The sequence below is a fragment of the Bifidobacterium sp. LH_743 genome, from assembly GCF_056355775.1.
This window is the reverse complement of record NZ_JBKESZ010000006.1, coordinates 1-57,671: the sequence shown is the minus strand read 5'-3', so window position 1 is coordinate 57,671 and position 57,671 is coordinate 1. Positions and strand designations below refer to the sequence as shown.

The window sequence follows — 57,671 nt, the reverse complement described above, 5'->3', positions numbered from 1 at the left end:
GAAGTATGCCGGGCAGGTGATCACGGCGTCGGTGACCGGCTCGCCGAGGTAGGCCTCGGCATCGCGCTTAAGCTTCATCAGGACCTGCGCGGAGATCTCCTGCGGGGTCCACTTCTTGCCGTCGATCTCGACGGTCCAGTCGGTGCCCATGTGGCGCTTGACGGAGCTGATGGTGCGGTCCACGTTGGTGACGGCCTGGCGCTTGGCGACCTCGCCGACCAGGATCTCACCGGACTTGCTGAATGCCACGACGGACGGCGTGGTGCGAGCGCCCTCGGCGTTCACGATAACGGTGGGCTGGCCACCTTCAAGCGTTGCGATGCAGGAATTGGTAGTACCCAGATCGATGCCAACTGCGCGTCCCATAACTTTGACTCCTTACATATATGTTCCGTCGGCTGCGGCGGAACGTTGTTCTCGTTCTACGGTTTCCCGCTCACGTTTCTTTCGGATCTCTCGACCCGTTCCAAAACTTGAGCCTACACCACTCAACTTTGAATCGCAAGTTATTATTCCCGAAATCGCAAAAAATCTTGAGCGCCCCTCACTCAACTTTCCAAATCCGCCTCATCCAGCCCAACTCGCCCAACCCAACTCGTCCAACCCAACTCACCGTCGGTCCAATCGCACCCATTCCACCAAACCGACGCTTACCAACCCCTCACCGTCGGTTTCGCAAAACCCATCCCATCAAACCGACGCTCAGCGCTCTCACCGTCGGTTTCATCGCACCCATTCCGCAAAAACGACGGTGAGAGCTGGCTAAGCGTCGGTTTGGCGGAATGCATGAGACGAAACCGCCGATGCTGGAAGCCCCAACAAGAGGCATCCAGCACCGGCGGTTCCGTCATTCACCAATTCACCAATTCAGCGATTCAGCGATTCAGCGATTGTCAATGATTCGGCGATTGCCCAGTCGGCAAATCAACGGCAGAGCCAGACGATCAAAGACCGAGCATCATCCGCCCGATCATTCAGCGGCCGTTTTTGGCGTCGCTCGCAGTTTTGGCGGTCTTGACGAGCATCGCGATAGCGACCAGCATGGCGATTGCGGCGGCCACGGCCAGCACCGTGGTGCCGGTTTCGCCGAGCGCGCCGAACGGGCCGACGGGCTTCGCGTTGTTGCCGACCTTGCCGGAAGCGATCACGCCGTTCCTGCCAGCGTCCTTGCCGGCATCGCCCTTGGAGGCGGAGTCGGCGGCAGGAGCCTGGAAGTCGACGGTGACGGTCTTGCCGGACTGACGACCGGTGACGGTGAGCGTGTATTCAGCGCCTTCCGTGACACCATCGAGCGCGATTGGCGTGGTCTGCGCGGTCTTGACGCGCACGCCGGACAGCGGGGTGGAGGAATCGGAAGCGGCCACGGTGGTACCGTTCTTGTCCTTCAGCTCGTAGGAGAGCACCGCGTCGCCATTGAAACCGTCGACGTCGGCCACATACGCGCCATTGTCGGCGGCGACCTTCACTTCGGCATCGGCGGACAGCGCGTTCTGCGCATCGGTGGTGGTGGCCAAGCCCAGCGCGCCAGCGATCGTGTAGAAGTTGTCGGTCTGGTCGGTCAGGCCGGTGACGCGCTGGGCGCCCGGGCCGGATGCGGCGATGCGCAGCTGGGTGCCGGTGTGTTCCATGTCGCCGCCGTTGTAGCCGCCGTCGGCGTCACGGGAATCGTCCTGCGCGGTGCCGTAGGAGACGACCATGTTGGTGCCGTCGGCGGTCTTGAGCACGGTGGACAGTGCGTAGGCCGGCTGCGCGTTGAGGATCTGGGAAGTGTGCGCATGGTCGGCGGTGACGATCACAAGCGTGTTGTTCAGATCGACGTTCTGCAGCGCGTAGGCGATGGCCTGGTCGAAGTCGTCGGTCTCGCCGATCTGGCCGCAGGCGTTGCCGGCATGGTCCTGCTTGTCGATGGACGCGCCCTCAACCTGCAGGAAATAGCCGTTCTTCTGGCCGTTCGGATTGGCGTCCAGCAGTTCAAGAGCCTTCTTGGTCATGTCCTTGAGCGAGGAGCCCTGGTTGCCGAGCCAGTCGGCGTTCGGCGTGCACACGGTCGGATTGGCGTCCTTGGCCGGATCCTTGGCAGTGGCCTTGGACGGGTTGAACTTGGTCGGCATGTTGCCGTCGCTCATCAAGGCGAGCACCGGCTGGTTGTCCTTGTACTGCAGGGCGTTCATGGCTGCCGGGTCGTTTTCAACGGTCTGGAAGCCCATTTCCTTGGCCTGTTCCCACACGGTCTTGCCCTTGTACTCGCCGCCCTGCACTGTCTGGCGGAAGTACTTGGAACCGCCGCCGATGGTCACGTCGGCGCGGGTGTCGAGCAGCTGTTCGGAGATGGAGCCGATACCGCCGTTCTCCTTGAGCTGGTTGGCCAGACAACGCTTCAGCGCATCGTTGGAGCTGCCGTCGGTCTTACCTTGCGGGCCGTAACAGGAACGTTCGGACGAGTGCGATTCGAGTACGGCCGGGGTGGCGTCTTGGATTTCGGCGGTGGTCACGTTGCCGGTGGCCTTGCCGGCCGCCTTGGCCAGTTCGAAAAGGTTGAGCTGCGGGTTGCCATACACGTCGACATCCACGGCGTTGTTGTAGGTCTTGGTGCCAGTGGCCCAGGAGGAGCCGGAGGCGGAGGAGTCGGTGACGGCGGTGATTTTGCCCGGATTTGGGTTGGCGGCGAGTTTGCCGTTGCCGTCCTTGCCGACGGCGCTGTCCTTGCTGCCGTTGCCCAGCGAGAAGGTGGTGTATTGGCCGGTGCCGGCTTTGGCGTCACCGAGCGCGCCCGGCTGGCCGACCGCGTCGAGGCCGTCGAAGTGGCCGTTGGCTCCCTTGAGATAGTCACGGGCGACGGTGATTTCGGAATCGCCCATGCCGTCGCCAAGGAAGAGGATGACATTCTTTGCTTTTTCGTTGCCGATTGAGGCGATGCGCTGTGCGCCGCCATGCTTGGCGAGTTCGGCGACGGTTTTGCCGTTGGGGCTGTAGGTGGTGTCGGCCGCGAGCGCCGGTGCGGCGAGCGCTCCGAGCGTGGCGACGGAGGCGAGCGCCGCGATGGCACCCGTGAGAGCCTTGTGCTTGCTCATGGTTCTTCTTTCTTCTGTGCGCGTGTGCGCCTTTTTTGCACGGGTCCTTCCCATGCCTTGTGTTGGATCTTGCGATGCCAACACACACGCTATGGCGTGTGGAAGTACGGGAGAGGACCCGCAGAAGAAATCGAAATGAAACCAATGTGTCTTTGCAGTGAACGCGTCGGCTCAGCTTCTGAGCAGCACTTCCTCCAGAGCGGACACCACCGATTCGGGCAGGTCCACGTCAAGGAAGTCGCCGTCGAATCGCGGTTTCTTGTTCAGCGCCGCGAACGATCCTATGGCGCGCACGCCTTCCTCGCGGATCGCGTTCAGCGCCTTTTCCTTGGCGAAGAATTGGATTTGCGCGTGCAGCAGAATGTCGTAGCAGTCACGTTCCACCGGATTTTCGGCGATTTCAAGACCGTCCACGAATGCGATGCGTAGCGATTGGTCGGTCGGCACGTCGCGCACGGTGACGGTGAGGCTCATGGTCGCTTCATCGTAGGAAATGTCGGCTGGATGCAACGTCACATCAACACTTCCGACGGAAGCCTGCACACCGTTTTCCAAACCTTCCAAACTTTCCAAACGATTGCCGGAAATGCGGGGACGGGCGACACCACGTACAGTGATCGTCCAATCGCGCGACTTGGGAGCCGCGTCGGAACTGTCGCCGCGGACCGGGTCGACGGTGAATATGGCGGTTTTACCAGTATCAGCAGCATCGCCGGCACCAGCAACAGCACCAATACCAGCAGTACCAGCGCAATCGCCCGTATCGCCATCACACCACTGCCAACGCAACGCAGTGTCGGCCGTGCGTCCGGCCGAAGCGTGCGCGTACACGCCGTCGTCCTCGCGCATCGTGAATTCGCCGGAAGCGCCCGGGAAGAGCAGCACGTCCATCGCGGTCGGATTGGCGATGGAGTTGACGTCGTCCCCCTCGCCCAGTCGCTGCATCGGCACAATCGCGCCGGCTTTGGCGAATACCGGCATGCGGTCAAGCGCGCGCCATACGGTGACAGCACGCCCCGCATCCCCGCGCGCCTCATAACGACGGCCGTCGAAGAAGTCAAACCATTCGCCCTGCGGCAACCACAAATCCGCACGGCCGCGCGCTACCTTGCGATCGGCGGCGCTGACGATCGGCGCCACGACAAGCTCGGTGCCGAAGCGGAATTCGTCGGGGTAATCGTAGGCGGCCCATGTCTCGGGCGACTGCCAGTACATCGGTTCGATGATCGGCCGGCCTTCGAACGCGGCGCGGTAGTTCATGCTGTACAGGTACGGCAGCAGCGCGTGGCGCAGGCGCAGCGAGGCGGTCATCGAGGCACGCACGTCACCCGTGTAGTTCCACGGCTCTTTGCCGGAGAACGGCGAATTGCTGGAATGCAGGCGGTTGATCGGACTGAATGCGCCGAGCTGGTACCAGCGTGCCTCGAGCTCGTCGTCGCGGTAGCCGAACATGTGGCCGCCGATGTCGTGGCTCCACCAGCCGTAGCCGATATTGGACGCGGTGGCGGTGAATTGCGGCTGGAAGGCGAGCGAATCCCAGGTGATCACGGTGTCGCCGGAGAAGCCGACCGGGTAGCGGTGCGAGCCGGGGCCGGCGTAGCGCGAGAAGGTGAGCGGCCAGCGGCCGTCGCGGCCGGAATCGAGGTAGTGCATGTGGTTGAGGATCCACAACGGGTCGAGGCCGGGCTGGCGCGTCACGCCGCCCTGCTGCCAGTCGAGCCACCAGAAGTCAACACCCTCGGCCTCAAGATCGTGGTGCATGTCGAAGTAGGCGTCCATATAGTCCGGATTGGTCAGGTCGAATTCGAGGTTCTCGCCGCTCGCCGGGTCGACGCCCATACGCTTGGCGGCCTTCGGATACGCGTTTTCGAATGCGCGGATGCCGTCGCGCGGATGCACGTTGAGCGTGGTCTTGAGCCCCTTGCGATGCAGTTCGTCGAGGAACTTCACATGGTCGGGGAACAGCTCGTGGTTCCACGTGTAACCGGTCCAGCCGGAACCGTACTTCGGGTCGACGCTGTCGACGAGATGCCAATCCATGTCGATCACGGACGTGGTGAACGGGATGCCTTCGCGCTTGAACCGGTCCATGAGCGCCAGATATTCGGGCTGCGTGTACTGGTAGTAGCGGCTCCACCAGTTGCCGAACGCGAATCGCGGCAGCAGCGGCTGCGGTCCGGTGAGCTTGTAGAAGTCCTGCACGGCTTCGATATAGCGATGCGCGTAGCCGAAGAAATATAGGTCGATGCAGCCTTTGTCGCGCGGCGAGACCCAGGAGCCGAACGGATTCGGCTTGCCGTTCACGCTGTCGGCGAGCACGATCACGTTCGATTTGGAATCGTCGAGTACCGCCCAGCCGTCGCGCGAGATCACGCCGTCGCCCATGTCGAGCGGCTGGCCGAATTTCTTGTCGCCGTCCGCTTCGTCGAGCGTACGCGCGGTGCCTTTGAGGTTACCTCTTGATTGATCGCCGTAATGCCAGGTGTTGAACTGGGTGCTGGAAATATGCTTGACGACCACGCACAGGCCTTCTTTGCTGAACGGCTTGCCGTCGTAGTCGATGTGCAGATTTTCGGTGTCGATGATGACGCGACCGTCGCGTTCCGTCACGGTGCGTTCCACGCGATGTCCGAAGTCGCGGTTGAGCACGGTTTGGGTGACGTGGTCCTCGAAATGGCCGGTGTCGGACCACTCGAAGCGGGCCAGCGCGTCGGTGAGCAGGCAGATGCGCCACCGATCGCCTTGAATGATGTTGCTGGGATTGGGTTGCGGCTGTGCGTTGCGCACGAACGCCGTGAAAACGTTATCGGTCATGCGATTCCTCGATAGTTGGCGATTGCGGAAACCTGGTAATGCACTACGAATGCAGTGTATAGGATATACCGCGACGCCCCCACCGCATATACCCGCCTATGCCGTAATAACCGCCGCGTCGGTTCCGTCGCATCCTTTCTGCCAAACCGACGCTCACCCACCTCTCACCGTCGGTTCAATCGCCCCCATTCCACCAAACCGACGCCTATCGCCCTCATCATCGGTTTCATCGAACCCATTCCGCAAAACCGACGCTCAGCAGCGCCCCACCGTCGGTTTAGCAGAACCCAACCTACCAAACCGACACTCAGCACCGCCTCACCGTCGGTTGACAGAACCCATTCCGCGAAACCGACGCTCAGCGGCGCCTCATCGTCGGTTTGGTGGAAAGTGTGCTGCACAACCGACGCCGAGCGGCCCGCTGGGAATCCATCGCAAACGCCCCTGCGATGACGGCCAGCACCGCGCCGCCAAGCACGATCCAACGCGCTCCGCCCAGCATGCCGGTCAGTGGCAGAATCACTGGAGCATCTTTGAAATACATAAATGTTCCAACAACCACATGGGTACCATTGGCGTACTCATAGCCATCCTTGCCGAATTCCCAAGGCCATTGCACCGGATATTTGTCCGTATCGGCATTGTCGATGACGAAATACTTCGGCTCCTGTTCGCATACATATCCGCTTGGAGCTTCCACTTCTACCAGCTTGTACGCCCTGTTGTAAGTGAACTCATCGGGATTCTTGAATATGGACTTATGGAGTGATAGCTGACCCTTCTCGTTGGTACGCAACGGGCTCTTTGTTTCGAGCTTCTTCCACGTGTATGGATGTTCGCTATTTTTGCCTTCCCATCCATAGAGCTCGAATTCCGCTCCAGGCAGACGTTCCGCGTTGTTGTCCGCATTCACCTTGAATACGTTGATCGGCATTTCAGCGACATCCGCTCCAGCGGCGGCTTGCGTAATATGCGCGGCGAACGTGCGGTCAGCAGGCCACGCTTTTTTGCCATTCACCTCAGCCACATTGGAAATGGCCACGTAGGAATCCTTCGCACCAATCACCTTATAGGTGTAGTCGACGATGAGCGCGGTCTTGTTCGGAACGGTAAAGGTCAGAGTGCTGGTCCACCATCCGTTATACGTATCGGTCTGTTCCGAATCGACCACATACGAATACTGACTGGAATCCAGTTCACGGACTTTGATTTTCTCGACTTCAGGAACCACATCGCCGCCGTCAACGACAGTTCCATGATTTGTGGTTATCACATTGCCCCGCTCATCGAATTTGACCCGTTCGATGATTTGCGAGCCATTCTTATCCGGCACGTAGATGTGCACGCTATCCGGGTCCAATACCAGCTGCGCATCGTTATAGCCCGCAATATGCTGGTATTTCGCCACATCCTTGAAGGTGTACGCGCTCGGCGAGCATGCTCCACGAGACTGATTATCGGATTTCTGACCGACGCACAACGAATCCGGGTTGATATTGAGCTGATACCGAGCTTCATTATCAACCTGTTCAGGGTTGCTTTGGTCGTACAGATGAATCTTGTTCATGTTCTGCTTGTCGACAAGATTCTTCCAAGCATCACGACGAATGGTCTGCTCCTGAGAGGATTCGACATCCTTGCTACCCGGGAAGGATGCGACTACCGTGTTCTCATAGGCATGGGAGACTTCATAGTCGTCAAACTGTCCATCATCAAAGGCCACACGGACGATAAGTCGCATCTGCTGGTACTTCCATCCGTCATAATTCGTCATGCCCACCTTGTCAGCCCAATTCTGCAAGGTGGCTTGCGGAATGGTGATTCTAACAGTGCCATCATCTTGGAGATCAGCAGTCGCATAGGCAGTTTCCTCACGCGGCCACCATGACGTCACATAAGTAGCTTGGCCATGATTTCCGTTGAAAGTAAATACCTTGCTTGCTCCTTTATCGTCATATTGACGCCCTTCGAGCTGCAATCCAGCTTCGCCGTCGTTAGCGGATATACCAGTCAGCAGATGTGTGCCTTTAGGCAGCTTCTCCGTCAGAACCAAGTCGCCTTTGCTTTTGCCCACCATATCCCAGCTTGGGTTGAAATCGATGGTCCACGACATATAGGGCGTCCCGGCTTTGTCTGTCGATGTAGCCGTCTTCGTCGTATTCAGCGACGTGTAATCATGGTTGGTGAAATCGGAATATGGGCCGTTCGTCTCTGCCGAATCATGCTTCACCATGTTGAATTTCGGATAATCCGGTTCCTGTGGATCAGTAGGCTTATGGTATTCCTGAATATCGGCACTCGGGCAATCCCAGAAATTACCTATATTCGCGCAATTGGTAAAACGCAATCCGTTATATTCCGTACCCAAGGCAACCGTGGAAGAATACTTGAAGGAGATTTTAGTTTCCTTCGGAAGATCGGTCTGCATGGTAATAGTGAACTGGTTCTTCTGCTGGCTGCCATTCGACGAACCGAATGCAATTGTGTACTCAGGGGTGACTCCAGTTCCCCTGTATGCATCGGAAATCGCGTCCTTAATCGACTTTTCGATAGCGGTCTGCTGTGCATCGGTGAAATAGTGCGGATAGGAGTGATTATCTTGCGTAACGCTCTGCAACGTATCGGTATATGTCCAAGGTCCCTTGAGGTCCCTGTCGCTGCTGCCGATGTTCAATTGCCAACTGAGATTGGCGCTACGCTCTTTAGTGTTTTGGTCCTCGAACACATTCACATTACCGATGGAGGACTTGGCAAATGGGTTCGACATGGAGTATGTCCCGCTCTTCGAAGCGCACAGGTTCCCATCCTGGGAATCTGTAGGACAAATTGAAACAGTATTGCTGAAGTCTTTCTGATTTGCCTGAGATGACTTCCCATCAATCGCAGTCGAATAGGTGAAAACGTACGTCTTGGTGTTGTCTTTGGAGAACGTCACGGGGAACGAAACTTTAGTGGCTTGTTCGGGATGTCCCTCTTCATACACCTGAACATCCTGGAGACTGTTCTGAAGGCCAGCTCCCGGCAAATCATTCAAAGTCCAGCCCTTCAAATTACGGTGATCCTTGTTGACAACCACCGTCCATTTGATTGCGCCGTTGGCATCGACTCCACTGGCAGTTTTGCTCAAATCAGGTTTGTTTTCGAACCACCAATCAGCGGAAGCTTCGCTTTTCACCTCATGGCCGTTATCGTCCTTCGATTCGACGTGGGCCGTGTTCTTGATGTCGCCATTGCCACCAAGTGCGACATTGCCAACGCCATCATACGAAATGACGATAGTATCCCCAGCCGCAAGTTGTGGCAGATAGGCTTCAAACGAATTCTTCCCATCCAAAGCATTCGCATCGATATTCTTGCCGTCGGCATCTTGCAAGACAACGGTGAACGACGAACCATCAGCATGGGTGCCCGTAACCGTCACCGGAGCTTTAATGGATCCGTTCTCCATCACATCGGACAGCTTCACTTTGCCAGGAGTGCCGTATTCCGGTGATGACACCGTAATTATGAAGGGAAGAGTCTGCGAAGCATTGTCCAACGTGCCCTTAGTCTTCTGCACGTTCAGATCGTACTTTTTACCGACATTGATCAATCCACCGTTGCCCGGCAAATCAATTTCCCCGCCCTCATGCTCGCCTTTTCTGCTGACTTGGGCTTCAAACGTCAACCATCCATTGATTACGCCACCTTCGCCGTTCTCGTCCATGGCGGTTTTGTTAAACACGATAGTGAACTGTCCGTTTTTATCCAGCGTATATGTACCGTACTTGGTATATCCATCAGTGCCAAGAACGCCGCCGGAAGATCCGGACAGAACTTTCAGACTGTCCGGGACCTTATAGGTTACCGAATCGGTATTTTTATCCTTCAGATAATACGGCTTAAGAGAATATTCAGCCCGGATTCTGTACTGCCAATTGGGGTTCTTGTCGGCATCGAAATCGTAAGAGCCATCGCTATTAGGCTCCATGGTCGTCCAAGGGCCGTACACCGGCTGCCCATTGCTGTATCCAGTAATGGTCCGGTATTCCATCTTGTAACCTGTGATTTCATCTCCAAGGCTGATTGCAGTACTGGAAGAATCGTTTGCCTGTGCCGTTCCAGAAGCAGCCACCATCGAAAACAGGCAAGCAAACGCCGCTACAAACGCAACCAGGACCTTTCCTGCGCGTCTAGCCCAATTGCAAGGCACCACTCGCCCAGACACTGATGCGACGCCACAGAATGCATGCTTGCGTCGACGTGATCGGCTCATGATGTTCCTTCCTTCCCGAGAATCCTTTTTCGTTAAAATCAATAAAGCTTATAGGTTTCTGCGATTCGTCGCATGTCGTACCGGCAACCACGATTGTCGCCTCGCAACGACCACTATGGCAATAATCGCAACGACCGCTATAACACCAACCATTACGTCGCGGTAGATTGCACTGTCATGTTGATCAGCCAACTCCGACAGTGGCGTTCTCACTCCAGAGACCAGTAGTCTGTGGGTATTCACGCCATATGGCGTGCACGTCATCAGGGTGACTCTGTCCTCACCTTGATGCACACGTAAGTACTTTGTGCCTTCCGTAGGAAGGATCACTTTGATGCTGTCCACCTTGTACCCCAAGGTCTCACCCATCACATCGATATAGAAAGCATCGCCCTTCTTCAGCTCGTCCAGCCTGGTGAACATCTCGGCGGTGACCATGCCTCGGTGACCGGTGATGACCGAATGGGTGTTCTTACCTCCTACCGGAAGAGAAGTTCCGTACAGATGGCCCGTTCCCTTGCTAAGAGCCACTTCACCAGTTCCATGGAAAATCGGCAGATTCACCGATATTTTCGGAATGCGGACGTCTCCCATCACACCCTGTCCAGTGTCCAGAAGGGATTGATATTCCTTGTCCTGCGCGGCCAATGAATCGTCCTGGGATTCGCCGCTTTTCTGAAAGGGATCCACAACCTCACCAATTGCGGATTGACCATTTCTATAAAGGCGCCGATTGTACTCACGCGCCGCTTTCAGTTGCTCCTTGGCTTGCGGATAAGGCCAGCTATCGACAACGGTCTTTGATTGGTTGACCATAGACCGCTGTCGATAACTAGAGATTGCCCTCGTTACGAAAGGGAACGATAAAACGATAACCGCAACAATAAAAATCACGATTGCGGCGATGGCGTCACGCTTCGCTCTCTTGGCAAGCTTGCGGTCAAGTTCGGCCGCTTGCTTTGCCTGTGCGGCTTCCGCAGACTCTTCGGTATCATCGGAGACTGCGGTTACCTCAATCTGAGTGCGAAGCGCTTTCGCCATCATCGTTTACTTTCAGGCGCTGCGACGGGCTGCGGACGCCTTGCGAGAGCGGATGACCAGAATGCCAGATGCGCCGAATAGCAGCACAGCAACAACGACGATCATCATCAAACCGATTCCGCCGGTGAGCGGCAGCTGAGTCAGATACTTGGCGTTGTACACGTTGAGCTGGTAAGCCGGAGTCTTTTCTGCAGCATCGGTGTATACGTAATCGCTGTTGTCGCCCTTAGCGACTTCGACAGTACCGTTCTCCTCAGCCTCGATGCCGGCCTTGCCATTCTTGTCTCCGATGGTCCAGTCGCCCCAAGCGGTCTTACCGTCCGCATCAGCCTTGCAGTATTCGCTGCACGTCCACGTATGCTGCTGGTAGCCGTTGCCAGTAGTGCCATTCGAATAATGGTACTGGGGCCAGATGGAGATCTTGAAGGTCGGCAGGGAGAATCCGATGTAGCCTTCTGGCGCCTGAATCTCAGAGACGGTATAGGTGCCAGCATCAAGGCCAACCAATCCTTCGACAATACCCTTGTCGTTAGATGTGAACACACCCTTGGATGTCAAGGTCTCATTCTTGGAAGGCTTAGCATCCAGCCAAGATACGTCATAGTGGCCCTCATCGTCCTTCGTGGTGGCAAGGTACTTGCCCTTATGCTCTGAAGTATCGCTGGCCTGCACCACGAACTTCGCGCCCTGCAGAGCTTGACCGGATTTGCCGTTGCTGCTCTTGTACGCTTCATCGGTCTTCTTCAGCTGGAACTTGAATGTATACACACATTCACTTCATCGCCCGGAAGGTAACCAATGCTGCTGCCATCCGAAGCACGGTTCGAATACACCAAAGTGACCTTATTCGGATTACCCAACGCATTGTTGGCCGTGGAAATCGCAGCATACTTGTTCAGAGTCGCCTTGAAAATCACCACGATTGTATCGCCTTCCAGCACGCCCTTGCCATTCTTCGCAGCAGTGGAGCTTGCGGTGATGTTGACATACTTGCCCAGATCGATCGTGGTCTCAGTACCGTCATTGTAGGCGGTTCCAGAATCCACAACATCCTTGAAGGCGACATCATAATCAGTGCCTTCCTGCAATATCGCATCCACATGTCCAGTTTGCGGATTGACCAGCTGCACCGATTCCACCGCTTTGGTGACGTTATTGGTCTTGCTTCTGTCAACGGTCAGTTGCTTGGATGCGGTATCGACAATATCGAGATGGCGAGTGATGGCCTTTTCATTCACTGGGATGTTATCCCACGACGCATAGTTCGAATTATAGTTCGAATTATAGTTCGGATTATATCCGTAACCAGTGTAGACCGGCACGCGGGAGTAAATACGATAGCTTATCTCATCACCGACCGCATAATCCGGATGGTCCTGGGACGTATACCCAGTGTTCGCGCTGCCTGTCACCACTTCCTTAGCAATGGAAGGCAACGTGTTCTTGACGGTGATCTCGCCAATCACGCCTCGATTGCCATAATTCACATCCACCGACTTGGTCGTTCCATCAGCAGTCTTGAACGCAACGTTCTTATACGTGGTGGAAAGCAAAATCGGGACAGACGCGTTCTCCTGAGCATTCTTTAGATTCTTTCCACTGGCCAGACCCTGATCGGAAGTGTTATCGTCCAGCAACCACATGCCTTGGGAGACTTCTTCAGGCTTGCCGTCAGATTGGAATGAAGCATCAGCAGCGTAGGTGTTATTGTCTGCACCGTCTTTTGCACGCAGCAAAGCATCCAGATTCGTGGTGAAAGCACGAAGATCAGACTTGGAGGTCTGCCAATCAACACCACCGTTCGCGACACCATTTTCACGCGCATCGCCAGAGAAATACGAAGCAAGCCAACCCATCGGATTATTTTTCTTCGTATTGTTATCGCTCACCCAATAGTTCTTATCGGCTGTGTACAAGTCATACAGAGTGGTTTGCTTACCTTTGGCATCCGAGGCAGTAGTTTTTTTCATCGCAGTCTCGATGGGCGTCACATACTTATCAATGGTGTCCATCTGGAAAGACTGAAGCAGATACTGGTTCGCAGTGGATGACAGCGCTGCGCTCACATTGGTGAGCTTCGCCAGATTCCATCCTTGGAATTGATGAATAACTGTGTATTCATCTTGATTTTTAATGGTGATTGTGCCCGTAGTCGGATTGGACTTCGGTTGTACCACATCGTCGGCGTTGGCCGACGCCGCACCTAGAGCCAGACCGCTGAGTGCAATACCCAAAGCGGCCGCGCCCGAAAGCACGCGCTTCACAATACTGTTCATATCTACCCTTCCTCCTTGCGCAGGAGATTGGCTCTTCAATTCGTGCTGCCTCGGCTGTATTCGAAAAAGCGGGAGCATCGCGGTTGCTCTCATTGCACACAGCGGTAGCGGCAAGTGCTTATTTATGTACTTATAAATAGCGCTATATTCATTATGCATTCATTTAGGGGAAACTCGTCGTCGAATACCCCCCCCCCGCCTTTTCCGCATCCCCCTTGTCAAACGTTTGACAAGCCGTAAATCAACAAAACGCCCTATACGTAAAATGACCTAACTATTCATCGATTTCGGGCGTGTCGTGCACGTTCACATAACTTCCCAGCAATCCCCAACCGCTTCCCCGCAGCCGCCCAGCCATCCCCAACCCACCTCAACCCAGCTCCCCAACCATCTACAGCCCAACCCAGCACCCAACCCCTCCTCACCGTCGACCCCATCGCCCCCATCCCACCAAACCGACGCTCAGCCACCCCTCACCGTCGGTTTAGCAGAACTCATTCCACCAAACCGACGCTCAACAACCCACGCAAAAGAAACTGGCAACTTTACTTTGCCGATTTTCTCCAAACTTGCAAAGTAAAGTTGCCAGTTTCCCATAAACTCCGCAGCCTCCATCGATTCGGCAGCATCCCTTCGCCAAATCAACCGACGCCCAGCACCCCGCCGCGTCCGCAATCACACGCGACGCATCACCAACGTCGCTGCATGCTGCTGCAACCATTCGCGCAGGTATGGAATCGTAAACTCCACATACCCGTATGTCGGCGAATAAATCACACCTGCATCAATCAGCCGCTGACGATAACGCCCGGCATACTGCGCATTCCTCCCAATTCGCTTCGCCACGTCACCCGTACGTGACGGGCCATCGTCTTGCGCCATCGCAAGCAGATACGTGCGGTCAATTTCAGACAAATCCTCCACAGCCGGTTCATGCACCGTTCCACCGAGTCTGATACGCGCCGACTCAACCCCCTTACCTACCGCACTGGCATCGACGCGTCGCGCATCGCGCGAACAACGCCAAATGTTGTATCCAACCAGCTGAATCATGAACGCATATCCGCAAGTCGCTTCGGCCGCGGCGTCGAGCGCATCCGCATCCACCGCGTATCCGCTCGATTCGAAAATTGAACGAAACGACTCTCGCACCAGATCCAGAGGAATGTCTTTCAATTCGACCGGCGTCGCACGACGCAGGAACGTCGTGACCTCGTCATGCAGCAGGAACGAATCCATGCCAGGTAGTCCGGCAAGCGCAATCGCAATATTGCGGTCCTCACGGATTAAATGCTGTGCCGCGGTCGCCAAAGCCCGTATTTCCGCCTGCGTCGCACCCTGCGTTTCATCCAGCGTGATAAGCAGCCCCCGTTCAGGATGGTGCTTGCAGATCACATTAAGATACGCGCCAAGCGAAGCTCGCAATGTCAACGGCATAGTTTGAGCATTGAATTCGATTTTGCCAAGGTCAAGGCTGCCGATGCCGTCAACAGCCACGCTTGGCAAATCAACGGATTTCACCGATTTGCGATTCAATTCCGCTTCGATGATTGCGATGAGCCGACCAACAAATCCCGGTGCCGCGGTTTCATCGATTACTTCCCATTTGTGCAATTTGGCACGTTTACCGAGTGCATTCAGTAGTGCCGTCTTGCCGATGCCGCGGCTTCCGGAGATGCGCAGAAGTCGATCCGGAGCTCCCGGACCTGACAGTAGCGATTCCTCGAATTCATCCAAGATTTCATCTCGACCGAGCAACTCCGGCGGATTCGCGCCCGCGGATGGCTTGAATGGATTGATGGAGGAAATCATGGCCGGCCTTTCTCTTTTGTTCTATCCTTTCATATTCTTTTTAATCCTTTTTTATCTTTTCATATCTTTTTTCCATCCCCTCATATCCTCAGCCATGCAACAATCACACCCCACCGTCGGTTCCATCGCATCCCTTCTGCCAAACCGACGCTCAGCAGCGCCTCACCGTCGGTTTCGCAGAACCTAATCTGCCAAACCGACGCTCAGCAGCGCCTCACCGTCGGTTTCGCAGAACCTAATCCACCAAACCGACGCTTAGGGCCCTCATCATCGGTTTGATCGCTGTCATTCTGCCAAACCGACGCTTAGCGCCACCTCAGCGTCGGTTTCGTGGAACTCCTTCTGCCAAACCGACGCTTAGCACGCCCTCAGCGTCGGTTTGGCAGAATCCATGATGCAAAACCGACGCATACACCGACTAACGGCATGCCCAGACCAGCGGCACGCACCGGCTAACGCACGGTCCGCCCAGCCCGCACCTCACGCGTGGCCTTCACCGCCACGAACACCGAACGCACCAGCAGCACGCACAGGTAGCAGGCGAACAGCACCGACCCGACGCGCGGCGTGACCGCGCCGGCGGCCCACGTGCCCAGCGGCGCGGTCACGGCCGCCGTCACACCGATGATGAGCGCGGTCTTCACGTGCGCCAACTTGCGTTTGAGGTTCGCCGCACTGGTGGTGATCGAATTCGGGAACATGGCCAGCAGCGAGGTGCCGCGCGCAATCAAGTCGGACGCACCGAACAGCATCGACAGCGCAGGCACGGCGAGCGCTCCACCGCCGATGCCCAGCAATCCGGCCAACGTGCCGATTACTACACCCAGCAATACCAGGCAGATGCCGGTCGTCACGGTCATGACGATGCGTTGGCTGCGCGACGGCACGAATCCCGCCTGGTTAATAACCACGAAAGCAAGAAATGCTACGAAAATCCACCGCAGCACAAGTTCCGGCAGACGCGCGAGCAGCCAACTGCCGATTTGCCCGCCTACGAACATGCCGCAGAACAGCAGCAGCGCGGCGATCCAGTCGACGTGTCCGCCGGTTGCGTATGAAATGACGCCGGAGATGGAGGTCGGCACGATCGCCAACGTGGACGTGGCGGCCGCGTTGCGTTGCGACAGTCCCAGCCATACAAGCGCAGGCACAATCACCGTGCCGCCGCCGATGCCGAACATGCCCGACAGCAATCCGACAGCCACGCCGACCGCCACCAGTATCGCGACCGCACGCGCGCCGCGCGCCTCCCCCGCGCCAATTTCGCCAGCAGCATCTTCCTCACTGAGTGCGCCGTTCGTTCCTTTCGCGCCGAGTTCACCGCTCGAGTCGGCAAGCCCGCCGAGCGTCTCCCCCGTGTCGAGCGCGCCACTCGCATCATCGCCTTTACCGCTCACTACCGCGTTCTCGCCATCCATCTCAATCGCATCACCCATATCGCGCTCCTTCTGCGCCCGATACTACTCACCCGTCGCATGCCATCACCCGCAGATTTCACAAAGCCGCAGAACGGCATTCCGCTCACGCGTCCGCAGACCGTTTTCTCTTCTCCCCAGCCACCACAAACTACTACGAAACTCCACCGCAACCACTCATAGCAAATCACATCGCATTCCTACATCAACGCCGACAGATCCGGCGCATACACAAAAGACTCCGGAATCCGCTCAGGCTTGAGGAACATGGTCATATACAACGGAAGATAAGTGATCGGCCCGTCCGTCTCGACGTTGCCTTTGCAAAGCACGTACGCGTCACGCAAATGCCAATCCTCAATCGCAAGCATATTATCCAAAGCCTTGTGACGCCGCCAATCGTTGCCGGATTTCACTTCGATCGGCAGCACTTTTTTGCCGCTTTGCACCACAAAATCGACTTCGCCGAGATGCGTCGAATTGTAGTAATGCAGGTCGAAGCCGTGGGCGCGCAGTTCCTGGGCGACCACGTCCTCCATGATTGCTCCCATGTTCACGTCGAGATTGCCCTGCAGAAGGTCGTATTGAATGTTGCCCATGGAGGCCGCGCACAGCAGTCCGACGTCGTTGAGAAACAGTTTGAACAGGCTGCGTTTGCTGTTGTTTTCCAACGGTGGAACCGGTTCGGAGACGTTATAGCAAGGCAATGCGACGCCGGCGTCCGACAGCCAGAGGAAGCTGCTCTCGTATCGGTTTTGACGTGCGTTTTTGGAAAGGTCGGCGAGCACGAATCTGCGGTTTTTGTCGTCTAGTTGGGATGGAATCGCGTCAAAGATGTTGCGAATTTTCGTCCGATCCTTCGTTTCGGCATATTTGGCGATGTCGAGTCGGTACAAAGTCAGCAAATCCGTTTGCAGGGACACGACCTGTCCGATGTCGTGCGTATCGACGTACCGCTGCACGACGTCGGGCATGCCGCCCACCACCAGGTAGGTCTGGAACAGGTTCATCATGGCGTTGTGCACCGGCTTCGGGACGGGGGTGCGCGCCTCGTAATGTTTTTTCAGCATGTCCAGCGTTGAATCCTGTACGCCGTTCGCCATGCAGAATTCCTCGAAATCCAGCGGATACATGCGTAGTTGCTCCTCGAATCCCACCGGATACGATGCAACCTGGCGCGTCTTCACGCCAAGCAGCGAACCGGTTTCCACATAGTCGAAGCGACCGTCCTCCACAAGGAATTTGATTGCCGTGCGCGCCGCCGGACATTCCTGGATTTCGTCGAGAAGCACCAGCGTATTGCCCGGTTCCAGCGGGACACGCAAATATGCCGTAAGATTCGCGACGATCTCGTCGGCGTTCAGCGATCCTTCAAAAATCGAGGCGGCTTTGGGATCTTCCAGAAAGTTCAGTTCAGCGAAGCACTGATAGTTGCGTTTTGCGAATTCGCGGACGATTGTCGTTTTGCCGATTTGCCGCGCGCCAGCAATCAATAGCGCTTTGTTTGCGCCGCGTTTCTTCCAATCCTCAAGATCGTTCCAAACCTTGCGTTTCAGCATGTCCGACCTCCTTGGAATGTCACATGGCATGGAATTGCGTAACGGAGCTACGTAACGAAAATCGTAACGGAATTCGCAGTTTTTAGTATATCAAACGTAACGTTTTCTGTAACGAAAGTTGTAACGTAATTGTGCAACGAAATTCTGTAACGAAATTCGAGTTCAAAAAGTGCCCAAGCGCAACGAAACTCGAGTTCCGTATAAAGCAACCAAAGAAACTGCTACGAAACTCCACCACTTTCCCGTATGGTGCATTTTGAGAGCGTACAGGGGGGCGCAGGAGGTGAAACGGAACACGCAAAACGACTACGATACTCCACCACACGTCCAGCAAATCGGTGTCCTCTCTCCCCGACCACCACAAACTGCTACGAAACTCCACCGCGCCCTCTCAAATGTGTCACGATTCTGAATTTCGAGCGATTTTTTGAATTGTGACACATCCGCCACCTCACAAATACCCCCGAATGCACATTTCCACGGCAGAAATACTCGAAAAAGGCAGTACGGGGGTATCAAGACAGACGCAAATGTGTCACGATTTGAAATTTCGGGCGATTTTGCGAATCGTGACACATTTTCTGCCGCACAAATACCCCCGAACGACCGTTTTCACGGCAGAATCGTCCGGAAATGGCAGTACGGGGGCACTTGGTCTGGCACGAATGTGTCACAATCCCGAATTTCAGCCGATTTTTCGAATCGTGACACAAAACAGCCATCACAAACTGCTACGAAACTCCACCGCAGCCACACATAGCAGGTCGCACTCTGCCCGCGCAAGCCCGGACCAACCAGAGGAAAACTACTACGAAACTCCACGGCACACTTCGCGCCTGCCACAGCACACTCACACCCAGTCGGGCCGCGACGCGGCGTGCTGGATCAGCATCCACTGGTCGCGCCGCGGGTTGAGGAGCCCGAGCCACAACCACATGCCCAGCACCGAACACCCGACGCCGATCGCCACGCGCACCGCCATGGCCCGGGCATCTTTGGCGCCGTCCGAAGCGGCCTTCGCATGCGGGATCGCCACGCGCACTCCGGAGACCAGCAGCCGGTGCGTGTTCACCCCGTACGGCGTGCAGGTCATGAGGGTGAGGCGGTCCTCACCGGGCACCACTTTGAGCTTGTCCACTTCGTTGGGCTTGATCACGCTGATGCGGTCCACCTTGTAGCCGAGCGTTTCACCCATCACGTCAAGGTACATGACGTCGCCCTTGCGCAGTTCGTCGAGCCGCGTGAATAATTCGGCGTTCATGAGTCCGCGATGCCCAGTGAGCACGACATGCGTATTTTTACCCCCTACCGGCAGCGAGGTACCGTAGAGATGGCCGATTCCGCGTGCGAGCACGTCGTCGCTGGTGCCGTGGTAGATGGGTAGATTGACGGAGATTTTGGGGACGCGCACGGTGCCGATTACGCCTTCGCCGACGTCGAGCAGGCTTTGGTATTCCTTGTCTTGGGCGGCGAGGGAGTCGTCGCCGCTGCTGTTCGCATTGCTGGACGCACTGCTGGGCGCGCTGCCGCTCGCATCGCTATTCGCATTGCCGCTGCGCCCAGCACCCCCAGAGCTTCCAGCCCCAGCACCGTCCGCATCCGGCGCCTCCAGCGGATCACGCGCCTCCCCTATGACGCTTTGACTAGTTTTTGCGAGCCGCTGATTGTACGCGCGCGCTGCGGCGAGCGCCGCTTTGACTTTCTGGTATGGCCATCCGGCCACGGTTTTGGCGGTTTGGCTGGACACATTGTCGACTTGGCTGCGCTCGAGCGCCCGCATGGCGAACGGCGTGCCTACGACCAGCACGGATCCGGCGATGAGCAATACGGCGAGGATACCGAAGAACGAGGAATGGCGTTTTTCGCGATGTTCAGCTTCACGTTCGGCGCGGCCTTCCTCGTCGATGCCGAGGATGTGCTCCCACGTAGGAAAGTCGACGGTTTCGGCGGCGGAATTCGAAGCGATATCCGACGAATTGTCCGCAACAGCCAATGTGGCGGAATCAATGGCGGCGGAATCGCTCGAAGAACCCGACGCAGCTACGTTACCCAACACCGCTGAAGCACCGGAAAACCTTGGCATAAGGGAAGTGAGCATGCTGCGCAGTCGGGCCACGATTTCGCCCGTTTTACGCGCACGCTTACTGCTCATATGCATTCCTTCGTATTGCTTTACTGGACGCGATGCCGTATTCCTTTGCACCGCGATAGTTGTGCGGATTTTCCTGACCCAATCGTCGGACAATCGGCGGACGAGTCGCGGCGACACGCATAGAGGGGTGGAACTGGGTTCCACCCCTCATGGGTTGTTTTAGGTTGGGTTGGGAGCGACCGCTAAGCGGAACTCCGGTTGGTCAGGCTCGCACGGCCCTGGTATTGGACTTGCGGGAGCGGACTGCGGCGGCCGCGCCAGCACCACCCAGCAGCACACCGACCGCGATCACGGCCGCCAGGCCCGCGCCACCGGTCATCGGTAGCTGGGTCAGGTTCTTGGCGTTGTAGACGGTGTACTGCCATGCGCCCTCGTCATCACCGTCAGCGATTGCGGAGGAATCGGTCACATAGCCCTTGTCATCGCCGGCAGCATCAGAGAACGTGGCGCCGGTGATGGTCTTTTGACCGTCAGCTTCGTCGCCCGTAGTCGAGTCGATGGTGAAGGTGAACTTCGGCAGGAACGCCTGGGTGTAACCCTCCGGTGCCTCGGTTTCCTTCACGGTGTAGGTGCCGGAATCGAGACGATCCAGGTTGATAGTGCTGTCTTCTTCATTTTCCCCATCGGGTTCAATCAGACCAACCACATTGCCTTCATCATCAGAGGTGAAGTTAGTGGCATCGCTTTCATCATCCACGTAGCTCCACGCGCCTGCATTCTCGCCTTCTTCATCATCAACCCATGCCAGCCACTTGGTGGCATCGCCCGGGGCGCTCACGTGGAAGGTCGCGCCTCCCAAAGCTTCACCGGCCTTGTCGGTCTTATGCAGACGGAAACGGTAGGTGTACACGTTGACCTCATCGCCCGGAGTGGTGTGGGTCTGGGTCAGGTCCTCCGGCTCGTTGGAGTAGGTCAGGCTGTCCTTGCTCGGGTTGCCCTGAGCGTTGGTGCTATCGGAGATCAGCGCGTTGTTATTCAGCGTGGCCTTGAGAATCACTGTGACAGTGCCGCCCTCAAGAATCTTGTCCGCCTCAGACTTGGTTCCATCAGCAAGGTTGACATACTTGGCGAGATCGATGGTGGTGGTCTTGCCGCCCTTGTACGGAGCATTGCCATCAGTAATGGACTCGGTCGTCACGGTGTAGTCCGTGCCCTTCACGAGTTCCTGCGTCGTGTTACCGCTTGTGACTTTAACGGAAACCACAGCACCCTCACCCGCAGCACGAATGGTACCAGTATCCACAGTCAGACCCTTGGATGCGATATCGGTGATCTTGTAGACACGGCCTTTGGTAAGGTCAGTCGCATTGGCAGCATAACCGGTGTAGTACGGCAGCGTAGCGGTCAACTTGTAATACACGGTGTCACCTACAGCGTAGTCGGGCTGATTCTGAGCTGTTGTACCATTCTCATCCGTCACGACTTTCTTGGTGACGGTCGGCGTAGAGTTCTTCAGAGAAACCTGTCCCAAGTCGTTTGTTCCGTCAGAGGTAAACGTCACATCCTCGTTTTCCGTCGTGGGATTGCCTTCCCCATCTTCACCAGCAACTGGAATGTTGACAGTGTAGGTGGTGGAAACAAGGATCGGAGCGGACTGGGTTTCCTTCTTCGTGTCTTCCTTGGCATCAGTGCCCGCACCAATAGTCGTTGTATCGCGCAGCAGATAGAAGCCCTGGGGGACTGTATTTTTCTGTCCGTCTTCAGAACTGGTCAAGCTCTGAACATCAGCCGACGTAGAATCCATGCCCTTGATGGCTGTGGACACCTCGGTGGCGAACTGACGCAATACGGAAGCATTGCTGCCGTCCTTGGCATCGCCACCCCAGTTGGCCTCGTCTTCATACGTATCATCAGCTTCAAACAAACCATCATCACCATAGTTCGCAAAGAACCAGCCAAGCGGATTCGGGTCACCTGCACCAGCCGCAACACTATCAGCGCATTCTTTAGCACAGTAGCTATTATCTGCTTGGTAGGACGCCAGCAACGTTTGGTTATCAACCGTGATGTTCCCCAGAGCTGTCTTAATCGCATCCTTATATATTTTGGTAGTTTCCAGCGTATATCCGGTCATCACATCGTTCTCGTCATACGAAATCGAGGTGAGGTAGCCGAGACGGTACCCGTTGAACGTGTGCTCAATCTCACCGCCGCTGATGGTGATCGTTCCAATGGCTTCGTCACCAATCGCAACGCTTGGGTAGGCGCCATTACCGCCGCCTTCGGTAGCCCAAGCGGACCCGGCGCCAAGCGCCATGCCGCTCAGCGCGATGCCCAGGGCCGCGATGCCCGAGACCATTCTTCTCAGATTCGCGTTCATCTCTTTCTCCTTTCCGTAGGGTCTTTTCCAAGACCTTTCCGCAAAATCTCTTCCGAGACCTCGTCGTAAGGCCTCTTCACGAGACCGTCAAGACAACGCGCACGCCTCACACAACGCCGCACATCGCAGTACGCCCTAATTCGCCCCTTGGCTGTTCCTTCGTGTACGTCATGGAAGCATCCCTGCTTCCCCTTTTGCGCGCCGCGCCAACATTCGCCGCTAACAGAATCGCCTCATTACGACAACCTGCCTCGGCAAAGCGTTGCCATAGTGTCAAAAGCACTACCTAGCCTAAACGTTTTCATTTCCTTTGTCAAAACCACGTAAAGTCTTATAGGGGGTAGATTTCCAGCACAACGGTGTATATCGGGGGCAATTATGTACTATATAGACCTCTTCGTCTCATCATCGGCGCACAACAGAAGCGGCAAATACAGCAAACGTTGTCACATCCTCCAAACCGCCCCCGTACGCTGAACGAACACTGCAGTCCGTCATACACACTGCATACGTATCACCACGCACGGTACCACCCGTACATGCGGTACCGTCATACAGGCGTCAGCACCCCCAGTACTAGCCCCTGCAGTTACCAGCACCACCAGCATTCCAAGCAATAACCACTAGCACCACTCACGCACGCACACCAGACGAGTGACGCGGGCCACCGCCTGCACGAACACCACCAACACCACGCCGGCCACCCACCAACGCAGCACCGGCCACCTGCCCATGCCGAATCAGCCACGACCGCCGCCACAGCCCGGCCAACCACACAACAGCACACCCAACAATCAGCACCAGCAGCCCGACCACGACCGCCGCCACGGTCGTCATCTCCCCCGGCTCGTCGTATTGCGTGGTGTCCGGGACCTTCGGGTTCGGAATCCTATGGCCGCGCACCAGCAGCCGGTGCGAGTTCACTCCGTATGGCGTGCAGGTGATCAGCGTCGCGTAGTCGCGCCCCTGCTCAATATTCAGCTTGCTGATTTCGCTCGGCAGCACCACTGAGATCTGGTCCACTTGGTACGTGTAGGTTTCGTCGAGCACATGGAATGCGAACGTGTCGCCTTTTTGAAGCTCATCCAAGCCGGTCAGCAGTCGGGCCGACGGCAGGCCGGTGTGCCCGGAGACCACCGCGTGCGTGGTCGCTCCGCCCACGGGCAGCGACGTGCCGGCCAGGTGCCCGGCGGCGATCTGCAGCACTCCGTCGCTGGTGCCGTGGTAGACGGGCAGCTTCACTTTGATGCGTGGAATGGTCACGTAACCCATGATGCCGGTGCCGGTCACGTCGAGCGTTTCGTTGTATTCGCGCTTCTGCTCGTCGGTCATGTGCCACCGGTCGCCGTTCGCGGCGAGCTGTTCGTTGTATTCGTGCGCCGCCTTGAGCATGGCTTTGCGTTCGGCACCGGACATGTCCTTGGTCTGCTTCACATAACCAGCCACGGCGTACGACTGGTGCATGCGGTTCCACCAGTCGCTGAAGGTCGGGTATGCGATGAGGCCGAGTGCCGCGATCATGGCTATCGCGGAAACAGCGATCAGCACATTGAGCAGCGCATTCGACTTCTTATGCTTGGCAGCCGGTTTGGCTTGCGCATCCGATTCGCCCTGCGCAACCGGTTTAGCCTGCGCACCCGGCTTGGCGTCCGATTCATCCGTCACGTTACTTATGCTACGCCCGCTTCCGCAGAGCCGTCTTGGCAACGATCAGCAGCACCAAGCCCGCGCCCAGGATGGCCACGGCGATCCATGCGGCCTGTTGCACGTCGGCGCCGGTGTGCGGCTGATCCGGCGTGGTGGGCGGTGTGTGCGTGTTGGTGATGTCGGTGGAGTTGCCTTCCACGTCGGAGATGGTGGTGTAGCCGTTCGGCACCACCGCTTCGACCACGGTCCAATCATGATCCGCGTCAAGATCCGTCCACGTGTACGTCCACTTGTTGGACTCGTTCAGCTTCACGTTCTCCACGGCTTCTCCATCGCGCACAAGCTTCACGGTGATGGATTCAGGACGCTTGCCGTCGGAATTGTTCCGGTCGTTCCAGATTTTGCGTACGGTGCGTTCCACGGTTTTCGGCGGTTGCGCCACGCATTCGGTTTTCGGTTCGATGCTCAGCGCGCGCGACCCGCCGGAAACGCCGTCTTCGGGCACTGCGACGAGCATGTTGCCGGACGAGCACGTCCAAGTCTGGTTCTTTCCGGAGATGCCGGCAACCTTCACGTCAACGCTGTCCGACACGGCCAAGTACAGGCCGTCGCTCAGCCCAGTGAACGTCAGATGCCCGGAAGCATTGGTAACGCCCGTTGCCGTGGCGTCAGGCTTGTTCACCGCGATGAGTCCGGCGAGCGTGTTGGCCATGTCTCGCCACGTCTGCGCGTCCTTGCCGGTCATCTTCGACCAGTCGACGGGGTACGCGGTGGAGTCGGTGAATGGTGCGACGGGCTCGAAGGTGGCGCCGCCGCTTGTCGGGATCTGTCCGACTTTGTAGAGGTTGAAGCCAGCGTCCGAAATGGCGAAGTCAGTGGAATCGCTACCCGTTTCGGAGTCCGAGCCTTTGTGTTGGTAAGAAATGGCGATGCTGCCGCTGGCAGAGTCTGTTGTTGGAGCCGCGACGGCATCGCGAGTATGGAGTGCGCAGGCTGCCGCGGCGAATGTTGCGGCGACTGCACAGCATGCGGCGATGACGCGGCTTGCGATCGTGCGTTCCTTCATTGCCGACCCCTCTTCTGTGGATTGGAAAGTAAGCATGTTCGACTCGCCCCCAACGGCGAGCCGGAAAAAATGGGAGCCAGGCTGGATGCTCAAGAAATTAGGCAGTTTACAAGGGATTTGAGGTGGTCCAGCCCAGCATATGTGGGTTCAGTTATTGTTCGGTTGTTTTTTGAGTTTTGATTTTTGAATTATGTATTGCGATTCCCGTGAGCCGCTGCTGACATATGTCAACGCGGCTCACGGGTTTCGCATGGTTACTTCAGATTCTTATGGAATCCGAACGATCAGGCGTTGCGACGACGCAGAGCCATCACCAGGGTCGCGCCAGCAAGCACGAACACGGCGATACCAGCCACGTACAGCATCACAGTGCCCATACCGCCGGTGGACGGGAGGTTGGAGCCCTTCTTGTTCACCACGTTAGCCGTGACGGTGCCAGCGATCTTGTCACCCTTAGTCTGATTAATCTTCAGAGAAGTCAGCTTCGGATCATTAGACACCACATCATGGTCAGCGGTGATGGTGAAGAGAGTGTCAGCAGCAGTGTTATAGCCGGCAGGAGTATGGCTTTCCACGAGCTTGTAATCGCCATCATCGATGCGAGAGAAAGATCCAGTGTAGGTGGGTTGCTCCTCGGTGCCGCCCTTCGTCAGAGTGATCGTATCACCGACCTTCTTCCAATCTTCGTTATCGCCATTCTTGTACTTCTTGTACAGCGTGAACTCCGGCATATCACCTTCGCCCGGATTACCTTGGTCGAAGGTCTTGTTGACGTTCAGCTGGTAGGTGAAGACGATGACCTTATCCTTCGGAGTCTCGCCAGTCGGAGAGCTTGCACCTTCGCCAGTGTAGTTCGGGTTGTTGGAGTAATCAAGCCAAGCTTCGTTCGGGTTGCCTTCAGAACCAATCACAGCACTGCTCGTCAATGTGGAAGTGTATTCGACAACAAACTTGCCGCCTGCAGTGACAGCAACATCAGCATTGTCGGAATCCTTGAGACCAAGGTTCTTGACATCATCAATCGTGATGGTAAAAGAGCCATCACCCTGTGAAGTAGGCTGACTCACAATCTTCTTATACGTCTCTGCATTAAGCGTCACAGCCCTGCCTTCATTTGTAGGGACATATTTAACAGTGAAGCTATCCTCATCGTATTTCAAGCCCTTGGACTGATCATCAGTGAAAATCAGCTTGTAGGTCTTGTAGGCCGCGAAATCTTTCTCGCTCGTTGGCAAGGTGGCGGTCAGCTGGAACGGAACATGGTCGTTCACATCGTAATCGGCGGAATCCTGCCAGCCGGTCAGAGCACCAGTCGAATCGTTGATGTCCTTAACCTTCTTTTCGAAAGTCGGCTTGTCGACCTTACGGTTAATGGTCACAACACTGTTGCCAACAACGTTGACAATATACAGCGTCTGAGCATCATAACCGGTCACGGTATTGTCTTTGTCCTTGGCCAAATAGTAGCCGGCAGGAACATTCGTTAGCGGAGCAGATGCAGTGAGATCGGAGCCATACTGAGTAGCCAGGTTTGCGAACTTGAGAATCTCAGTAAGTTTCTCCTGATCAGACTTCGAGCTATTAATATTGGCCAGCGCTTCAGCAGCTTCAGCTGGTGACAGATCCGCTCCCTGATCACCCGCACCATTATTGGTCTTAAAATCGGTGCCGGCCTCAACATTACCAAGCGCGCCGGTAGTGCCATAAGTACCGGTAAGAATCTGGTAGACGGAGTAGGTGTGGGTATCTCCGTCAGCGACCTTGATACCACCAGTTGGATCCGCCGCCATGGCGGTGGAGGCGCCGGCGAAACCGGCGACGGCCATTGCCGCGGTGGCTGCCACGGCTACGAGGCCTTTGAGAACCTTGTTCATTGTTCTCCCTTTCTTATTTGTTTGAAATCTTGGATATTCAGTTATGTGTATTCAGTTATTGCCTAGTGGGCATTGGGTCGCTACGCTACGGTCCAGTCCCCCTTCTCCTAGACGAGTTCATCATTGCCGCCTCCTGACCTTGAGGGCCATTCCAGCCGCAACAACACCTATCAACGCAGCCACCAAAGCCGCCGCGTAAATCCAATAATCGCCAGCTCCACCAGTCCCCGGCAAAACCACCCCCGGCTTGTTCTCGACGTTGCCGCCGTCGACGGTAAGCGAAGCGTCGCCGTAAGTGGATTTGCCTTCAGTGTTGAAATTGGTATTCGCATACCAATCACCGGTGATGGTGCCACGTTCCAGCGGGCCGATACGGAACGTGTGCGGAGTGGTGTCGAGATCGTATCCGTCAGGAGCCTTGGATTCGATGAGCTGATACTCACCCCAATCCAGGCCGCTGATCTGGAGCTTGCCTGCGTCACCGTTCAAATCAACGTACTTACCTTTTTGAGCAGAGCAATCGGTGACGTTGTTCTGACCGTCCACGCAGTCGGTAACCGTGCCAAGCGTGGTGTCTGAAGTGACATCGGTGTACTTGGCTACGCCATTTTCCCAAGAGAAGGTCTTGGTCTGCTTGAGGGTCCACTCGGAACCAGGAAGCGGGTCCGAATTGGCGTTATCCGAAGACACCTTGTTCCACTTCACGGTGCCAGTCTTACGAGTGTTCGCAATCTTGTTGTCAGCATTGTCCGAACCAAACGCTGGCTTCCAGGTAGCGGATCCGTTGGCGATGGTGATCGTGTACACCGTATTGGACACTTCGTAACCGTTCGGGGCGGTCTTCTCCTTCAGCTGGTACGTGCCATCCGCAAGGTCGGAAACCTTGAACTTGCCGGCCGCGGTGTCTTCATCCGCCTTGGTGGATTCAGTCTCGTTCGCCACAGTCAGCACGCTACCCTGGGTGCGCAGCACGGCTGCGACCGCGCGATGCTCGCCACTGCGGGCAGCGACACGACGGCTACGGTACGCGGCGGTAGAGGTGACAGCGCAGCCCGAAGGAGCCTCGATCGAATACGACGGTCCAGCGGAAATCACCACAACTTCAGGAAGGGTATTGCCGTTGGTGAATTTGAAGTTGTTGTCATCTTTCGGAACATCGCTAGACGAGCCACGAGCTCCGTACCACTTTTTCGCGTCACCACTGATGTACTGGAATCCGAACTGGCTGTTTACATCAATCGCCTTATCACCAGTCAACGGAATATTCGCATAGGCATAGTTGGAGCAGGAATTGTACATTTGCTCCATATTGATATCCACCCAAGCGAAGTTCTTAGTCCGGTAATGTACTTTGACATTGCTTACAGGCCAATCCGTCTGTGCCTGGAAGTAGAGCGTGAGGTACTGCTTGGCGGTCACGTTCACCTTCAGGGTGAACGTCTTATTGGCGCGAGTTTCCGTGGCCGTGATGGTGACGGGGCTTGAGGTCACGTTGTTCGCGGTCAAAGTGACGTTTGTACCAGTGTGGACGCTCAGCGAGACGTTATCCGCGCTGGAGGTGGACCATGTAACAGTGTTGTCTGCAGGAACCACAGAAGCAGTCAGATTGAGGGTCTCGCCCTTCTCAAGACTGATTGTGTCTCCATTGTTGTGGCCGTCGATCGACACGGAAGTCACTATGGTCACGCCGGTGACCGTGACGGTGAACGATGCCGTGACATTACCATCAACCGATGTAACGGTAATCGTAGTATTGCCACTACCGGTCGGGGTGACAGTGCCATCCGCAACTGATGCAACCTTGGTATCGCCGGACGACCAGCTCAGTTTGGCACCGCTAATCGCATTACCATTCTGGTCGTAGGCAGTTGCAGTAAACGTCTGCGGGGTGGTATCAGTGAACGACGCGGATGTGACAGGATTCCCGCTTGCATCCGTAATCGTAATGCTCTTGACTTCCGTACCGGACTGATCATCGGTGACGGTCCACGTCTGCTCAGCCTCAGAGCTGTCGGCAGACTTCATCTTGGACAGCGTCCATGACGAGCCAGCCAGCAGCGTGCTGCCATCAGTACCGTCGACCTTCTGCCATTCAATCGAGGAGCCGGACTTCTTATTGATGATCTTGCCGTCGGTCAGCAGCCTATTATCCGAATCCGAGCTAATCGCATTACCAGTGCTGTCAAAAACGTTGACAATGTTTGTCGCAGCCGTGGTAGTACTGCTACCGGTATTGATCTGGTAAATGTTGGTATTCTGTGTATAGCCCGTGACCGTGCCCGATTCCTTCAGGAAATAGGTGCCGTTCTTGGCCAAGTTGCTCAGCTTGAACGAACCGGCAACATCGGCATCATCGTTCCAACCGCCATCGGCGATGGTGGCAAGAGCGTTCTGGCCGTTTACCGCATCATCTTTCCTTCCATACACGGTCCAGCTGGTGCCGCCCAAAGCGGTGCCAGACTCATCCACCTTGTCCCACGCGATCGCCGCGCAGCTAGTGGAGTACGAACCATTCCAAGGCAAGTTATGGCGCTCCTGGTCCATATCCAGAATGGATGTGGTCTTTTCGCCGGATTCGTTGATGAATTCGGCACCAACGGCGTGATCCGTGCTTTGACCAGAAGTTTTCTTCACGGTCTCGTTGTTCAGCATCTCGTAATCGCCGCCGACCCACACACGACCATTGGTGGAAACGTGGCTCTGGAGGTTGCCTTTAGGAATAAGAATGCTGCCCATCCAAGCTGCAGAAGGATCGTCCGTAGCCTTCATGTCTTCCGTGGTGCCCCACGCACCATGATTGGCGTTGACGTTCGAGTTGTGGTTGCTGACAGTGATCCTGCCTGTGGCCTGACCACCGCGAATCACCACATTCGACGCGTCGGCGAAGTTCCACATGATCTGCTGCGCGTGCTTGGCATAGTTCGTGTTCTTCGTCGTCTGTTCAGTATCCGCAGCAGATGCAGCGGTGACGAAATCGTTGGCGATGTTGTCGTTATTCCACCAGAAACGCCAACCATTGTGGAAGTCGATAGTCTGTCCGCTTGCGCCAGTCACGTTGATCACAACGGAGGCATTATCCGGCACATTGACGAACTTGAAATCGATGCCCGTGTACTCAGTCCCGAGATTCAGTTCCGATGCGGGCAGGTTGAACACCTGCATGCTCTTGCTGGTATCGGTGCTGGTGAAGGTGATCAGCTTTTCCTTATCCAGCTGTCCACTATAGAACGTGAAGGAGTTGCCTTGGTTTTCGTTCTTCTTGTAGTCATATTTGTAAATAGTGTAGGAATTACCTGCCGAAGGCGCAGTACCCGTAGTGACGGTACCGGTTGCCGGCAATTTCGTTCCGTTGCTCAAATCTGTGGAGAGCTTCGAAATCTTTTCCCCGTACTTGGAATAGTCCGTTCCGTTCACATTGGACAGATTGTTGGACTGGCCCCAAGTCACCAAGGTGGAATCGGTGCCAAGAACCGGCGGCTGCTTGGACGTATCATCACTACCGCTCAATCCACGAATGGAATTAACGTTGGTAGTACCCCAAACGTTTGTGGGACTACCGGCCAAAGAAGCCTTATAACCATGGTCAGTGGTGTCGGTGGAGCTTGTTTTGCCGAGCCATCCCGGAGCGGTCCAAGCGCCGACTTTGGTGCCCATCACAGATGTGGTGGTGTTGCCGCCAACCGCCAACACGGTCTTATTGTCGGCAGGACGGAACTGGGAACCGAAACCGACCACACCCCAGCGGAAGCCACGGGAAACATAGGATTTGCCACCGGCAGTGCCCTTGTTCCACAACTTCCATGCTTCCTTCTGCGGATTCATAGCCAAGCTGCCATTCACAACCGTCAAGCCTTCGGCTTCAACGGCATAGGTGCCGTCCGGGCCAGTAGCACTGTTCAGAGCATTGGCATCAGAGGGTTTCCCACCCACATACATATCTCCGCCAACATACGTCGCGACACCGGTATCAGTGCCCGTGACGCTTGTGTCATCACCCAAGCCAACAGAGGCCGGAGTGCAGGTTGCTCCATCCTTGAGTTGTTCGTCCGCCTTGGCGTTGTAGGTGGGGATGAGGGAGGTGACGGCGACGGTGGCCATCATGGCGACCGCGACTGCGGCGGCGGTCAGCGAGCGGGTACGCGAAAAGACGCGACCGGCGGCCGATCGCGTTCCTGAATAGTGCTGCGGTACGTGTTTGTCTGCACCGTTAAGCCACTGCTTCATCCTGTACCCTCCTGCAAGGTCCTCAACCTTCGAGCCCCCTCGAAACCCGAGGATTGACGTTCCTTGCTCAATTTCCTTCACTGCACGCTCGCTATGCGTGCATACGTTTTCCTTGCCTCATCGCGGTTCCAACACCTCCGTTGGCAACCCTCTTGTTCTTCTCCAATTACCATTTGCAATGCTAACCTTTGCATCCATGAAAATCAATGAAACAAAGCCCCGCAACCACCCTTATAGCAGTGAAACCCCCCCCGTCTATTTTTTGACATGCCGTTAAACCATTGCGACTATTAGGTTTCGAGACTTTTTTAATGCTGCGAAAAATAAATCAAAGCTTGCTAAATTTTCCGGACATAAATGCCCCCGAATGTGTTTAATGAAACAAATGATTGCAAATCTGTTTCATTTTTTCATGAAACAGCCCGACGCCACCTTGCGCCAAACAGAGGCAATAATCCCCTGCAACCCTCAAGAAATCAAATCTCAATCATCCAAACCATGGCTGCAAGACGCAGCCATGGCAAGACGCAACCTTACCGCCCGTACACGGAATCGGTGCCACGCAGCACCAGCTGCGCGCGCACGATCTCATGCGCGTTCTCCAGCTGTTCACCCTCGATCAGCTTCATGGCCTTCTGCGCCGCCGCGCGACCCATCGCATACGGGTCCTGGCGCATGGTGGTCAGGTTCACGGTGTCCGCATACGGCGAATCATCAAAGCCGATGATCGAATAGTCCGTCGGCGTATGGTGGCCGTACCTGTCCAGGCGCAGCACCAGCGGAATCGCCATCATATCGGTCTGGCAGCAGATGCCGTCCGGGAACTCGTCAAGCGCCAGCAGCGCGGTCAACGCCGAATCCGCGAACGTCTTGCCACGAGGAACGGAAAGCACGCGCCACTTGAAGTCATGCGTGCTTTCCATCGTCTTGCAGGCGCGGATGAAGCCCTGCCCACGCGCGTCGATGGACGAGTTGATGGAATCCACGGCCTCGGAGCACACGTACACGATGTTCTTGTGGCCCAGATTGATCAGATGCTGCGCGGCGGTGAACATGCCGTCCTCATCGTCGATGGAGATGGTGGCGTCGAATCCGCGCTGCGATGGCGTGTTGATGCCGACGATCGGCACATGGATGCGCTTGAGCTGCTGGATCTCCTTCGACTCCACGCCGAAGGACGTCACGAACACGGCGTCCACGTTGCGGCGGACCGGCAGATTCGTGAAGAATTCCTTACGATTCTCGGCCGTGTCGACGTGCTGGAACAGCGACACGTCATATCCGGCGTCGTGCATGATGGAATCGATACCGGCGAAGACCTCCGTATTGAACCAGCTGGTGATCTCCTCGTTCATAAGCATCGCCACACGGAACGACTGTCCGGACTTCAACGACGTGGCGGAACGGGAGATGTTGAAATCCAGCTTGTCCGCGGTCTCCAGAACCTTGCGACGGGTGCGGTCGGAAACCAGTTCCGGACGCGTGAACGCTCGCGAAACCGTGGAAATCGACACACCTGCGGCTTTGGCAACCTCACGAATGCCTGCTTTGTCCATCTCTATCCCCTTTGCGGCCTCAGCACCGAAATCACAAACGTTTCCAGCATTGGAAATATTCGTTTGAGCGGCGATGCTCTCTCAATCTGTTTCCATCATACTGCGAACGTTGTCAAAAATCACGCTAGTTTTGCACAAAATGCGCAAATAATCAAAATAACCGGATACAGAGCGTAGAAAACCCACTTCGTCCAGGAATGCTTGTAGCCCAGACGGCCATTGTCGTAATGGACGAACGCGACGCCCACGCCAGGAGTGATCATCATCACCGCGCCGAACAGGCCGGCGGTGAACATCATCGAGTTCTCATACTGCCGCATAAGCTTGAAAATCAGCGCAAAACCAAGGGTCACGGCACCAATGCTCATCATGTGCTGGCGCAGTCCCACGCGCAGCAGCAGGTCCCACAGCAGGCCGACCACCACCAGAAGAACCGAGAAAACCACCTTCATGGCCTTCTGATAATGCTCACCCACCCATTCAAGCGCCGCAAGCACCGCAAACGCAATGAACAAGCCGAAAACCGGGTTCTGCGAGCCCAGATCGAAGGTCTTTCCGGACGTGGCGAGGTCATACGGCACCTCACACACCACGGCGAGTGCAAACAACTGCAAACCGTATGCAACACGGCTGTGCGTTTTCAGAAAACCCTGCACCAGAAGCCACGCGTAGATCGGAATCGCGAACCAGGAAGCCACCTCGCTGAGCACCATCGCGGTCAGCGACGTCATGTTGTTCGTATCGGAGCCGAAGAACAGCGGGACGATGGTGGTGGAGCCGGCGGACAGCACCAATGCCACCGCGCCGATGACCTTGAGCTGGAACACCGTCAGGCCACGGCGCTTCTTCTTGGCTCGGCGCGCGGCGCTGAATCCAATCTGTTCGGTCGAATCGGTTCCAGCTCCCTGATCGGCATAGCCTTCCATACGTCCTCCTGTTCATATGCGCGCCCTTGCTTGCGCGCGATTAGGTAATCGATTAATCGATACACGGCCTATGTGCGTTTCACGTGCGGCTTACGCGCGACTCGCACGTTGGACTATATACAAGCCCACGTGCGGTCAGCGCCGCGATTCACGCGTCCAGCACGAATTTCAGCAGCCCGTCGTAATCCGCGCCGTTAAACGAACATACAGCATGCTCCGATACCTGCGGATCGTTCGCCGGCGAAATCTCCGTACGGAAATATGCGGCGTCGATACCGGCGGAATTGGCGCCGATGATGTCGTTCTTCTCGTCATTGCCCACCATGAGCGCGTTCTTGGCGGTGACGAACTCGCGGTCGAGCGCCAGCATGTACAGGTCACGCGCGGGCTTGCGGATCTTTTCCTCACTGGAGATGATCACATCGTCCAGCACGCTCGACAGTCCCGTCATCTCCAATTCCGGACGCGTGTAGCAGGCCTGCGCGTTGCTCAACAGCACCACGACCACGCCGGCGTCCTGCAACGTCTGGATCATGTCCAGCGCGCCCGGATACAGGCGGATCATGCTGGTGCTGCCCTGGCGGAACGCCCATGCGGCCTTCAACGCGGCCTGCGGCAACGCCAGCTTCTTCTCCGCCTCCTCGTCGCGGTGCATCAGCAGCGAGCGGTAGACCGGCAGTATGTCGAACTCGTCCCAACCATTGCGAACGATTGCACGATTCGCCTGATGGACCATCTCACGCGTCTCAAGCTTGTCGAAACGGTCACGCATCTCTTCAACCGAGCCATATTCCGCGCCCAAATCGCGGACGCAATCGTACAAGGCCTGCCAGGCGGCGTCGCTCTGCTCGTCGGTGCGGATGTCGATCAACGTGCCGTAAAGGTCGAAAAACACCACTTCGTATCGTGGATTGTGCGCTCCGGTTCCCATCGTATCTATCGTGTCCTTTCTGGTCATCCGGCCCCATTGCCGTACGGTAACGGCGACCGCAGCTTCGCGGCCGCCGTTTGCTGCAACTACCCTATCAAGGATATTCCTGTAATGAGAGTATTACTGTAGCCGCCAGATTGCAAACGTATGCGACGGAATGATCAGATAATCGCCGTCGCCCGCGTTCACATTGCCTTCCATAGACCCCCTCGACGAGCCGAAGCCGCACCAGAAGCGCGGGGTTCCGGAAAGCTGGTCCACACCCGTGGCACCCACGTCGATCACACCGACGTGCTTGCCCGGATTGACGGCCACCAGGTAGTCGCCGACACGGTATACCAGCTCGTCGCCTTCCGTGTTGACGATCTCGCGTTCGCCGTCAAACCACCGCGGATCGGACTTGCGCAATGCGATCAGCTTCGCGTAATACCCAATCAGGTCGCGCATGCGCCACGCGCGGTGCCAATCCAGCCAGTTCAGCTCCTTGGCGGAATCGTACGAATCGGAGCTGCCGAACTTGGTGCGGGCGAACTCCTCGCCGGACAGCATGAACGGAATGCCCGCCGAGGTGAGCGTGATGCCCGCGGCCAGCTTGTTGGCGTCCATCACGTCCTGCAACGCGGCTGCCACCTTCGGATTGAGAGAAGCCAGGTTCTCGGCCGAGAAATCGGCGTCATACATGACCTTCGGCACGTCCACGGAATTCTCTTGGTCGCCTTCGGACACCGTGCTGCCCAGCGATCCGGCCGCGAGGCTCGCGCACAGCTTGTCCCATAACGTCAGGTCGTCATGCGCGGAGACGTATTGGATGATCTGCCCCGGTTTGCCTTCCGGATGCTTGCCGTTGCGCCACGCGTCCACGGCCTCGCGCACGGCTGGCGCGTTCTCGTGCATGCCGCCGTTCACGTAGCCAGGACGGTCGGAATAGAACACATGGCCCTTGATGGTGTCGCGCGTGGTGTCGCAGAAATGGCCGATGCGATCGTCAAGTTTCGGCAAGCCGCCCTTGTCGGCCAGCAATGTGTCTGCCGGCAGCGGCGAGGTGGCTCCGGCGGACCACGGTTCGCCGTACATGAGGATGTCGCGTCCGCGGCCGGGAATCTCGTCCAGCGCGGCGCGCACGGCGTTCATGGTGTCCACGTCGATAAGGCCCATCAGGTCGAAGCGGAAGCCGTCCATGTGGTATTCGCGCGCCCAGAACGTCACCGATTCCACGATGAAACGACGGAACATCTTACGTTCGGTGGCCATGTCGCAGCCGCAACCGGAGCCGTTGGAGAACGCCCCGTTCGGCTTGCGGCGCAGGAAATATTCCGGTACGGCGCGTTCGAACCAGTTGTCGGTGGAGAACATGTGGTTGTAGACCACGTCCATGATCACCTTGATGCCGGCCGCATGCAGCGCCTGCACCATCCGCTTGACCTCGCGGATGCGCGTGGTGCCGTCGAACGGATTGGTGGAGTACGAGCCTTCCGGCACATTGTAGTTAACAGGGTCGTAGCCCCAGTTATAGCGATTGCAGGTGGCTTCGTCCACGGAACCGAAGTCGTAGATCGGCATCAGCTGCACCGCGGTCACGCCAAGCTTCTTCAGATAGTCGATGCCCGTCGGAAAATCGGGATGGCCTTCCAGCGTGGTCCCATCGTCCGTGAAAGCAAGATATTTGCCACGGTGCGATGCGGGAAAGCCACCGGCCGAGTCGTTGCTGAAATCGCCCACGTGCGTTTCCCAGACCACGGTCTGCGCAAGCGGAACGTCGGGCGTGCGGTCGTCTTCCCAGCCGTCCGGATTGGTGCGATCGAAATCGACAACCATGCTGCGGCGGCCGTTCACTCCGGCGCCGTACGCCCACGGGTCGGCGACGCGGTCGACGGAACCGCAATCGCGTTCAATCAAAAAGTCGTAATATACGCCGTGCTTGTTGTCGGCGAAATCATACGTCCAGGAACCGTCGGATTCCGAACGCATCGGGTACTGTCCGATCAGAGCGTCGCCGTCTTCCCCCGTAGAGCCGCGCATGAACAGTCGCAGTGTCACCTTCTGTGCGGAAGGCGCCCAGAGAGCAAACTGGGTGCCGGTTTCAGTAACCACGGCACCCAGCGGCCGTTCCAGACACAGCGGGAACGGTTCGGCGACGCTCGTATTCGGCTGTGCGAAGCTGTCTACGAGCGTCATATCCTTTGCCTTTCTTTAGCCCTTCACGGAGCCAGCCATGGACTCCTGATAGAAGCGCTGCATCACAATGAACAGGATTGCGATCGGGATGGAGATCACGACCGCGGCCGCGGCGAAGCGGGCGTACCAGTTCTGGATGTATTCCTTCTGCAGCATGAGCCACAGGCCCAACGCCACGGTGTAGTTGGACTGCGTACGGCAGATCACCTTGGCCATGACGAAGTCAAGCCATGGGGTCAGGAAGCCGATGATGGCCTGGTAGACAATCATAGGCTTGCAGATCGGGATGATGATCTTGTAGAACACCTGGAAACGGGTGCAGCCGTCGAGCAGGGCGGCCTCGTCAAGCGAGGTCGGGATGGTGTCCATGTAGCCCTTCATCACGTAGAAGCCCGCGCCGGAACCGGCGGAGTAGACGAGGATCAGGGCCACGATGGTCATGTTGCCGTCAGCGAGGCCGAGGGCCTTCAGGATGAAGTAGATGGCGGTGACAGCCATGATGCCCGGGAACATGCCGAGGATCAGCACGACGTTCATGAAGGTCTTGCGGACGCGGAAGCGCAGACGGCTCATGCAGTACGCAACGGAGAGCACGAACACCACGGAGATCACGCAGGTGAAGCACGCGATGATGAACGTGGTGCCGAACATCTTCGGGAAGTTCAGCACGTTGCGGTCGGTGAACAGGACCTTGTAGTTGTCGAGCGTCCACTCCTTCGGGAAGAAGGAGCTGGTGTACGGGGCGGTGTTCTTGTTGAACGATTCCGCGAACACCCACACGATCGGGACCAGCCAGATGATGGCCAGGATGGCCAGGAACAGGTGGGCGAAGACATCGCCGGTGATGCGGCGGATCTTCTGGTCGTGCAGGAAGCCGTGGCTTTCTACCTTGACCTGGGAGTGATTGTTGCTCATCGGAATGCCTCCTCGTTCTTGTAGGAGCCGGAATTGCGGTAGGTGACCAGCGAGACGATGGCCAACACGATGAAGGTCATGATGCCGATCACTGCGCCGAGGTTGTAATCGTTCTTATCGACGGTCAGCTTGTACAGCCAGGTGATAAGCAGATCGGTCGAGCCTGCGGAATCGCCCAGCGGAGTAGGATCGCCGCCGGAGAGCAGGTAGATGACGTTGAAGTTGTTCACGTTGCCGGTGAAGGTGGTGATCAGGTACGGGGTGAGCACGAAGATGATGTACGGCATGGTGATCTTCGTGAAGATCTGCCACCAGTTGGCGCCATCGATCTTCGCGGCCTCGTACTGGTCGGCCGGAATGTTCTGCAGAATACCGGTGATCTGCATGATGGTGTACGGGATGCCGACCCAGAGGTTGATCACGATGACCGTGACGCGAGCCCAAGTGGCGTTCGTGAAGAACGGCAGCGGGCCGTCAATCCAGCCCCACGCCTGCAGCATGCGGTTCACGGCGCCCTGCGGCTGGAGCATGGTGTGCATGACCAGCAGGGACACGAACTGCGGCACTGCGATGGACATGGAGAAGCATGCGCGCCAGAAGCCCTTGAAATGGGTGGTCTTGCGGTTGATGATCATGGCCACGAACATGCCCAGGAAGAAGTTCAGGAAGGTGGCGAAGAAGGCCCAAATCAGGGTCCATCCCAGCACTCGCATGAACAGGCCAGCGTTGACCGTGCCGCCGCTGTTGGAGAAGACGGTGGCGAAGTTCTTCAGGCCCACCCAGTGGAACAGCACGAGGTTCTTGTGGTCGTAGCTGGTGAACGCCATGGAGATCATGAAGATCAACGGCAGCACGGTGAACACCGCGATGCCCAGCGTCGGCAGGAACATGAGCAGCACGTGCGCCTTGGCGTCGAGCAGTTCGCGCAGGTCGTCCATGAAGGAAGGCGTCTTGCCATTCTCCTCAAGCAGCACCTGCGACTTGTACGCGGCACGCACGGACATGATCCATAGGCCGATGAAGGCGGCGGTGATGACCAGCGCGGCCACGCCGTACAGCAGGATGACCACGGAGCGGTCGGGCTCGGTGTAGACCCAGAAGCCGTCGACCAACTTCTTGCCACCCTTGTTGGTGCCCAAGGTCGGCAGCTTGGACAGGTAGCCGACACCATTGGTGACCATGAACACGATGTATGCGATTTCCAGCACCAGCATGGTGATGCCCTTGACATACTGCTTGCGCACGATATTGCCAAGGCCGAACACCACGGCGGAAAGCTTGGTGAACAGATCACCGTGCTGGAACGCCGCCTTCACCGTATACGGCGACGGGGGAACGTAATCAGCGCCCTGCTTCCGGCGGCGCTTCATTTCCCGTGGGGAAAGAGTTGTTGCTGTCATTTCGACCGCCCTCTCATATGGATATTGAAAGATAAAAAAAGCTTTGCTTCCGGACAAGGGGAAGGAGAATTTAAAAACCTTGCCCGGGATGCAAAGCTCGGAGGAGGAGTGAGCCACTATGCAGAGTGGGGAGAAACACCGCGACTCGAAGCGCTTCTCAAAGTAGCAGGACGACTGGGGGGATTTGGCAGTACCAGCCGCCCTGCTTATTCAGTTATGAGTTTTCAGTTATCGGTTTGATGCACCCGAAGGCAATCACTCGGCGATCTTGCCGCCAGCCTGCTTGACCCAGTCCTGGAACTTGGCGGCAGCGTTGTCCTTGGTGATTTCCTTGTTGATCAGGGCCTTGCCGAAAGTCTCGGCCGGGGTCCACCAATCGTTCATGCCGGACAGACCGGACTGCAGGATGGCGGTGTTGGCCATGGTGTCGGCCTGAGCCTGGGCAGCGATGTCGTCCTTGGTGAGGTCGGACAGGGACTTGTCGGTCGGCGGGATCTGGCGCAGCTCGTAGTGCAGCTTCTGGGACTCGGTGGAGCCGAGGTAAGCGGCGAACTGGGCGGCGGCCTTGGCGTTCTTGGAGTTCGGGTTGTAGGCGGCGGCCTTGGTGGCGGCGAAGGACTTCATCTGCTTCTTCTGGCCGTTCACGGTGAAGGTCGGCAGGGAGGTGGCGGCGTAGTTGTCGCCCAGAGCCTTCTTCACGTCAGCAGCGGACCAAGTGCCGGAGAACAGCACGTCGGCGGAACCATCCTTGATGGCGGCGAGGCCGGAAGCGCCATCGTCGTTGGAGAAGTTCGGGTTGGCCACAACGTCAGCCAGGTAAGCGGTGACATCGCCACCGTCCTTCGGGAAGACCATGCCGGCCTTCGCGTTGTTGCCCTTCTCACCGAACAGGGTCAGGCCATCGAAGAAGCCGTTGACATACCAAGAGTTGGACAGCGGGAAGGTGACCTTGGCCTTGGAGAGGATGGTGTCGAAGTCCTTGGCCTCGTCTTCGGTGATCTTGGACTTGTTGTAGTACATGAACCAGGTGTTGTCGGTGTACGGCACGCCGTAAAGCTTGCCATCGGTGCCGGTGACGGAGTTGATCTCGAGGTCGCCGTTCTGTTCCTTCACCTGCTTCGCGGCGTCGGTGCCCAGCTGGCCGATAGCGCCGGCATCGATCAGGGTGCCCAGCTGATCGGAAGCGAACATGTAGACATCGGCGGCGGCGGACGGATCGGTGCCGACCTGCTTGGAGGCATCGCCTTCAGAGACGACGTCGTTCTTCCAAGTGATGTTGTACTCGGAGTGCTCCTTGGCGAAGTTCTCTTCGACCTTGCCCAGCCAGTTGGCGTTCTTGGCCTGGTCTTCCTGCGGAGCCCAGACGCTCAGGGTGATGTCCTGGGTGCTGGAGGCCTTCTGATCGCTACCACCGTTGTCGGAGCCGCCGCACGCAGCGAGCGGAACCAGCATGGCAACAGCAGCAGTAAGTCCGATTGCCTTCTTCCAATCGATCTTCATTGATCTTCCTTTCCTCACATAACCTTGTGCTCTGCAGCACCCTCGGTTGGATGGTATGGACCAAAACCCTGCATACGTTCACATCATCGTTTCTCGGATGATTGCCAACCACGCTGGGGCTACCGAAAATGCATCAGTGCTTGTTAGTGTAGCACGTTTCTGCCAACGTTTGCAATTCGGCGTTATGATTGTTCCAGCGAAACACCTCAAACCGCGAAATACCAAGGAGACACACCCTCATGATTTCCCCCGCGCGCAACCCCCGACCCTCGTGGCTCTCCAATGCCGTGTTCTACGAGGTCTATCCGCAGTCCTTCGCCGATTCCAACGGAGACGGCATCGGCGACATCCCCGGAATCACCGCGAAACTGGACTATATCAAGGATCTCGGCTGCAACGCCATCTGGCTGAACCCGTGCTTCGAATCGCCGTTCAAGGACGCCGGCTATGACGTGAGCGACTACAAGAAGGTGGCGGCGCGCTACGGCACCAACGAAGACCTCATCGCACTGTTCGACGCCGCTCATCAACGCGGTATGCATGTGATTCTCGACCTCGTTCCGGGCCATACCAGCGAGGAGCACGCCTGGTTCCGCCGCAGCAGCGAGGCCGAACGCAACGAGTATTCCGACCGCTATATATGGACGGATTCGTGGATTGCCGGCGGCGACGGACTGCCGTTCGTCGGCGGCGAATCGCCCCGCGACGGCACCTATATACTGAACTTCTTCAAGTGCCAGCCGGCGCTCAACTACGGTTTCGCCCACCCCACGCGCTCCTGGCAGCAACCCGCGCTCGGCCCGGAAGCCAAGGCCACCTGCGATGCGATGGTGGACGTCATGCGATTCTGGCTTTCGCTGGGAGCGGACGGCTTCCGCGTGGACATGGCCGACAGCCTCGTCAAGAAGGACGACGCCGGCAAACCCTATACGATCCGTACCTGGCAGTACATGTTCGCCCAGATCCGACCGGAGTTCCCCAAGGCCGCGTTCGTCTCGGAATGGGGGCGTCCGAACGAGTCGATGGCCGCCGGTTTCGACATGGATTTCTACCTCGATTGGCGTTGGGACGGCATTCCCAATGGCTACAACATGTTGCTGCGCAACACCGACGACCCGCTGAGCCGCGAAGGCGACACCAGCTATTTCAACGCGGATTCCGGTACTGAAATCGGCGATTTTCTGCGCGAATACGAACCTCGTCTACGCGAGACCGAAGCCTATGGAGGCAGCTTCAATTTCGTCACCTGCAACCACGACACCGCACGCGTGGCGCCACGTCTCTCCCCGCGTGAGATCGCGCTGGCCTACTGCACGCTGTTCGCGTTGCCAGGCGTGCCGTTCCTGTATTACGGCGATGAGATCGGCATGCGGTACCGCCAGCTGCCCACCAAGGAAGGCGGCTACGTGCGCACCGGTTCGCGCACTCCGATGCAGTGGGGCGACGACGGTTCGACCGACGGTCTGGCGGGCGGCGAATACCTGCCGACCGATACCGCAGCCGACGCACCGACCGTTGCGGCGCAGCAGGCGGACGAGGGGTCGCTCTGGCATATCGTGCGCGACATGCTGCATATGAAGGGGGCCAATGCCGCATTGCAGACCGACGCCTCGTTCCATGCAATCGAACGAAAAAGGGTGTTCGCTTTCGTCCGTTCGACGGATTCGCAGCAGGTGATTGTGGCGGTCAATCCGAGCCGCGATTGCAAAGCTTTGCAGTTACCAGAAGGTAATTACCGCGAGATTTTCAAAATCGGCGAAACCGAGCTCGACGGCACTTCCCTGCAACTTGGTTTGCAAAGCTTTGCAATACTCAAGGCCGAATAAAGACGTCGGACACTGCCGGAAACGGTGACGGAAGCGACAGCCGGGGGCGGCGTCGGAAGTAGCGCCGAACGATTACCGGAAGTGACGTCGGACGATAATATCCGGCACCACTTTCGGTAATCATCCGCCGCAATCCGGCATCCATCCGACATCCGTCTAACACTGCAAACGATATGCAGTCCAAAAATTGAATTTCAATTTTTAATCATTGTATAAATAGTCGCAAAAAGGCTATTTTGCAATGCATTTTGCTGCAAAACACACTTTGAAAACGATTTCAGCCATGCTATAGTTGTTGATGGTGCGACCACCGACGGCACCGTAGCGTCGGCATCGCAAAGCAATGCAGCATTCGCCGCAAAAACGGCATGGAAAGAAGGGACCAATGGCACAGACCCCGCAGACCGAAAGCGCGGAACGCATCGCACGACCGCTCATCCAACTCGCCAAGCTCAACGGCATCTCCACGTCATACATCGACCAGCTCGGCACATACGTGGAAATCCGTGACGAGGTGCTCGTCTCCGTACTGGCCGCGCTCGGCGTGGACGCTTCAAGCGACGAGGCCATCGCGGCATCGTACGCGGCGACCAAGCAGCGCATCGCCGACACGCTCGTCGAACCGACCATCGTGAAGTTCATCGGCAAGGAAGCCGTGACGCCGATCCGCGCGAAGGGCAACAAGGTCACGTTGACGCTGACGCTTGAGGACGGCACGCAATATAAGGGCGATCTGGCCGCACATCTGACGGCCGCTCCGGCCGACGCCGACGACGGACAGGATGATGGCACGCTGCAGTTGGCGCTGCCGGACGACATCCCCGCCGGATACCATACGCTGACCGTCGACGCGGGCCCGCTGCACGCCGAAGCGACGCTGATCTGCGCGCCGGCACGCATCGAACTGCCGGCAGCAGTGGCCGAAAAGCAGCGTTGGGGCTGGATGGCGCAGATGTATTCCATCCGTTCCGCCGAATCCTGGGGCGTGGGCGACTATGGCGATCTGAAGCTGCTGCTGTCCGACGCCGCCACCAAATCGCATGCCGATTTCATGCTCATCAACCCGATCCACGCCACCGCACCGGTGCCGCCGCTGGAACCGTCGCCGTATCTGCCGGAATCGCGCCGCTTCCTCAACGTGACGTACATCCGTCCGCAGGACATCGAGGAATTCGCCGGTCTGAGCGAGGAGGACCGCGCCGAAGTCGCACGGCTGCACGCCGAAGTCGCGCCCGCCAATGACAGTACCGAACCGCTCGACATCAACTCTTCCTGGTGGCACAAGCGCCAGGCGCTGAAGCTTGTCTACGCGGTGCCACGTTCCGCCGAGCGCCAAGCCGCGTTCGACGCGTTCAAGAAGGCCGCAGGCCCGGATCTGCGCGCGTTCGCCGCATGGTCGGTGGCGTTCCAGGTGTGGGGTGCTCCGTGGGAGGGCACGTGGTTCAAGGACACGAACCGTGATTCGCCGGAAGTGGCCGAGCTCATGCGCGATCACGCCGACATGGTCGACTTCGAATGCTGGCTGCAGTGGATCGCTGACGAGCAGGTCACCGCCGCGCAGAATGCTGCGCGCGAGAACGGCATGGCGCTCGGCCTCATGCAGGACATGGCCGTGGGCGTGCATGCGCTCGGAGCGGACGTGTGGTGGAATCCGGAACGCTTCGCCGTGGGCAGCGTCACCGTTGGATGCCCGCCGGACTTCTACAACCAGCAGGGCCAGGATTGGGGACAGCCGCCGTTCAATCCGAACTATCTGGCTAAAACCGGCTACGGCGTATACCGCGAGATGGTGCACAACATGTTCTCCCATGCGGGCGCGGTACGCATCGACCACGTGCTCGGCCTGTTCCGCCTGTGGTGGATTCCGCAGGGCGAGGGCGCGCGCGGCGGTGCGTATGTGACGTACAACTACGAGGCGATGATCGCGATTCTGACCATCGAGGCCTCCCGCGTGAACGGTCTGGTGGTTGGCGAGGATCTGGGCACCGTGCCGGATTACGTGCGCACAGTGCTCGGCGAACACGGTCTGCTGGGCTGCATGGTGGAATGGTTCGCCCGCGTGGACGACTCCCCCAACGCCGGCGATCCGTACGCCGATCCGTCCACGTACCGCAAGTACGCGCTGGCCTCCGTCACCACGCACGACCTGCCGCCGACCGCCGGCTACCTGCAGTTCGAGCACGTCAAGCTGCGCGAGCAGCTGCATCTGCTGAGCGGGCCGGCCGAGGAATTCGAGGCGGCCTCCCGCGCCGAACGTGACGCCATGATGGACCGTCTGGTGGAGTCCGGTCTGATCACGCCGGAAGTGGCCGGTGATGTGGAAGGCCACATCCAGGAAATCGTCGAAGCGATGCATAAGCTGCTGCTCAGGTCGCCGTCCGTGTTGCTACAGGCCGCGCTGGTGGACGGCGTGGGCGAGACGCGCACGCAGAACCAGCCGGGCACGTCCAGCGAATACTGCAACTGGCGCGTGCCGCTGGCCGGACCGGACCTCAAGGTGGTGCACACCGACGAGGTGTTCGACCTGCCGCGCGTGCAATCGCTGTCCGCCATCATGAACGGCGAAAAGTGACGATTCGGTTGCTGCGATTGTGCGCGATCGCAGCAACCAAGCCAATACACAGACTTACCTATCCCCTTTCCTCATAACAAAGCCCGGTTCGGCTTTGTCGGGACGTTCTTCGGAACGTTTCAACAAAGCGGAACCGGGCTTTTCCGTCGATTCTCGGCTACGTCAGAATCGTTGCGAACAATCAGCCGAGCAGCAGCCAGACGGAAGCGTCGGAATCCAGCTTGCCATCATCCGTCAATGGCACGGAACGTGCGATGACGACCGCATCGTCCGGCAGCGATACCGGCTCGTCGCCGAAATTGGTGATGGATAGGAAACGGCGGCCTTCCGTGGCGGGACGGGAGTAGGCAACGACGGTATCGTCCGTGTCCAGCAATTGCGCGGACGTATCGCCAGTCGCCGTCAGAATCGTCTGACGCAGCTGCAGCAACTTGCGGTACAGGTGCAACATGGAGCCGTCATCCGCCATCTCGGCATCGACGGCGAAATCCTTGAACCAGGCGGGCTGCGGAAGGTGCGCGTCGGCAACGGCATCGCCATCCAAATCACCCTGCGCATCATTCCGCGCCTTCTGAGCCTTCTGCGCCGGACCGAAGCCGAAGGTGCCACCAGTGATGAAATTGGAATTCCAATCGGCCGGATGACCGCAATCGGCGGCGTTCCAAGGCAACGGCACACGGCAACCGTCACGGCCCTTGTCGGTGAAATTGCGACGGGTGTTGAATGGCGTCGGATCCTCAAGCCGATCCCACGGAATGTCCGCCACCTCGAACAGGCCCAATTCCTCGCCCTGATACACGTACACCGAACCGGGCAGGCCAAGCTCCATAAGCGCGGCCGCACGGGCACGACGGGTGCCGAGATCGCGGTTCTCCCGATACGAGGAACCATCGCGCAGCAGCCAATCGTGCGCAAGCTGATGATACGGAGCGTCCTTCACCTGCGGAAGGCCGTAGCGGGACGGGCTGCGCGGCACATCATGGTTGTTCATGACCCACGTGGTAGTTGAGCCGTGCGTCTCCGCAGCCGACCGCAGACCATCCTCGATGGCCTCGCGGAATTCGTCCGCGAACCAATTCGCCTTGGCGAACTCGAAATTGAACACCTGGCCAAGTTCGTCCATGGACGCGTACAGGTGCTGAGATTCGGGCTTCACCCACGCCTCGCCGACCGCGAAACGCGGCGGATCGTACTCATTGAACACCGTGCGCCACTCGCGGTAGATGTCATGCACCTCCGGACGGTCCCACAGCGGGCTGAGCGAGCCATCCGCCGGAATCACGCACTGCACCGCGGCCGGATTCATGTCGGCCAAAGGCGTGGATTCAAGATCCTTCGCCAAACCATGCGCCACATCGATGCGGAAACCATCGGTGCCATGATCGGACCAGAATCGCAAGGTCTTCTTGAACTCCTCGTGCACGTCCGGATTCTTCCAATTGAGGTCCGGCTGCTCCTTGGCGAACAAATGCAGATACCACTGACCGTCCTCGACCTGTTGCCAGGCCGGACCGCCAAACAGCGACTGCCAGTCGTTCGGAGGCAATTCGCCGTTCTCGCCACGCCCGTCACGGAAGATATAGCGGTCGCGTTCGGCCGAACCGCGACCGGCGGCGAGCGCCTCCTGGAACATCTTGTGCTTGTCGGATGTATGGTTCGGCACGATGTCCACGATCACCTTGATGCCGGCCTCGTGCGCGGCGGCGGCCATCGCATCGAAATCGGCCATGGTGCCGAGCCGCGGATCGACGTCGCGGTAATCAATCACGTCATAACCGCCGTCGGCCAAATCGGACGGGTAGAACGGGCTCAGCCAGACCGCGTCGATGCCGAGGTTCTTCAGATAGCCCATCTTTTCGGTGACGCCGGCGATATCGCCCAAACCGTCGCCGTTCACGTCTTTGAAGCTGCGCGGATAAATCTGGTAGACGACGGCTTGTTTCCACCAATCGTCGCGCGCGTTGTTTGCGGTCATGACTCCCCTTTCCCATGGTTTTCGGCTGTGACGGGTTTTCCCAACCGTAGCGGATTCCCATCCGCCGAACGTACACCCCTCGTCACATGAACTTGTCACATGAAAACGATAACAACGGAGGCGGCGAAACGCTAACCGAATCGCAATCATTGCAACATGTCAAACGTTTGGCGAAAACGTGCTTTCAGCCGCACTCTGTTCGTACGCCGCGTCTAAGTCCAGCGCATATTGGCAGCGGCTGGTGACAGATGTCACGCACCGAGTAGAATTACGGAAGATTCGGCTTGCATACGTTACCATGCGAGTGCCGCGCGAGCCGCCATGCGGATGCTGCGTGAGCCGTCCCATGCGAATGCCGCACAATGCCAACGGTGCGGCTGCCGCACTGCCACACGAAAGGCGATTATGAAGTTCCTCTCCCCCGATTCCGGTTTCATGCGCGGACTCAGCGACGCCGTCGACGCGATTTGGATCAATGTTCTGATGCTCGTCACCAGCATTCCGATCATCACAATCGGCGCCGCACTGACCGCCGGCCATGACGCAACCCGTCGCGCGCTGGCCGGAGAAGGCACGGCGACGCGCAATTATTTCAAGGCATTCCGCGAGAATTTCGCAAAATCGACCGGCTATTGGCTGATTTTCGGCATTACTGGCGCACTTTGCATCTATTCTTGGATTTTTCTGCAAATCACGCCACTGCTTATTCCGAAATTCGCGCTGACGATTGTGTGGCTGATCGGCTTCGAATGGATTTGGGCGCTGCAGGCGCGTTTCGAGAACACGTTCTGGCACACGCTCGGCAACGCTTTCGTGTTCGGCGTAAGCAATATCGGGCATACGCTGGCTTTGATCGCGATTGACGCGGTATTCGTCGCGCTGCTCGTTGGAAGCTGGTTCTACATGCCGCAAGGCCTGTTTCTGCTGCTCGTGCTGGGCTACGGCACCATGCTGATGATCCATTCGCCCATCCTCGAACACGTGTTCCGCAAATTCATCGCCCAATAATCCGTCATCTACGATCCAATCCAAACCCAGCCACCACCTCAGCCCACACTCGTTTGCGGATTAATCAAACCTCGTGCGGATTCCTGAGGGCGCGTGCGGATTATTCGACATGTTTGTGGATTATCGCTGTCCCGTGCGGATTAATCAAACTCGTCTGCGGATTATTAAAACCCTGTGCGGATTAATCAGGTCGTTTGCGGATTTCTGAAGCCCCGTGCGGATTATCCGGCATCCGTGCGGATGGAAATCGGCAAAAGTAAGACACCTCGAAAATATAATCGTTGAAATTTCAACGATTTACAGACGATACTAATTTAGCAAAGTGATTTTGCTCGCAAAATAATCCGCACGCACGTCTAAAAATCCGCACACATATTCAGAAATCCGCAAACGATTTGGAAAATCCGCAAACGAACTAAGGAATCCGCACGAGTGTGGAATAATCCGCACACAATCTGATTAATCCACACACGGCAACGATAATCCGCAGTCGATTCGATTAATCCGCACGGCTTGGTATTAATCCGCAAACGATCTTATTAATTCGCAAATGGATATGAGGATATGAATGGGCGGGTATGAGAAACAGGACAGGACAGATACGAGAAATGGGACAGATATGGGGAGTGGGGAATGAATACAAAAACAGGACAGATACGAGAAGCAGCATGGATATGCGCAGATGGGCATGAAAAAGGGGCTGACATTAGTCAGCCCCGTATTAGGGTCAAGGTTATGTGCAGTGAATCTTGGCCAATAACCGATTAGCCAGCGTCGGCCAACGATCGGATAGCAACCAAGTGCGTCCAAAGCACACTCAAGTAGCGTCCGGGCGGCAAATCAACCCTTGACGGCTCCAGCCATGACGCCCTTGACGATGTACTTCTGGCAGATCAGGTAGAAGATGATGATCGGGATGATGGCCATGACCAGGCAGGCCATCATGGCGCCCATATCCACGGAACCGTAGCCGCCCTTGAGGTACTGCACGGCCACCGAGATGGTCTTGTACTTGCTCAGGTCGAGCGTCAGGTACGGCAGAAGGTAGTCGTTCCAGATCCACATGGCCTGCAGAATGGCCACGGAAACGATGGACGGCTTCATAATCGGCACGACGATCTGGAAGAAGATGCGCGGCACGGAAGCGCCGTCGATCATGGCGGATTCCTCCAGCGATTCCGGAATGCCCTTGACCACGCCGGTGAAGATGAACACGGCCAGACCAGCACCGAAGCCCAGGTACACGAAGCACAGTCCCCACGGGGTGTTGAGCTTCAGCATGTCGGCCAGCTTGGACAGCGTGAACATGACCATCTGGAACGGCACGATCATGTTGAACAGGAACAGCGTGTACAGCAGCTTAGCGGCCCAATTGTTCACGCGGACGATCCACCACGCGCACATCGAGGTGCACACCAGGATCAGGGCCACGGAACCGACCGTGATCAGCAGGGTCCAGCCAAAGCTGGCGAAGAAATTCGTGGTCTCGATGCCACGAGTGTAGTTATCAAGCCCAACGAACGCCTTGCCGGTAGGGATGGAGAACGTGCTGCTTGAAATGTACGCCTTCTGCTTGAAGGAGTTGATGATGACCAGCAGGATCGGGAAAATCCATGCCAGCGAGACGACCGTGAACAGCACGGTCCACAGAGCACCATGCTTGACCTTTTCTCCGGAGTTCATGCCTCCACCTCCTTGCTAGTGGTGAGCTTGTTCTGGATGAGCGCCACGATGGCCACCAGGATGAAGAACAGCACTGCCTTCGCCTGGCCGACGCCTTCCCAGCCCATACGTCCGTAGAACGTGCGGGTGATGTTCATTGCCAGGCCTTCGGACATGTTCGACGGAGCGCCGTTGGTCAAAGCAAGGTTCTGATCGTACAGCTTGAAGCCGTTGGTGACGCACAGGAACGAGCACACGGTGATCGACGGCATCATCAGCGGGATGATGATCTTGAACATGGTCTGGGTGCCGTTCGCGCCATCCACGGCGGCCGCTTCGAGCACGTCGGTCGGCAGCGACTGCATGCCGGCGATGTAGATGATCATCATGTAGCCGATCTGCTGCCAGCAGACCAGAATGACCAGGCCCCAGAAACCGTATGTCGCGCTATAGGTCAGCGCACGGCTCCAGTGGGCGAGAACGCCGTTGAGCAGCAGCATCCAGATATAGCCCAGGATGATGCCACCGATGAGGTTCGGCATGAAGAACACCGAACGGAAGATGGTGGATCCCTTGATGGCCTTGGTCAGCATGTACGCGATGGCGAACGCGGCCACGTTGATCACGATGGTCGTAACGACGGTCAGTGCCGTCGAGAAGCCCAACGCATGCAGGAATTCCTTATCGGCGAGCGCCCTCTTGTAATTCTTCAGACCCACGAATTCGGCATCGGTGACGGTGGTGAACTTGCAGAAGCTCAAATACACACCCATGATGAACGGGATCACAAACCCGACGATGAACGCGATGAACGTGGGCAACGCGAATAACGCCCACCACTTTCGTATCGCTTTGCCAGCCATGCTGATCATAGCTTGCCTGCTTTCCTTCTCCACTCCATGCACCGCTCCAACGCGGGATGGAATTCCATTCCCAAGGAAACGAGCCACAGCATTGTTGTCCATTCCCTCAGTGCTTACACGGCCATGATAGGCAGCGTTGCAGCAAATGTCAAACGTTGTCATTTTCGCATGTCCTCAGACATAAAAGATGAAACGTTGTCATATGGGCATTCCCGTCTCAAAAAGCCTAGATTCAGCGCGGATTCAGCGATGCAACCATCAAATGAAAACGTTTGTAATGATTCAGTTGCATGTCGCAACGTGCATATGCGTCTTACCGCCGGCGTGCGGTACCATTACACTATTCTCCGTAATCACGGTACAGGGGGATTTGATGAAAAGCAGTATCCAGGATGTCGCGCGCCTTGCACACGTTTCCATTTCCACCGTCTCGCGTTCCTTCACGCGGCCCGATCTCGTGTCGCAAGCCACCAGAGACAAGGTGATGAAGGCCGCGGACGATCTGAATTTCTCCATTTCGAGGTCCGCGGCGGCGCTGAAAACCGGTCGTGCGCTGCGTATCGCGGTGCTCGTGTCGGGCCGGCTCAATCTGTGGTTCAGCTCGTCCATCATCGAAGGATTGAACGAGGTCTTCCACGATGAGGGCTACGACATCTCCATCTACCAGATGTCCAGCACCGAGGAGCGCAGCGAGTTCTTCGACATGCTACCGGTACGCCGCAACGTGGACGCGGTAATCGTCATCTCCTTCGACATCGACAGCAACGAGATCAAGCAGCTCAAGTCGGTCGATGTGCCGATCATCGGCATCAATTCCAGCCTTCCGGAGGAGCGCGGCTTCAACGCGGCCGTCCGCATCGACGACAAGCAAGGTTCCGAGCTTGCGGCACGTCATCTGATGACGCTTGGACACCGTGATATCGCCTACATCCGCACCGACCGTGAGGTGACGCTGCACTTCAGTGTGCAGGGACGTTTCGAATCGTTCATGGAATGCTGCCATGCCAACGGCGTCGAGCCGCGCGTACTCGTCACCGACGAAGGCAAGAACAACGTCAGCAAGGTCGTGACGCAGCTGCTGAGCCTCGACCACATGCCGACGGCCATCGCCTGCCAGGAGGACGGCATTGCGATTCCGCTGCTGTTCCAGTTGGAGCGGAACGGCTTCACGGTGCCGAACGACATCTCCATCATCGGCTACGACGATGGCACCTACGCACGTGACCTCGGCTTGACCACCATTCGGCAGACGCCTGTGGAAATGGCACGGGAGGCCGCCCGTATGACACTCGCGCTGATTGAGAAGCAGACGATCGACGAGCCGTTCAAGACGTTCCCCGCGCAACTGATCGTACGTTCGACCACCGCACGGTTGCGCAAGTAACGTCACTTCATATCGCTTTTACGATCACCTGCGAATCCCTGCGATCGCTACGATCGCCATGGCGATTGCCGCGTAGCCGCGATCGCCCATTCCGCCCCACGCACGGCAAAACGGGCAACGAATAGGGAGAAATAGACGAAAGCCGCCATCGTGGATATGCACGGTGGCGGCTTTCGTTTTGCCATCACAAACGACTGCGGCCGAGAGAAGGAAAGGGAAACTCTCGGCCGCGGTCGCGTAATTCAGTTATCGGTCCGATCCATTGCCTATTCAGGCACGATCAGTGAATCAATCACCGGATCGCGGGATCAGTGGGCTGCGTCGTACTCGGTCTTCCAACCGTCCACGAAGGCTGTCTTCACGGCGTTCCAATCGCCGGTGCCCTGAGCGTACTCGAGGAGGGCGGAGCCGAGCTGGTTCTTCCACTCTTCGGACGGCATCATGGTGAAGTTCCAGGAAACAGCGGTCTTGCCGGAGTTCTGATCCTCAACAGCGGCCTGGGTCAGCGGGTTGTCGGACTTGACGTCGCTGAAGGACTTGAACGGGGTGGTGAAGCCCATGTCGCTGGACAGGGACTTGATGCCGGCCTTGCTGGTGATGACCCACTTCAGGAAGTCCTTGGTGGCCTTCTTGTCAGCATCGGAAGCCTTGGAGTTGATGCACCAGTAGTTCTCGGAACCGGTGGCCAGACCCTGGTTCTCCTCGCCCTTGGCGCCGATGTAAATCGGGATCATGCCGAGGGAATCGGCCTTCATGCCGTTCTTCTGCAGGTCGGACCATGCCCAGGTGCCGTTCTGATAGAACACGGCCTGGCCGAGGGAGAACTCGGAGGTGGCGTCGTCACCGGTCTTGGAGCTCAGCTGGGTCGGCTCGGTGGTGGAATCCTTCAGATACAGGTCGAAGATGTTCTTGTACTCCGGCAGATAGGTGCCCTTGATGGTGGCCGGCTGCTTGGTGACGTTGTCATCCTTGAACTCGTAGTAGAGCGGCAGGTTGGCCAGGTGGGTCTTGAAACGCCAGTCGGAGCTGGAATCGAAGCCGGCGGAGGTGAACGCGCCCTTGACGCCGAGCTGGTCCTTCTTGGCCTGGATGTCGTCAGCGACGGCCTTCAGGGTGTCGAAGTTGTCGATGTCCTTGACGTCCTTGATCTTGGCACCATCGGTGGCGATGTACTTGGCCAGCAGATCCTTGTTGTAGATCAGGCCATAGGTCTCCATGGCGTACGGCACGCCGACGACCTTGTCGCCATCCTTGAGCGCGACGTCCTTGTCGATGAGCTGATTGTACGGCTCAGTGTCCTTCATGTCATCGGTGTAGGACTTCCAGTTCTGGTAGCCGACCGGACCGTTGACCTGGAACAGGGTCGGAGCCTCGGACTTGGCGATCTCGGACTTCAGGGTCTGCTCGTAGGTGTTGGACGCTGCGGTCTGCACCTTGACCTCGACGCCGGTCTCCTTGGTGTATTCCTTGGCCAGCTTCTGCCAGGCGTCATTGGATTCCGGCTTGAAGTTCAGGTAATAGACCTTGCCCTTGCTGTCGGAACCGGAATCGGAGCCGCCGCCGCAAGCCGCCAAAGTGCCGACGGACATTGCCGCGATAGCAATCATGCCAACTGCTGCTTTAATAGTACGATTCATCATCGAACCTTTCTCTTTCCATTCCTGTTTCCCAGCCTCCACTGGGTCACATCTTGCGAAATCGCTTCATCACGATTTCTGACACGCTCTATTGTGCCGCAAAATTCGTCTTTTTGCAAACGTAGGCAGAACTTCTCATTTTTTTTGCACAAATAAAAATCGTTTGCGCTCTGTAATTCCTTTATTTTCAATAGTTTTCGGCATGCCGCCTTTATGAAAGCGTTTGCGACACGCCTGTGCGCGAAAAGCGTTGCACACGCAGGAAAAGGGGATATAGGGTGCTTGGAATCCAAGCATATCCGTACGTATCAAACAGCCTCTTCGATCGTTCGAGACGTACGGGTTCGAAACTTCACGGCCTTAAGACTTTGCGCCCTCAGCAATTCCAGTGTTCGATGACGTTGTCTCCCTTGTACCGGCCAAGCACGCAGTAATGCGCGGTGTCCAGCCTCAGCAGACGCGCGAAATGAGGGTCGACGCCCAGCCATTGCGATGTCAGGATACGCAGCACGTGCGCATGCGCCACCAGAAGCACGTCTTTGCCGGCATCAAGCAACGGCTCAACCACAGCAATCGCCTCGCGAGTACGTGCCGCGGCCTCCTCCACCGTCTCGCCGGGACCATTGTGCACGGGCACGCGTTCGCCGTCCGGCAACGTCTCCACCCAGTCACCTTCCAGCGATTCAGGCAGCGACCGCGGACCGTCACGCCACACATCCCAAGCGAAACCGCCCGCCGCGCTCACCTCCTGGCGAGTACGGCCCTCGGCGCGGCCGTAATCCCATTCCGCGATCGCGTCAAGGACTTCGAAATCGCCATATCCGGCAAGCTGAGCGGTCTGCTGCGCACGACGCAACGGGCTGGCGAACATGCAACCAGGCGCGAAACCATGCGGAAACGCCTCACGTAACCGTTCACCGGCGGCACGTGCCTGCTCACAGCCAACAGCGGTCAGCGGAATATTGGTACGGCCGGTATGCTGCCCCGATTCGCTCCACACGGTCTGTCCGTGACGCAGCAGCACCAAACGACCTGAGGCGATTGCGGAAGCCGCGTTGCTTCCCAGTTGAGTTTCTGTCATGTCTCCACTCTAGCCGACGTGGACTGCGATTTCACGTTCATTCCATCACGTGTTCCTCATGCACCTTTCCGCGCACCAGCCGTCGTCCGCCATCGGGGGCAGTCGCGTCGCCGGCGCCAGGCGCCGCTCCAATCGCCACAGCCAAGGCGTTACACTGGAGCCATGAGTGAAAAGCCAGACATGGAATCCAGTGCGGACCGCGCTGTGGCGGCCCTGCATGCCGTCGACGAGAAGGTGAACGCGTTGCGTGACCAGAGACTGAACGACCCCGATTCCTTCGGAGACAAGATCTTCAAGACCGCGACGCCCGCATTGGCTGGACTGGTGTTCGGCAAAGTGTTCGAGATGCTGTGGAAACGAAGCGTCGGACGCAAGTCCGTCCGCGCCGACGGCACCACGAATGAAGCGGCGGAAGTGGCACTCAGCATCGCTTTCACAGTAGCTTCCGCGGCTTTCGGTTCGCTTGTCGCGCAACTATCCGACCGCGGTTCGAAGGCGATTGTGGACAAACGGCACGCGCGGCAGGCGCGGCGCAAGTAACGCAAGTATCGAGGGGGCACGCAGCCGGACGAAACATGGTTTGCCGAAGCACGGACGATCGCATGAATGCATCGCAAAATCGTTCTTGCAAAATCGTTCCACGAGGGGAAGAATGGCGGTATGAGCAACATTCTTCATAATGCAACCGTCGATACCCTGCTGGAACGCCGTTCCATCCGCAAATTCAAGCCGAAGCCGCTGCCGGACGACGTCGTTGAGACGCTGGAGACCGTGGCACAGCACGCGGCAAGCAGCCAATTCCTGAACGATTGGTCCGCCATCCGCATCACCGAACCGGCCATCAAAAAACGCCTTGCCGAAATCGCAGGACAGCCGTACGTCGCGACCGCGCCGCTGCTGTACGTATTTGTGCTGGATGAGCATCGCAACGCCGCTATCGCCGCTCGTAAGGGCGTGGAAGTGGCGTCTGACGCGTTCACGCTCAACGGCAGCTATCGGTACACCCAGGCGCAGAACGATGCGGTTTTGGCATTGCATGCGATGGAAACGGCCGCGTATTCGCTCGGCTTAGGCTGTGTGATTCTCGGCTCGCTGCTTAACGATGTTCCCGCGCTGATCGATTTGCTGAATCTGCCGGAATACACGTACCCCGTGCTGGGATTGGCGATCGGCAAACCGGATCAGGAGCCGACACTCAAGCCGCGCATGCCGCGTAACATGCAGTTCTTCGAAAACGAATACCCGAACAGTGACGAAACGTTGCTGTCAGGCTTGGATGAGTTCGATGCCGAGGTGCACAAGTATTACGACCTGCGTAATACCGAACGGCCGGTGGACGCGTTCAGCGACCAGGTCGCGGCGAACGCCACCGATGACAGCGTGAATGCCAAGGCAGTGGCCACGCAGGCGAAAAGGCAAGGGTTCCGTCTGGAACGTTGAGCATGCGATGCCTGCTCGCTGCTCGCCTTCGCATGAGCCATATGGTTTGAGCATGGGTTGAGCCGGCATGGCATACTCCGATTTAATTGGCCCGGCAGATTCGATTGAAACGTCTTTGAAGTATCTGCCGGGTCTTTCCTTATGTTCACCTTCTACGTGGCTTGTAGCCCTTCTTACGGGAATGCGGCTTGAGCTGCTGGTTGAGGGGAACGTACGTGTAGCTGGACTGTGGATCGCGATGCGTGAGATGCCAGGTACCACAGAAATCACAGCGATATACCCAGAGTTCAGTACCGCGTTCGCGCCAACTCTGATCGGCGGCCTGTTGGGCCGTTGCCTTGTCGTGATACATGATCTTGTTCGACTCGGTACAACGCTTGGGTACGAAGTAATGCATAACAAATCAGTGTATGCAGTCGCTTCGATAAGACTGAAAATTCTTGGGGCCCGGCCGGAGGGAGACGAAACGCGGGAGGAAAAGGAATCCCCGAAGGATCCGTAGGATCCGGCCGGGAGGCCTAGGCGAAAGGCCCACGACGATCCGACGGCCGGGACATACGGGGACAAACAAGAAGGAATTCCCCGGAAGCCGGAAGGTCCGGTCGGAAGAACCGGAAGAGGGAGAAAAAGAGGGACGGAATATAAGAAAGGACCTTCCGGGAGCCAGCATGCGGTCCGGCCGGAAGAACCGGAAGCAAAAAGCAATGGGAATAAAAAAATGGGGTTCCCGGAGCAAGCTGCTCCACGGGAACCCCCAACGTTGAAAGCGGCGGCGTGCTACTCTCCCACACCCTCTCGAGTGCAGTACCATCGCCGCGCCTGGCCTTAGCTACCGGGTTCGGAATGGGACCGGGCGTCTCACCAGGGCTATGACCACCGCAAAACTGCAGCAGACGGAACGGAACAAGCCATTCCGGCAATTCAATTCTTCGTGGCGGTTTGGGAACCGGACAGCGGACGCGAAGCTTATCGATTGTATCGTTCAGTGACCATTCCAGCGCATATTGCCGTCGGAACGATCCAGCACAGGAAAGACGCGGAACCAACCACCATGAGTGGTTGGAATGTTATGTCGCCATCGCCCGTTAGTACCGGTCGGCTCCATCCCTCACGGGACTTCCACCCCCGGCCTATCAAACACGTGTTCAACATGCGGGCTTCAACAGTTCAAGACTGTAAGGAATCCTAATCTTGGAGCAGGCTTCCCGCTTAGATGCTTTCAGCGGTTATCCCTCCCGAACGTAGCCAACCGGCCGTGCCACTGGCGTGACAACCGGCATACCAGAGGTTCGTC

General features: G+C 57.3%; 35 protein-coding genes and 2 rRNA genes (1 of these 37 running past the window's edge). 6 read left to right on the top strand and 31 right to left on the bottom strand.

Features of this window, described 5'->3' with window-relative positions; genetic code table 11:
• From dnaK to AC1ATL_RS08010, 23 genes are all read right to left on the bottom strand, one after another.
• Positions 1-366, bottom strand: partial view of a molecular chaperone DnaK gene (gene dnaK, locus AC1ATL_RS08120; protein ID WP_476569838.1) — the 5' end (the start) only. The gene continues 1,521 nt to the left of window position 1, outside the view; 366 of the gene's 1,887 nt are visible here — the first part of the coding sequence; its start codon is at positions 364-366; the stop codon falls past the left edge of the window.
• Between the two features lie 608 nt (positions 367-974).
• Positions 975-3,071 (bottom strand): alkaline phosphatase, encoded by a 2,097-nt coding sequence (phoA, locus tag AC1ATL_RS08115; protein ID WP_476569837.1) that lies wholly within the window; start codon positions 3,069-3,071, stop codon positions 975-977.
• Between the two features lie 171 nt (positions 3,072-3,242).
• Entirely contained in the window at positions 3,243-5,885 is a 2,643-nt protein-coding gene (locus tag AC1ATL_RS08110; protein ID WP_476569836.1) for a glycoside hydrolase family 31 protein, read from the bottom strand.
• 358 nt (positions 5,886-6,243) lie between these two features.
• Complete coding sequence (locus AC1ATL_RS08105) at positions 6,244-10,140, bottom strand: SpaA isopeptide-forming pilin-related protein (RefSeq protein WP_476569835.1); 3,897 nt, start codon at positions 10,138-10,140, stop codon at positions 6,244-6,246.
• A 48-nt stretch (positions 10,141-10,188) separates the two neighbouring features.
• The gene (locus AC1ATL_RS08100; protein ID WP_432624338.1) at positions 10,189-11,184 is read right to left on the bottom strand and encodes a class C sortase; all 996 of its coding nucleotides are present in this window, start codon (positions 11,182-11,184) and stop codon (positions 10,189-10,191) included.
• Positions 11,185-11,193: 9 nt separating this feature from the next.
• Positions 11,194-11,949 carry a prealbumin-like fold domain-containing protein gene (locus AC1ATL_RS08095; RefSeq protein ID WP_476569834.1) on the bottom strand — a complete coding sequence of 252 codons (756 nt, stop codon included), beginning with the start codon at positions 11,947-11,949 and terminating at the stop codon, positions 11,194-11,196.
• Entirely contained in the window at positions 11,925-13,457 is a 1,533-nt protein-coding gene (locus AC1ATL_RS08090; RefSeq protein WP_476569833.1) for a hypothetical protein, read from the bottom strand. The genes AC1ATL_RS08095 and AC1ATL_RS08090 overlap by 25 nt, the downstream gene beginning before the upstream one ends.
• Positions 13,458-14,132: 675 nt before the next feature.
• Positions 14,133-15,269, bottom strand: a complete 1,137-nt coding sequence (locus AC1ATL_RS08085) for an ATP-binding protein (protein ID WP_432624340.1) — start codon at positions 15,267-15,269, stop codon at positions 14,133-14,135.
• Between the two features lie 452 nt (positions 15,270-15,721).
• The gene (locus AC1ATL_RS08080; RefSeq protein WP_476569832.1) at positions 15,722-16,705 is read right to left on the bottom strand and encodes a sulfite exporter TauE/SafE family protein; all 984 of its coding nucleotides are present in this window, start codon (positions 16,703-16,705) and stop codon (positions 15,722-15,724) included.
• Positions 16,706-16,884: 179 nt separating this feature from the next.
• Positions 16,885-18,243: an ATP-binding protein gene (locus AC1ATL_RS08075; protein WP_476569831.1), complete on the bottom strand. Its 1,359-nt coding sequence runs from the start codon at positions 18,241-18,243 to the stop codon at positions 16,885-16,887.
• 850 nt (positions 18,244-19,093) lie between these two features.
• A complete protein-coding gene (locus tag AC1ATL_RS08070; RefSeq protein ID WP_476569830.1) occupies positions 19,094-20,395 on the bottom strand; it encodes a class C sortase in 1,302 nt (433 codons plus the stop codon).
• A 202-nt stretch (positions 20,396-20,597) separates the two neighbouring features.
• On the bottom strand, positions 20,598-22,715 hold the full coding sequence (locus AC1ATL_RS08065) for a SpaA isopeptide-forming pilin-related protein (RefSeq protein ID WP_476569829.1): 2,118 nt from the start codon (positions 22,713-22,715) through the stop codon (positions 20,598-20,600).
• A gap of 633 nt (positions 22,716-23,348) precedes the next feature.
• Positions 23,349-24,236 carry a class C sortase gene (locus AC1ATL_RS08060; protein WP_476569871.1) on the bottom strand — a complete coding sequence of 296 codons (888 nt, stop codon included), beginning with the start codon at positions 24,234-24,236 and terminating at the stop codon, positions 23,349-23,351.
• A 154-nt stretch (positions 24,237-24,390) separates the two neighbouring features.
• Positions 24,391-25,428 (bottom strand): Cna B-type domain-containing protein, encoded by a 1,038-nt coding sequence (locus tag AC1ATL_RS08055; RefSeq protein ID WP_476569828.1) that lies wholly within the window; start codon positions 25,426-25,428, stop codon positions 24,391-24,393.
• Positions 25,429-25,712: 284 nt separating this feature from the next.
• The gene (locus AC1ATL_RS08050) at positions 25,713-27,302 is read right to left on the bottom strand and encodes an isopeptide-forming domain-containing fimbrial protein (protein WP_476569827.1); all 1,590 of its coding nucleotides are present in this window, start codon (positions 27,300-27,302) and stop codon (positions 25,713-25,715) included.
• 120 nt (positions 27,303-27,422) lie between these two features.
• Complete coding sequence (locus tag AC1ATL_RS08045; RefSeq protein ID WP_476569826.1) at positions 27,423-31,526, bottom strand: SpaA isopeptide-forming pilin-related protein; 4,104 nt, start codon at positions 31,524-31,526, stop codon at positions 27,423-27,425.
• Positions 31,527-32,059: 533 nt separating this feature from the next.
• Positions 32,060-33,082 (bottom strand): LacI family DNA-binding transcriptional regulator, encoded by a 1,023-nt coding sequence (locus AC1ATL_RS08040; protein WP_432624795.1) that lies wholly within the window; start codon positions 33,080-33,082, stop codon positions 32,060-32,062.
• 119 nt (positions 33,083-33,201) lie between these two features.
• Positions 33,202-34,008 (bottom strand): TraX family protein, encoded by an 807-nt coding sequence (locus AC1ATL_RS08035; RefSeq protein ID WP_476569825.1) that lies wholly within the window; start codon positions 34,006-34,008, stop codon positions 33,202-33,204.
• Positions 34,009-34,156: 148 nt separating this feature from the next.
• On the bottom strand, positions 34,157-34,966 hold the full coding sequence (locus tag AC1ATL_RS08030; protein ID WP_476569824.1) for an HAD family hydrolase: 810 nt from the start codon (positions 34,964-34,966) through the stop codon (positions 34,157-34,159).
• Between the two features lie 93 nt (positions 34,967-35,059).
• Entirely contained in the window at positions 35,060-37,114 is a 2,055-nt protein-coding gene (locus AC1ATL_RS08025) for an alpha-amylase family glycosyl hydrolase (RefSeq protein WP_476569823.1), read from the bottom strand.
• A 15-nt stretch (positions 37,115-37,129) separates the two neighbouring features.
• A complete protein-coding gene (locus AC1ATL_RS08020; protein ID WP_476569822.1) occupies positions 37,130-38,029 on the bottom strand; it encodes a sugar ABC transporter permease in 900 nt (299 codons plus the stop codon).
• Entirely contained in the window at positions 38,026-39,399 is a 1,374-nt protein-coding gene (locus AC1ATL_RS08015; protein ID WP_476569870.1) for a carbohydrate ABC transporter permease, read from the bottom strand. The genes AC1ATL_RS08020 and AC1ATL_RS08015 overlap by 4 nt, the downstream gene beginning before the upstream one ends.
• A 285-nt stretch (positions 39,400-39,684) precedes the next feature.
• The gene (locus AC1ATL_RS08010; RefSeq protein WP_476569821.1) at positions 39,685-40,929 is read right to left on the bottom strand and encodes an extracellular solute-binding protein; all 1,245 of its coding nucleotides are present in this window, start codon (positions 40,927-40,929) and stop codon (positions 39,685-39,687) included.
• A gap of 239 nt (positions 40,930-41,168) precedes the next feature.
• On the opposite strand from AC1ATL_RS08010, the gene AC1ATL_RS08005 reads away from it, so the two are divergent.
• Positions 41,169-42,755, top strand: coding sequence for an alpha-amylase family glycosyl hydrolase (locus tag AC1ATL_RS08005; protein WP_476569820.1), 1,587 nt, complete (start codon positions 41,169-41,171; stop codon positions 42,753-42,755).
• 385 nt (positions 42,756-43,140) lie between these two features.
• Positions 43,141-45,327 carry a 4-alpha-glucanotransferase gene (malQ, locus tag AC1ATL_RS08000; protein WP_432624435.1) on the top strand — a complete coding sequence of 729 codons (2,187 nt, stop codon included), beginning with the start codon at positions 43,141-43,143 and terminating at the stop codon, positions 45,325-45,327.
• Between the two features lie 181 nt (positions 45,328-45,508).
• On the opposite strand, the gene AC1ATL_RS07995 is transcribed toward malQ, so the two are convergent.
• Entirely contained in the window at positions 45,509-47,302 is a 1,794-nt protein-coding gene (locus AC1ATL_RS07995; protein ID WP_476569819.1) for a glycoside hydrolase family 13 protein, read from the bottom strand.
• Between the two features lie 405 nt (positions 47,303-47,707).
• On the opposite strand from AC1ATL_RS07995, the gene AC1ATL_RS07990 reads away from it, so the two are divergent.
• Positions 47,708-48,310 (top strand): YesL family protein, encoded by a 603-nt coding sequence (locus tag AC1ATL_RS07990; RefSeq protein WP_476569818.1) that lies wholly within the window; start codon positions 47,708-47,710, stop codon positions 48,308-48,310.
• Between the two features lie 840 nt (positions 48,311-49,150).
• Here AC1ATL_RS07990 and AC1ATL_RS07985 read toward each other — a convergent pair.
• On the bottom strand, positions 49,151-49,993 hold the full coding sequence (locus AC1ATL_RS07985) for a carbohydrate ABC transporter permease (protein ID WP_432624406.1): 843 nt from the start codon (positions 49,991-49,993) through the stop codon (positions 49,151-49,153).
• Positions 49,990-50,844 carry a carbohydrate ABC transporter permease gene (locus AC1ATL_RS07980; RefSeq protein ID WP_476569817.1) on the bottom strand — a complete coding sequence of 285 codons (855 nt, stop codon included), beginning with the start codon at positions 50,842-50,844 and terminating at the stop codon, positions 49,990-49,992. The genes AC1ATL_RS07985 and AC1ATL_RS07980 overlap by 4 nt, the downstream gene beginning before the upstream one ends.
• Positions 50,845-51,208: 364 nt before the next feature.
• Here AC1ATL_RS07980 and AC1ATL_RS07975 point away from each other — a divergent pair, with 364 nt between their 5' ends.
• Positions 51,209-52,219 (top strand): LacI family DNA-binding transcriptional regulator, encoded by a 1,011-nt coding sequence (locus tag AC1ATL_RS07975; RefSeq protein ID WP_476569816.1) that lies wholly within the window; start codon positions 51,209-51,211, stop codon positions 52,217-52,219.
• Positions 52,220-52,527: 308 nt separating this feature from the next.
• Here the strand turns inward: AC1ATL_RS07975 and AC1ATL_RS07970 are convergent, their stop codons facing one another.
• Both AC1ATL_RS07970 and AC1ATL_RS07965 read right to left on the bottom strand, forming a co-directional pair.
• Complete coding sequence (locus tag AC1ATL_RS07970) at positions 52,528-53,859, bottom strand: ABC transporter substrate-binding protein (protein WP_476569815.1); 1,332 nt, start codon at positions 53,857-53,859, stop codon at positions 52,528-52,530.
• Between the two features lie 373 nt (positions 53,860-54,232).
• On the bottom strand, positions 54,233-54,937 hold the full coding sequence (locus AC1ATL_RS07965) for a histidine phosphatase family protein (protein WP_432624410.1): 705 nt from the start codon (positions 54,935-54,937) through the stop codon (positions 54,233-54,235).
• Positions 54,938-55,099: 162 nt separating this feature from the next.
• Here AC1ATL_RS07965 and AC1ATL_RS07960 point away from each other — a divergent pair, with 162 nt between their 5' ends.
• Both AC1ATL_RS07960 and AC1ATL_RS07955 read left to right on the top strand, forming a co-directional pair.
• Positions 55,100-55,477: a DUF4235 domain-containing protein gene (locus AC1ATL_RS07960; protein ID WP_432624411.1), complete on the top strand. Its 378-nt coding sequence runs from the start codon at positions 55,100-55,102 to the stop codon at positions 55,475-55,477.
• 120 nt (positions 55,478-55,597) lie between these two features.
• On the top strand, positions 55,598-56,377 hold the full coding sequence (locus AC1ATL_RS07955) for a nitroreductase family protein (protein WP_476569814.1): 780 nt from the start codon (positions 55,598-55,600) through the stop codon (positions 56,375-56,377).
• A gap of 145 nt (positions 56,378-56,522) precedes the next feature.
• Here AC1ATL_RS07955 and AC1ATL_RS07950 read toward each other — a convergent pair whose 3' ends face one another.
• From AC1ATL_RS07950 to AC1ATL_RS07940, 3 genes are all read right to left on the bottom strand, one after another.
• Positions 56,523-56,774 (bottom strand): hypothetical protein, encoded by a 252-nt coding sequence (locus AC1ATL_RS07950; RefSeq protein ID WP_476569813.1) that lies wholly within the window; start codon positions 56,772-56,774, stop codon positions 56,523-56,525.
• 367 nt (positions 56,775-57,141) lie between these two features.
• Positions 57,142-57,258 (bottom strand): 5S ribosomal RNA (gene rrf / locus AC1ATL_RS07945).
• A gap of 185 nt (positions 57,259-57,443) precedes the next feature.
• A 23S ribosomal RNA gene (locus AC1ATL_RS07940) occupies positions 57,444-57,671 on the bottom strand; the annotation flags it as partial.

Excerpts from the sequence above, each read along its gene's own strand:
- AC1ATL_RS08015 (WP_476569870.1), bottom strand. The coding sequence starts at position 39,399 with ATGAAGCGCCGCCGGAAGCAGGGCGCTGATTACGTTCCCCCGTCGCCG.
- AC1ATL_RS07985 (WP_432624406.1), bottom strand. The coding sequence starts at position 49,993 with ATGAACTCCGGAGAAAAGGTCAAGCATGGTGCTCTGTGGACCGTGCTG.
- AC1ATL_RS08055 (WP_476569828.1), bottom strand. The coding sequence starts at position 25,428 with ATGAAGGAACGCACGATCGCAAGCCGCGTCATCGCCGCATGCTGTGCA.
- AC1ATL_RS08085 (WP_432624340.1), bottom strand. The coding sequence starts at position 15,269 with ATGATTTCCTCCATCAATCCATTCAAGCCATCCGCGGGCGCGAATCCG.
- AC1ATL_RS08025 (WP_476569823.1), bottom strand. The coding sequence starts at position 37,114 with ATGACGCTCGTAGACAGCTTCGCACAGCCGAATACGAGCGTCGCCGAA.
- AC1ATL_RS08110 (WP_476569836.1), bottom strand. The coding sequence starts at position 5,885 with ATGACCGATAACGTTTTCACGGCGTTCGTGCGCAACGCACAGCCGCAA.
- AC1ATL_RS07965 (WP_432624410.1), bottom strand. The coding sequence starts at position 54,937 with ATGACAGAAACTCAACTGGGAAGCAACGCGGCTTCCGCAATCGCCTCA.
- AC1ATL_RS08060 (WP_476569871.1), bottom strand. The coding sequence starts at position 24,236 with ATGATCGCGGCACTCGGCCTCATCGCATACCCGACCTTCAGCGACTGG.
- AC1ATL_RS08030 (WP_476569824.1), bottom strand. The coding sequence starts at position 34,966 with ATGACCAGAAAGGACACGATAGATACGATGGGAACCGGAGCGCACAAT.
- AC1ATL_RS08100 (WP_432624338.1), bottom strand. The coding sequence starts at position 11,184 with ATGATGGCGAAAGCGCTTCGCACTCAGATTGAGGTAACCGCAGTCTCC.
- AC1ATL_RS08080 (WP_476569832.1), bottom strand. The coding sequence starts at position 16,705 with ATGGGTGATGCGATTGAGATGGATGGCGAGAACGCGGTAGTGAGCGGT.
- AC1ATL_RS08075 (WP_476569831.1), bottom strand. The coding sequence starts at position 18,243 with ATGCTGAAACGCAAGGTTTGGAACGATCTTGAGGATTGGAAGAAACGC.
- AC1ATL_RS08090 (WP_476569833.1), bottom strand. The coding sequence starts at position 13,457 with ATGAACAGTATTGTGAAGCGCGTGCTTTCGGGCGCGGCCGCTTTGGGT.
- AC1ATL_RS08105 (WP_476569835.1), bottom strand. The coding sequence starts at position 10,140 with ATGAGCCGATCACGTCGACGCAAGCATGCATTCTGTGGCGTCGCATCA.
- AC1ATL_RS08035 (WP_476569825.1), bottom strand. The coding sequence starts at position 34,008 with ATGGAAGGCTATGCCGATCAGGGAGCTGGAACCGATTCGACCGAACAG.
- AC1ATL_RS08010 (WP_476569821.1), bottom strand. The coding sequence starts at position 40,929 with ATGAAGATCGATTGGAAGAAGGCAATCGGACTTACTGCTGCTGTTGCC.
- AC1ATL_RS08040 (WP_432624795.1), bottom strand. The coding sequence starts at position 33,082 with ATGGACAAAGCAGGCATTCGTGAGGTTGCCAAAGCCGCAGGTGTGTCG.
- AC1ATL_RS07990 (WP_476569818.1), top strand. The coding sequence starts at position 47,708 with ATGAAGTTCCTCTCCCCCGATTCCGGTTTCATGCGCGGACTCAGCGAC.
- AC1ATL_RS08065 (WP_476569829.1), bottom strand. The coding sequence starts at position 22,715 with ATGAACGCGAATCTGAGAAGAATGGTCTCGGGCATCGCGGCCCTGGGC.
- AC1ATL_RS07960 (WP_432624411.1), top strand. The coding sequence starts at position 55,100 with ATGAGTGAAAAGCCAGACATGGAATCCAGTGCGGACCGCGCTGTGGCG.
- AC1ATL_RS07980 (WP_476569817.1), bottom strand. The coding sequence starts at position 50,844 with ATGATCAGCATGGCTGGCAAAGCGATACGAAAGTGGTGGGCGTTATTC.
- AC1ATL_RS07955 (WP_476569814.1), top strand. The coding sequence starts at position 55,598 with ATGAGCAACATTCTTCATAATGCAACCGTCGATACCCTGCTGGAACGC.
- AC1ATL_RS08045 (WP_476569826.1), bottom strand. The coding sequence starts at position 31,526 with ATGAAGCAGTGGCTTAACGGTGCAGACAAACACGTACCGCAGCACTAT.
- malQ (WP_432624435.1), top strand. The coding sequence starts at position 43,141 with ATGGCACAGACCCCGCAGACCGAAAGCGCGGAACGCATCGCACGACCG.
- AC1ATL_RS07970 (WP_476569815.1), bottom strand. The coding sequence starts at position 53,859 with ATGATGAATCGTACTATTAAAGCAGCAGTTGGCATGATTGCTATCGCG.
- AC1ATL_RS08070 (WP_476569830.1), bottom strand. The coding sequence starts at position 20,395 with ATGAGCAGTAAGCGTGCGCGTAAAACGGGCGAAATCGTGGCCCGACTG.
- AC1ATL_RS08020 (WP_476569822.1), bottom strand. The coding sequence starts at position 38,029 with ATGAGCAACAATCACTCCCAGGTCAAGGTAGAAAGCCACGGCTTCCTG.
- AC1ATL_RS07950 (WP_476569813.1), bottom strand. The coding sequence starts at position 56,774 with ATGCATTACTTCGTACCCAAGCGTTGTACCGAGTCGAACAAGATCATG.
- AC1ATL_RS08005 (WP_476569820.1), top strand. The coding sequence starts at position 41,169 with ATGATTTCCCCCGCGCGCAACCCCCGACCCTCGTGGCTCTCCAATGCC.
- AC1ATL_RS07975 (WP_476569816.1), top strand. The coding sequence starts at position 51,209 with ATGAAAAGCAGTATCCAGGATGTCGCGCGCCTTGCACACGTTTCCATT.
- AC1ATL_RS07995 (WP_476569819.1), bottom strand. The coding sequence starts at position 47,302 with ATGACCGCAAACAACGCGCGCGACGATTGGTGGAAACAAGCCGTCGTC.
- phoA (WP_476569837.1), bottom strand. The coding sequence starts at position 3,071 with ATGAGCAAGCACAAGGCTCTCACGGGTGCCATCGCGGCGCTCGCCTCC.
- AC1ATL_RS08050 (WP_476569827.1), bottom strand. The coding sequence starts at position 27,302 with ATGAACAAGGTTCTCAAAGGCCTCGTAGCCGTGGCAGCCACCGCGGCA.